Source organism: Enterobacter sp. Li2LvB3 (assembly GCF_056156645.1).
The window spans coordinates 173015-230685 of record NZ_JBSICG010000001.1; the positions used below are offsets into that span (position 1 = coordinate 173015).

At 52.4% G+C, this 57671-nt stretch carries 59 protein-coding genes and 3 tRNA genes (2 of these 62 running past the window's edge); 42 read left to right on the forward strand and 20 right to left on the reverse strand.

Translation table 11 applies throughout. The annotated features are described in order from the left end of the window. From dcyD to sdiA, 4 genes are all read left to right on the forward strand, one after another. Nucleotides 1–530, forward strand: the 3' portion of a protein-coding gene (gene dcyD, locus ACS603_RS00805) for a D-cysteine desulfhydrase (protein ID WP_474943597.1). It extends 457 nt beyond the left edge of the window; the window shows 530 of its 987 coding nt (coding positions 458–987); the start codon falls outside the window, past its left edge; the stop codon is at nt 528–530. Between the two features lie 21 nt (nt 531–551). Continuing rightward, nucleotides 552–1220 (forward strand): cystine ABC transporter permease, encoded by a 669-nt coding sequence (gene tcyL / locus ACS603_RS00810; RefSeq protein ID WP_182061563.1) that lies wholly within the window; start codon nt 552–554, stop codon nt 1218–1220. Continuing rightward, entirely contained in the window at nt 1217–1969 is a 753-nt protein-coding gene (gene tcyN / locus ACS603_RS00815; protein WP_474943598.1) for an L-cystine ABC transporter ATP-binding protein TcyN, read from the forward strand. The genes tcyL and tcyN overlap by 4 nt, the downstream gene beginning before the upstream one ends. Before the next feature lie 222 nt (nt 1970–2191). Continuing rightward, the gene (gene sdiA / locus ACS603_RS00820) at nt 2192–2914 is read left to right on the forward strand and encodes a quorum-sensing transcriptional regulator SdiA (RefSeq protein WP_182061561.1); all 723 of its coding nucleotides are present in this window, start codon (nt 2192–2194) and stop codon (nt 2912–2914) included. A gap of 66 nt (nt 2915–2980) precedes the next feature. On the opposite strand, the gene ACS603_RS00825 is transcribed toward sdiA, so the two are convergent. Then, on the reverse strand, nt 2981–3205 hold the full coding sequence (locus tag ACS603_RS00825; RefSeq protein WP_182061560.1) for a DUF2594 family protein: 225 nt from the start codon (nt 3203–3205) through the stop codon (nt 2981–2983). Beyond that, complete coding sequence (locus ACS603_RS00830; protein WP_474943599.1) at nt 3192–3281, reverse strand: hypothetical protein; 90 nt, start codon at nt 3279–3281, stop codon at nt 3192–3194. The genes ACS603_RS00825 and ACS603_RS00830 overlap by 14 nt, the downstream gene beginning before the upstream one ends. A 391-nt stretch (nt 3282–3672) precedes the next feature. On the opposite strand from ACS603_RS00830, the gene uvrY reads away from it, so the two are divergent. The 6 genes from uvrY to ACS603_RS00860 all read left to right on the forward strand — a co-directional run bounded on the left by uvrY (nt 3673) and on the right by ACS603_RS00860 (nt 7214). After that, entirely contained in the window at nt 3673–4329 is a 657-nt protein-coding gene (gene uvrY / locus ACS603_RS00835; protein WP_182061559.1) for a UvrY/SirA/GacA family response regulator transcription factor, read from the forward strand. Next, entirely contained in the window at nt 4326–6158 is a 1833-nt protein-coding gene (gene uvrC / locus ACS603_RS00840) for an excinuclease ABC subunit UvrC (protein ID WP_315686080.1), read from the forward strand. Before uvrY ends, uvrC begins: the two co-directional genes overlap by 4 nt. A 56-nt stretch (nt 6159–6214) precedes the next feature. Then, entirely contained in the window at nt 6215–6763 is a 549-nt protein-coding gene (gene pgsA, locus ACS603_RS00845) for a CDP-diacylglycerol--glycerol-3-phosphate 3-phosphatidyltransferase (protein WP_006176115.1), read from the forward strand. Between the two features lie 152 nt (nt 6764–6915). Beyond that, nucleotides 6916–6991 (forward strand) — tRNA-Gly (locus ACS603_RS00850). 51 nt (nt 6992–7042) lie between these two features. Then, nucleotides 7043–7116: transfer RNA gene (locus ACS603_RS00855), tRNA-Cys, on the forward strand. A gap of 11 nt (nt 7117–7127) precedes the next feature. Beyond that, nucleotides 7128–7214, forward strand: a tRNA-Leu gene (locus ACS603_RS00860). A 95-nt stretch (nt 7215–7309) separates the two neighbouring features. Here the strand turns inward: ACS603_RS00860 and ACS603_RS00865 are convergent. Then, entirely contained in the window at nt 7310–7711 is a 402-nt protein-coding gene (locus ACS603_RS00865; RefSeq protein WP_182061557.1) for a DUF6979 family protein, read from the reverse strand. An 87-nt stretch (nt 7712–7798) separates the two neighbouring features. Here ACS603_RS00865 and ACS603_RS00870 point away from each other — a divergent pair, with 87 nt between their 5' ends. Further along, nucleotides 7799–8494 (forward strand): hypothetical protein, encoded by a 696-nt coding sequence (locus tag ACS603_RS00870; protein ID WP_182061556.1) that lies wholly within the window; start codon nt 7799–7801, stop codon nt 8492–8494. 126 nt (nt 8495–8620) lie between these two features. On the opposite strand, the gene ACS603_RS00875 is transcribed toward ACS603_RS00870, so the two are convergent. From ACS603_RS00875 to ACS603_RS00895, 5 genes are all read right to left on the reverse strand, one after another. Continuing rightward, nucleotides 8621–9337 carry an ABC transporter ATP-binding protein gene (locus ACS603_RS00875; RefSeq protein WP_182061555.1) on the reverse strand — a complete coding sequence of 239 codons (717 nt, stop codon included), beginning with the start codon at nt 9335–9337 and terminating at the stop codon, nt 8621–8623. Further along, on the reverse strand, nt 9334–10209 hold the full coding sequence (locus ACS603_RS00880; protein ID WP_474943600.1) for an ATP-binding cassette domain-containing protein: 876 nt from the start codon (nt 10207–10209) through the stop codon (nt 9334–9336). The genes ACS603_RS00875 and ACS603_RS00880 overlap by 4 nt, the downstream gene beginning before the upstream one ends. Then, on the reverse strand, nt 10206–11495 hold the full coding sequence (gene livM, locus ACS603_RS00885; RefSeq protein WP_182061553.1) for a high-affinity branched-chain amino acid ABC transporter permease LivM: 1290 nt from the start codon (nt 11493–11495) through the stop codon (nt 10206–10208). The genes ACS603_RS00880 and livM overlap by 4 nt, the downstream gene beginning before the upstream one ends. An 11-nt stretch (nt 11496–11506) precedes the next feature. Continuing rightward, the gene (locus ACS603_RS00890; protein ID WP_182061552.1) at nt 11507–12421 is read right to left on the reverse strand and encodes an ABC transporter permease subunit; all 915 of its coding nucleotides are present in this window, start codon (nt 12419–12421) and stop codon (nt 11507–11509) included. Between the two features lie 98 nt (nt 12422–12519). Then, on the reverse strand, nt 12520–13641 hold the full coding sequence (locus tag ACS603_RS00895; RefSeq protein ID WP_182061551.1) for a branched-chain amino acid ABC transporter substrate-binding protein: 1122 nt from the start codon (nt 13639–13641) through the stop codon (nt 12520–12522). A 417-nt stretch (nt 13642–14058) separates the two neighbouring features. Here ACS603_RS00895 and ACS603_RS00900 point away from each other — a divergent pair, with 417 nt between their 5' ends. Then, nucleotides 14059–14727, forward strand: a complete 669-nt coding sequence (locus tag ACS603_RS00900; protein WP_182061550.1) for a YecA/YgfB family protein — start codon at nt 14059–14061, stop codon at nt 14725–14727. A gap of 33 nt (nt 14728–14760) precedes the next feature. On the opposite strand, the gene tyrP is transcribed toward ACS603_RS00900, so the two are convergent. Beyond that, on the reverse strand, nt 14761–15972 hold the full coding sequence (gene tyrP, locus ACS603_RS00905; protein WP_474943601.1) for a tyrosine transporter TyrP: 1212 nt from the start codon (nt 15970–15972) through the stop codon (nt 14761–14763). A gap of 248 nt (nt 15973–16220) precedes the next feature. On the opposite strand from tyrP, the gene ACS603_RS00910 reads away from it, so the two are divergent. Then, the gene (locus ACS603_RS00910) at nt 16221–16562 is read left to right on the forward strand and encodes a hypothetical protein (protein WP_182061548.1); all 342 of its coding nucleotides are present in this window, start codon (nt 16221–16223) and stop codon (nt 16560–16562) included. A gap of 71 nt (nt 16563–16633) precedes the next feature. Further along, nucleotides 16634–16870 carry a YecH family metal-binding protein gene (locus ACS603_RS00915; RefSeq protein ID WP_182061547.1) on the forward strand — a complete coding sequence of 79 codons (237 nt, stop codon included), beginning with the start codon at nt 16634–16636 and terminating at the stop codon, nt 16868–16870. Nucleotides 16871–16906: 36 nt separating this feature from the next. Here ACS603_RS00915 and ftnA read toward each other — a convergent pair whose 3' ends face one another. Together ftnA and yecR are read right to left on the reverse strand one after the other, a co-directional pair. Next, entirely contained in the window at nt 16907–17404 is a 498-nt protein-coding gene (gene ftnA / locus ACS603_RS00920) for a non-heme ferritin (RefSeq protein WP_182061546.1), read from the reverse strand. A gap of 202 nt (nt 17405–17606) precedes the next feature. Further along, on the reverse strand, nt 17607–17945 hold the full coding sequence (gene yecR, locus ACS603_RS00925; protein WP_182061545.1) for a YecR family lipoprotein: 339 nt from the start codon (nt 17943–17945) through the stop codon (nt 17607–17609). Between the two features lie 276 nt (nt 17946–18221). Here yecR and ACS603_RS00930 point away from each other — a divergent pair, with 276 nt between their 5' ends. Beyond that, nucleotides 18222–18860, forward strand: coding sequence for an RpiB/LacA/LacB family sugar-phosphate isomerase (locus tag ACS603_RS00930; RefSeq protein ID WP_182061544.1), 639 nt, complete (start codon nt 18222–18224; stop codon nt 18858–18860). A 71-nt stretch (nt 18861–18931) separates the two neighbouring features. On the opposite strand, the gene ACS603_RS00935 is transcribed toward ACS603_RS00930, so the two are convergent. Next, complete coding sequence (locus ACS603_RS00935; protein ID WP_474943602.1) at nt 18932–20350, reverse strand: MFS transporter; 1419 nt, start codon at nt 20348–20350, stop codon at nt 18932–18934. 214 nt (nt 20351–20564) lie between these two features. Between ACS603_RS00935 and azuC the strand changes: the two genes are divergently transcribed. Together azuC and ACS603_RS00945 are read left to right on the forward strand one after the other, a co-directional pair. Continuing rightward, nucleotides 20565–20648: a stress response protein AzuC gene (gene azuC / locus ACS603_RS00940; protein ID WP_014832437.1), complete on the forward strand. Its 84-nt coding sequence runs from the start codon at nt 20565–20567 to the stop codon at nt 20646–20648. A 107-nt stretch (nt 20649–20755) separates the two neighbouring features. Beyond that, nucleotides 20756–21007, forward strand: coding sequence for a DUF2766 family protein (locus ACS603_RS00945; protein WP_014070732.1), 252 nt, complete (start codon nt 20756–20758; stop codon nt 21005–21007). 79 nt (nt 21008–21086) lie between these two features. Here the strand turns inward: ACS603_RS00945 and ACS603_RS00950 are convergent, their stop codons facing one another. Together ACS603_RS00950 and ACS603_RS00955 are read right to left on the reverse strand one after the other, a co-directional pair. Next, nucleotides 21087–22430, reverse strand: a complete 1344-nt coding sequence (locus tag ACS603_RS00950) for an anaerobic C4-dicarboxylate transporter (RefSeq protein ID WP_182061542.1) — start codon at nt 22428–22430, stop codon at nt 21087–21089. A 157-nt stretch (nt 22431–22587) separates the two neighbouring features. Further along, nucleotides 22588–23091, reverse strand: a complete 504-nt coding sequence (locus ACS603_RS00955; protein WP_182061541.1) for a non-heme ferritin-like protein — start codon at nt 23089–23091, stop codon at nt 22588–22590. Between the two features lie 549 nt (nt 23092–23640). On the opposite strand from ACS603_RS00955, the gene ACS603_RS00960 reads away from it, so the two are divergent. The 6 genes from ACS603_RS00960 (at nt 23641) to otsA (ending at nt 30463) form a co-directional block, all read left to right on the forward strand. Further along, nucleotides 23641–24198 (forward strand): DJ-1/PfpI family protein, encoded by a 558-nt coding sequence (locus ACS603_RS00960; RefSeq protein ID WP_474943603.1) that lies wholly within the window; start codon nt 23641–23643, stop codon nt 24196–24198. A 316-nt stretch (nt 24199–24514) separates the two neighbouring features. After that, complete coding sequence (araF, locus tag ACS603_RS00965; protein WP_182061539.1) at nt 24515–25507, forward strand: arabinose ABC transporter substrate-binding protein AraF; 993 nt, start codon at nt 24515–24517, stop codon at nt 25505–25507. Between the two features lie 76 nt (nt 25508–25583). After that, entirely contained in the window at nt 25584–27098 is a 1515-nt protein-coding gene (gene araG / locus ACS603_RS00970) for an L-arabinose ABC transporter ATP-binding protein AraG (protein WP_182061538.1), read from the forward strand. A gap of 14 nt (nt 27099–27112) precedes the next feature. Continuing rightward, nucleotides 27113–28093, forward strand: a complete 981-nt coding sequence (gene araH / locus ACS603_RS00975; RefSeq protein ID WP_182061537.1) for an L-arabinose ABC transporter permease AraH — start codon at nt 27113–27115, stop codon at nt 28091–28093. A 176-nt stretch (nt 28094–28269) separates the two neighbouring features. Then, a complete protein-coding gene (gene otsB, locus ACS603_RS00980; RefSeq protein WP_474943604.1) occupies nt 28270–29064 on the forward strand; it encodes a trehalose-phosphatase in 795 nt (264 codons plus the stop codon). Next, entirely contained in the window at nt 29039–30463 is a 1425-nt protein-coding gene (gene otsA / locus ACS603_RS00985; RefSeq protein WP_315686075.1) for an alpha,alpha-trehalose-phosphate synthase, read from the forward strand. The genes otsB and otsA overlap by 26 nt, the downstream gene beginning before the upstream one ends. 16 nt (nt 30464–30479) lie before the next feature. Here the strand turns inward: otsA and uspC are convergent, their stop codons facing one another. After that, nucleotides 30480–30908, reverse strand: a complete 429-nt coding sequence (uspC, locus tag ACS603_RS00990; RefSeq protein WP_182061534.1) for a universal stress protein UspC — start codon at nt 30906–30908, stop codon at nt 30480–30482. Nucleotides 30909–31696: 788 nt separating this feature from the next. On the opposite strand from uspC, the gene flhD reads away from it, so the two are divergent. From flhD to cheW, 6 genes are all read left to right on the forward strand, one after another. Beyond that, the gene (gene flhD / locus ACS603_RS00995; protein WP_182061533.1) at nt 31697–32047 is read left to right on the forward strand and encodes a flagellar transcriptional regulator FlhD; all 351 of its coding nucleotides are present in this window, start codon (nt 31697–31699) and stop codon (nt 32045–32047) included. A gap of 2 nt (nt 32048–32049) precedes the next feature. After that, nucleotides 32050–32631 (forward strand): flagellar transcriptional regulator FlhC, encoded by a 582-nt coding sequence (gene flhC / locus ACS603_RS01000; RefSeq protein ID WP_014070721.1) that lies wholly within the window; start codon nt 32050–32052, stop codon nt 32629–32631. 123 nt (nt 32632–32754) lie between these two features. Next, the gene (gene motA / locus ACS603_RS01005) at nt 32755–33642 is read left to right on the forward strand and encodes a flagellar motor stator protein MotA (protein ID WP_094935636.1); all 888 of its coding nucleotides are present in this window, start codon (nt 32755–32757) and stop codon (nt 33640–33642) included. After that, complete coding sequence (gene motB / locus ACS603_RS01010) at nt 33639–34568, forward strand: flagellar motor protein MotB (RefSeq protein ID WP_182061532.1); 930 nt, start codon at nt 33639–33641, stop codon at nt 34566–34568. Before motA ends, motB begins: the two co-directional genes overlap by 4 nt. Before the next feature lie 4 nt (nt 34569–34572). Beyond that, nucleotides 34573–36594, forward strand: a complete 2022-nt coding sequence (cheA, locus tag ACS603_RS01015) for a chemotaxis protein CheA (protein ID WP_315686074.1) — start codon at nt 34573–34575, stop codon at nt 36592–36594. Between the two features lie 19 nt (nt 36595–36613). Next, on the forward strand, nt 36614–37117 hold the full coding sequence (cheW, locus tag ACS603_RS01020; protein ID WP_182061530.1) for a chemotaxis protein CheW: 504 nt from the start codon (nt 36614–36616) through the stop codon (nt 37115–37117). A 95-nt stretch (nt 37118–37212) separates the two neighbouring features. Here the strand turns inward: cheW and ACS603_RS01025 are convergent, their stop codons facing one another. Continuing rightward, nucleotides 37213–38472, reverse strand: coding sequence for a dicarboxylate/amino acid:cation symporter (locus ACS603_RS01025; protein ID WP_315686073.1), 1260 nt, complete (start codon nt 38470–38472; stop codon nt 37213–37215). 430 nt (nt 38473–38902) lie between these two features. On the opposite strand from ACS603_RS01025, the gene ACS603_RS01030 reads away from it, so the two are divergent. The 11 genes from ACS603_RS01030 to cheZ all read left to right on the forward strand — a co-directional run bounded on the left by ACS603_RS01030 (nt 38903) and on the right by cheZ (nt 50519). Next, complete coding sequence (locus ACS603_RS01030; RefSeq protein ID WP_474943605.1) at nt 38903–39475, forward strand: Csu type fimbrial protein; 573 nt, start codon at nt 38903–38905, stop codon at nt 39473–39475. Between the two features lie 8 nt (nt 39476–39483). Continuing rightward, nucleotides 39484–40032, forward strand: a complete 549-nt coding sequence (locus ACS603_RS01035; protein WP_315686072.1) for a Csu type fimbrial protein — start codon at nt 39484–39486, stop codon at nt 40030–40032. A 16-nt stretch (nt 40033–40048) separates the two neighbouring features. Further along, nucleotides 40049–40810, forward strand: a complete 762-nt coding sequence (locus ACS603_RS01040; protein WP_182061526.1) for a fimbrial biogenesis chaperone — start codon at nt 40049–40051, stop codon at nt 40808–40810. Further along, nucleotides 40786–43170, forward strand: a complete 2385-nt coding sequence (locus ACS603_RS01045; RefSeq protein WP_474943606.1) for a fimbria/pilus outer membrane usher protein — start codon at nt 40786–40788, stop codon at nt 43168–43170. The genes ACS603_RS01040 and ACS603_RS01045 overlap by 25 nt, the downstream gene beginning before the upstream one ends. After that, nucleotides 43167–44129: a Csu type fimbrial protein gene (locus ACS603_RS01050; RefSeq protein WP_474943607.1), complete on the forward strand. Its 963-nt coding sequence runs from the start codon at nt 43167–43169 to the stop codon at nt 44127–44129. Before ACS603_RS01045 ends, ACS603_RS01050 begins: the two co-directional genes overlap by 4 nt. An 83-nt stretch (nt 44130–44212) precedes the next feature. After that, nucleotides 44213–45880, forward strand: a complete 1668-nt coding sequence (gene tar / locus ACS603_RS01055; protein WP_182061523.1) for a methyl-accepting chemotaxis protein II — start codon at nt 44213–44215, stop codon at nt 45878–45880. Nucleotides 45881–45924: 44 nt separating this feature from the next. Continuing rightward, nucleotides 45925–47526 (forward strand): methyl-accepting chemotaxis protein IV, encoded by a 1602-nt coding sequence (gene tap, locus ACS603_RS01060; protein WP_474943608.1) that lies wholly within the window; start codon nt 45925–45927, stop codon nt 47524–47526. A 19-nt stretch (nt 47527–47545) separates the two neighbouring features. Then, a complete protein-coding gene (gene cheR / locus ACS603_RS01065; protein WP_217186435.1) occupies nt 47546–48412 on the forward strand; it encodes a protein-glutamate O-methyltransferase CheR in 867 nt (288 codons plus the stop codon). Next, nucleotides 48409–49458 (forward strand): protein-glutamate methylesterase/protein-glutamine glutaminase, encoded by a 1050-nt coding sequence (locus ACS603_RS01070; protein ID WP_014832418.1) that lies wholly within the window; start codon nt 48409–48411, stop codon nt 49456–49458. The genes cheR and ACS603_RS01070 overlap by 4 nt, the downstream gene beginning before the upstream one ends. 16 nt (nt 49459–49474) lie before the next feature. Further along, on the forward strand, nt 49475–49864 hold the full coding sequence (cheY, locus tag ACS603_RS01075) for a chemotaxis response regulator CheY (protein ID WP_182061520.1): 390 nt from the start codon (nt 49475–49477) through the stop codon (nt 49862–49864). 10 nt (nt 49865–49874) lie between these two features. Then, entirely contained in the window at nt 49875–50519 is a 645-nt protein-coding gene (gene cheZ, locus ACS603_RS01080; RefSeq protein WP_182061519.1) for a protein phosphatase CheZ, read from the forward strand. A 47-nt stretch (nt 50520–50566) separates the two neighbouring features. Here cheZ and ACS603_RS01085 read toward each other — a convergent pair whose 3' ends face one another. The 4 genes from ACS603_RS01085 to ACS603_RS01100 all read right to left on the reverse strand — a co-directional run bounded on the left by ACS603_RS01085 (nt 50567) and on the right by ACS603_RS01100 (nt 55675). Next, nucleotides 50567–51724, reverse strand: coding sequence for a fimbrial protein (locus ACS603_RS01085; protein ID WP_474943609.1), 1158 nt, complete (start codon nt 51722–51724; stop codon nt 50567–50569). Then, nucleotides 51714–54185 (reverse strand): fimbria/pilus outer membrane usher protein, encoded by a 2472-nt coding sequence (locus ACS603_RS01090; RefSeq protein WP_474943610.1) that lies wholly within the window; start codon nt 54183–54185, stop codon nt 51714–51716. The genes ACS603_RS01085 and ACS603_RS01090 overlap by 11 nt, the downstream gene beginning before the upstream one ends. Before the next feature lie 93 nt (nt 54186–54278). Next, nucleotides 54279–54971, reverse strand: coding sequence for a fimbrial biogenesis chaperone (locus ACS603_RS01095; protein ID WP_182061516.1), 693 nt, complete (start codon nt 54969–54971; stop codon nt 54279–54281). 128 nt (nt 54972–55099) lie between these two features. After that, entirely contained in the window at nt 55100–55675 is a 576-nt protein-coding gene (locus tag ACS603_RS01100; protein WP_182061515.1) for a fimbrial protein, read from the reverse strand. Nucleotides 55676–56171: 496 nt separating this feature from the next. On the opposite strand from ACS603_RS01100, the gene flhB reads away from it, so the two are divergent. Next, nucleotides 56172–57320 carry a flagellar biosynthesis protein FlhB gene (gene flhB / locus ACS603_RS01105; RefSeq protein ID WP_182061514.1) on the forward strand — a complete coding sequence of 383 codons (1149 nt, stop codon included), beginning with the start codon at nt 56172–56174 and terminating at the stop codon, nt 57318–57320. Beyond that, nucleotides 57313–57671, forward strand: partial view of a flagellar biosynthesis protein FlhA gene (flhA, locus tag ACS603_RS01110; RefSeq protein WP_182061513.1) — the 5' portion only. The gene runs 1720 nt beyond the window's last position; 359 of the gene's 2079 nt are visible here — the first part of the coding sequence; it begins with the start codon at nt 57313–57315; its stop codon lies off the right edge, out of view. Before flhB ends, flhA begins: the two co-directional genes overlap by 8 nt.

Genomic DNA, 57671 nt, shown 5'->3' on the forward strand with positions numbered 1-57671 from the left:
CGTATGTTATTCCGGTGGGTGGCTCGAATGCGCTGGGGGCGCTGGGCTATGTGGAAAGCGCGCTGGAGATTGCTCAGCAGTGTGAAGGCGCAGTTAATTTGTCTTCGGTGGTGGTCGCCTCTGGCAGCGCAGGAACACACGCCGGGCTGGCGGTAGGTCTGGAGCAACTGATGCCCGACGCTGAGCTGATTGGTGTGACGGTTTCCCGAAGCGTTGCCGATCAAAAACCGAAAGTGGTGACCTTGCAGCAGGCGGTGGCAGAGCAGCTCGAACTTCAGGCGAAGGCCGATATTATTCTCTGGGATGACTACTTTGCCCCAGGCTACGGCACGCCAAATGAAGAAGGCATGGAAGCGGTAAAATTGCTGGCGCGCCTGGAAGGCATCCTGCTTGACCCGGTTTATACCGGCAAGGCAATGGCAGGGCTTATCGACGGTGTTGCGCAGAAACGCTTTAAGGATGAAGGCCCGATCTTATTTGTTCACACTGGCGGGGCACCCGCGTTGTTTGCCTACCATCCTCATGTCTAAACATCAGGTCGAAAAATAATAATGCAAGAAAGTATTCAACTGGTTATTGATTCGTTGCCGTTCCTGCTTAAAGGCGCGGTATTTACATTACAGCTCAGTATCGGCGGGATGTTCTTTGGCCTGATGCTGGGGTTTTTGCTGGCATTGATGCGGATGTCGCCGGTAGGGCCGGTGCGCTGGCTGGCGCGTTTTTATATCTCTGTCTTTCGCGGAACGCCGCTTATCGCCCAGCTCTTTATGATCTACTACGGTTTACCGCAGTTTGGGATTGAGCTTGATCCGATCCCGGCGGCGATGATCGGGTTGTCGCTGAATACCGCGGCCTATACCTCGGAAACTCTGCGCGCGGCGATTTCCTCTATTGATAAAGGCCAATGGGAAGCAGCGGCCAGTATCGGTATGACGCCGTGGCAGACGCTGCGCAGGGCAATTCTGCCGCAGGCGGCACGCGTGGCGCTCCCGCCGCTCAGCAACAGCTTTATCAGCCTGGTGAAAGACACCTCGCTGGCGGCGACTATCCAGGTGCCCGAGCTGTTCCGCCAGGCGCAGCTTATTACCTCGCGTACACTCGAAGTGTTCACCATGTATCTGGCGGCCTCGCTGATTTACTGGGTGATGGCGACGGTACTGTCTGCACTGCAAAACTATTTTGAAAACCAGCTTAACCGCCAGGAGCGTGATCCGAAATGAGTGCTATCGACGTCAAAAACCTGGTGAAAAAATTCCACGGACAGACGGTACTGCACGGTATCGACCTTGAAGTTGAGCAAGGGGAAGTGGTAGCGATTATCGGGCCAAGCGGCTCCGGGAAAACCACGCTGTTGCGCAGTATCAATCTGCTGGAGCAACCGGAAGGTGGAACTATTCGCGTGGGTGATATCACCATCGACACCGGGAAGTCCATTAACCAGCAGAAAGGGCTAATCCGCCGCCTGCGTCAGCATGTCGGGTTTGTCTTTCAGAGCTTTAATCTTTTCCCGCACCGGACGGTGCTGGAAAACATTATCGAAGGGCCGGTTATTGTAAAAGGTGAGCCTAAAGACGAAGCTACAGCCCGCGCTCGCGAACTGCTGGCGAAAGTGGGGCTTGCCGGGAAGGAGACCAGCTACCCGCGTCGTTTGTCGGGCGGCCAGCAGCAGCGTGTCGCCATCGCCCGCGCCTTGGCCATGCGCCCTGATGTGATCCTGTTTGATGAACCTACCTCCGCGCTTGATCCTGAGCTGGTGGGGGAGGTGCTCAACACTATCCGCCAGCTGGCGAAAGAGAAACGGACAATGGTTATCGTGACGCATGAGATGAGCTTCGCCAGGGATGTGGCTGACCGGGCTATATTCATGGATCAGGGGCGAATTGTAGAACAGGGGCTTGCAAAGAGCTTATTTGCTAACCCACAACAGCCGCGTACCCGCCAGTTCCTTGAAAAATTCCTTATGCAGTAGCATTTTTGCACTAATTTGCTCCAGATTTTCCCCCTGGAGCAAATTATTCTCCCCTGAGCGCATTCGTATTGATTTTTTATTCCGCACAGTTCGGATTAACCGTATTAAAACTGAAGTTAACAGTCATATAGCCGATATTTTGTATATCTAAATAAGTTTTATGTGTTAGTTTATATTCACCATAATAATGATTATCTTTATCAGAGGCTTCATTCAGTAAGTATGAAGGATACAGACTTTTTCACATGGCGTCGGAAATGCTTCCTCCGGTTTCAGGAAATGACAACCGCCGACGAGGTTTATCTCGAACTTCAGAGACAAACTCAGGAACTAGAATTTGATTATTTCGCTCTCTGCGTTCGTCATCCAGTGCCATTTACACGCCCTAAGATTTCTGTGCAGACCACTTACCCGGCAGAGTGGATAGCGCAATATCAGTCAGAGAATTATTTCGCCATTGACCCGGTGCTGAAACCTGAGAATTTCGTTCAGGGGCATTTACCCTGGACAGATGAATTATTCACTGATGCTCAGGAATTATGGGATGGGGCACGCGACCACGGCTTACGTAAGGGAATAACACAATGCCTGATGCTACCCAATCATGCACTGGGTTTCCTTTCTGTATCGCGTACTAGTCTGGTGGAGAATACCTTCGTCAGCGAAGAAATAGAACTGCGCTTACAAATGCTGGTGCAAATGGCCTTAACGTCTTTACTCCGATTTGAACACGAGACGGTAATGCCGCCTGAGATGAAATTCAGCAAACGCGAGCGGGAAATTCTGAAGTGGACTGCGGAAGGCAAAACCTCTGCGGAAATAGCAATTATTCTCTCAATCTCAGAGAATACGGTTAACTTCCATCAGAAGAATATGCAGAAGAAATTCAACGCACCCAACAAAACGCAGATTGCCTGCTATGCGGCGGCGACGGGGCTTATCTGAAGCAAAAGACGTTCTGCGTGGCAGACGAGGAAAACGGCTGAATGCGACGCATCCAGCCGTTTTTTTTTACTGGCGGTAAGCTTGTTTAATTTGCTTAACCGTATTGGCAAATACCGCTGATTCAGCCTGGTCTTCCATTTGCGCGATTTGTTTTTCCATCTTAATGATCACACGACCGGCGTCAGCCTGACCCATTGCCTGTAGCATAAGCGTCAATAGCGCTTTCAGGCAGGTTACTTCCTGTGCCAGTTCTTGGTTATTCTCCGCAGTGGCGAATTCAGGTGTGCTCATTTATTTTCCTCATTATAAAACAGCGCTTGAGCGCGACGATGAAAGTTAAGGCCGCGGAGTATACCACAAGCCGCACCAAAAAATGCAGTGGTTGTTTTTTGTACTTTTCCGCTTTTTGTTTATTCGCGTAAACAACAAACGGCGGTAATCTGTACGCCAGATTATCTGCAATTAATTGTTTAACGTTGGTACCGCTGCCGTTAATTATTGTTACAAAAATTTGAGTTCTGTTTTTTCTTAGGTTTTTTTAGGGTTGTTTTGTAACCTTTTGAATACAGATGCTTAAAAATAGCCTCATAAACCCTGTCAGCGCTGCGTTTCTTTCCACCTGGTGTACAGGCTAATTTCCAAAAACGAGAGCAAAATCGAATAGCGGGTTTTTTAACGTTTTAATCTTGTGAGGAAAACCGTTAATATAAACCAAATTAGCAGTCAGTTGCGTTATCCCTATTCTGGAGACATTTCCTTTGATCAACGTCCTTCTTGTTGATGACCACGAACTGGTGCGCGCAGGGATACGACGCATTCTTGAAGATATTAAAGGTATCAAAGTTGCCGGCGAAGCCTGCTGTGGTGAAGATGCCGTTAAATGGTGTCGCACTAACTCGGCGGACGTCGTGTTGATGGATATGAACATGCCCGGTATTGGCGGACTGGAAGCCACGCGTAAAATCGCCCGTACCTTTATTGATACAAAAGTCATCATGCTGACAGTACACACTGAAAATCCGTTGCCCGCCAAAGTGATGCAGGCGGGTGCTGCCGGGTATCTCAGCAAAGGTGCTGCTCCGCAGGAAGTGGTCAATGCTATCCGTTCAGTGTTTGCTGGTCAGCGTTATATCGCGTCGGACATCGCTCAACAAATGGCGTTGAGCCAGATTGAACCCGACAAAACAGAATCGCCATTCGCCTGTTTGTCTGAGCGCGAATTACAGATTATGCTGATGATCACCAAAGGCCAGAAGGTGAATGAGATTTCAGAGCAGTTGAATCTCAGCCCGAAAACGGTGAACAGCTACCGCTATCGAATGTTCAGTAAACTGAACATTCACGGCGATGTCGAACTGACTCACCTGGCAATTCGCCATGGTCTGTGTAATGCAGAAACCTTAACCAGCCAGTGAGTGATGTGTTCGATTCAAAAGCATTTCTGAAAACCGTTACCAGCCAGCCAGGCGTTTATCGGATGTATGACGCTGGCGGTACGGTTATCTATGTGGGGAAGGCGAAAGATCTTAAAAAGCGTCTCTCCAGTTATTTTCGCAGCAATCTAGCCTCCCGTAAGACCGAAGCGCTGGTCGCGCTTATCAACAGCATTGATGTCACTGTGACCCACACCGAGACAGAAGCGCTGCTGCTCGAACATAACTACATCAAACTTTATCAGCCGCGCTACAACGTGTTGTTGCGTGACGACAAGTCATACCCTTTTATTTTTCTGAGCGGTGATACTCATCCACGCCTGGCAATGCACCGTGGCGCAAAACATGCGAAGGGTGAATATTTTGGTCCGTTCCCTAACGGGTACGCCGTGCGTGAAACCCTGGCGTTGCTGCAAAAAATCTTCCCGGTTCGTCAATGCGAGAACAGCGTATATCGCAACCGCTCACGTCCCTGCCTGCAATACCAGATTGGGCGCTGCCTGGGGCCATGCGTTGCCGGCCTGGTGACGGAAGAAGAGTATGCCCAGCAGGTGGAGTATGTGCGCCTGTTTTTAGCCGGAAAAGACGATCAGGTGCTGACACAGCTGATTGCCCGCATGGAAAAAGCCAGCAGCACGCTGGAGTTTGAAGAAGCTGCGCGCATTCGCGATCAGATCCAGGCCGTGCGCAGGGTGACCGAGAAGCAGTTTGTTTCTAATACGGGTGACGATCTTGATGTGATCGGCGTTGCCTTTGATGCCGGGCTGGCCTGCGTTCACGTGTTGTTTATTCGCCAGGGCAAAGTGCTCGGCAGCCGCAGTTATTTCCCGAAAGTGCCTGGAGGTACGGAGCTTGGCGAGGTTGTTGAAACCTTTGTGGGCCAGTTCTACCTCCAGGGCAGCCAGATGCGTACGCTGCCTTCTGAGATCCTGCTCGATTTCAATCTTGATGATAAAACCCTGCTGGCCGATTCACTTTCTGAGCTGGCCGGGCGACGCGTTAATGTCCAGACCAAACCGCGCGGCGATCGCGCGCGTTATCTCAAGCTGGCGCGAACCAATGCCGCCACGGCATTGACCACCAGGCTCTCGCAGCAGTCGACAGTCAGCCAGCGCTTGACCGCCCTGGCAACGCTCCTGAAATTACCTGAAGTGAAGCGTATGGAGTGTTTTGACATCAGCCATACGATGGGTGAACAGACGGTGGCGTCCTGTGTGGTGTTTGATGCGAACGGTCCGGTGCGGGCCGAGTATCGTCGCTATAACATCACCGGCATCACGCCAGGCGATGACTACGCGGCCATGAATCAGGTGCTGCGTCGTCGTTATGGCAAAGCGATAGAAGAGAGCAAGATCCCGGATGTTATCCTGATTGACGGCGGCAAAGGGCAGCTTGGTCAGGCGAAAGCTGTTTTTGAATCGCTGGACGTGACCTGGGACAAACAACATCCGTTGCTGTTAGGGGTCGCAAAAGGGGCGGATCGTAAAGCGGGGCTGGAAACCTTGTTCTTCGAGCCTGAAGGTGAGGGGTTCAGTTTGCCGCCGGATTCTCCTGCGCTGCACGTGATTCAGCACATTCGTGATGAGTCCCACGATCATGCGATCAGCGGACACCGTAAAAAACGGGCAAAAGTGAAGAACACCAGTACACTTGAAACCATTGATGGCGTGGGTCCAAAACGTCGCCAGATGCTGTTGAAGTATATGGGTGGATTGCAAGGATTACTCAATGCGAGCGTTGAGGAAATTGCAAAAGTGCCGGGTATTTCGCAAGCACTGGCAGAAAAGATCTACTACTCGTTGAAACATTGAGGGCTCTGTAGCAACATAGAGCTAAATTTTACTGACAACAGACAGTTACCGTCATTATGCGATTTAATATCCCTACGTTGCTCACTCTCTTTCGCGTCGTGCTCATCCCGTTCTTTGTATTGGCGTTTTACCTGCCGGTTGTCTGGGCGCCTTTCGCGTGTGCACTGATTTTCCTTGTTGCTGCCGTAACTGACTGGTTCGATGGTTATCTGGCTCGCCGCTGGAACCAAAGCACCCGTTTTGGCGCATTCCTTGATCCGGTTGCTGATAAAGTCATGGTGGCTATCGCCATGGTGCTGGTGGCCGAACACTATCACACCTGGTGGGTGACACTGCCTGCGGCGACGATGATTGGTCGTGAGATTATTATTTCTGCGCTGCGCGAGTGGATGGCGGAGCTGGGCAAACGCAGCAGCGTGGCTGTGTCGTGGATCGGTAAAGTTAAAACAACGGCGCAAATGGCAGCGCTGGTCTGGATGCTGTGGCGTCCTAACGCCTGGGTTGAGTGGGCCGGTATTGGTTTGCTGTGGGTCGCTGCGGTTCTGACATTGTGGTCAATGTTGCAATATTTGAATGCTGCGCGCGGGGATTTGCTTGAACAGTGATCGTTTCGCCGTAAATTTCAGCAAACGATCCAGGGATGCAAAAAATAACGTTGACTCAAAACGTCATATAAGTAGAATGCAACGCATCGAACGGCGGCACAGCTAGCCGGACGATAATGAAATCAAGTGATTATATAATTACCTGGTGACATGCGGGAATAGCTCAGTTGGTAGAGCACGACCTTGCCAAGGTCGGGGTCGCGAGTTCGAGTCTCGTTTCCCGCTCCAGATTAAACACATCGGCAATTGCGGGTGTGAGTCGAGAGACAAAAGATTTAAGGCGCGTTAGCAAAGCGGTTATGTAGCGGATTGCAAATCCGTCTAGTCCGGTTCGACTCCGGAACGCGCCTCCACTTTCTTCCCTGGCCGGATGGTGGAATCGGTAGACACAAGGGATTTAAAATCCCTCGGCGTTCGCGCTGTGTGGGTTCAAGTCCCACTCCGGCTACCATGGGAAATAAAGAATAAAATCAATGATAAGCAGTGTCGTTAAACCACCGAAAGGTGGTTTTTTTGTATCTGAAATTCATGTCATGTACGCGCCTGCTAAGGCACGGTCCCCTCGATAAGCAATCCCGCCTCTTTGAGAGCAAGCACGACATTCATTTGCTGATTGTGGTTGGCTGGCAACTGGCTACAGTCAGCTATGCTCAGTGTCCACAAAGCCTGAGGGGTATAATCTGCATCTGGTTCTGCAAGCAAAAGCTGGGCTGCCCGGATCGTATAATCCTTATTCGGCCCGGCTAATGCCCGCGTAGAAAGGTATTCTCCGGCGGGAACATCTTTCACCCAGCCAAACTGGCATAACCCAAGGAATGCTGATTTAGGGCAAGCTTTCTCTTTTCCTGCGACCGCCTGGCTCCATGCTTCGACAGGTGTGAATCGCTGCCTGATAAGTTCTACCGCATTCAGGGTAATAACGCCGTAGCTACTTTGACTGGCTTTCATTATTGATTATGCCTTGCATCGGATTGCTGGATCTAACGATGATATCATCTGATGAAAAGTGAGGGGCTTGTAAGGGTAACAAAAAAGATGACAGAACCGCAGGTAACTGGACGACGTAAAGCATTATGGGATGCCTTCTGCCACAACCAGAAAATAACAGAAAACAGCACACTTCTGTTCGATACGGACCATGAGTCTATCGTGCGCGTCCGGCAGGTAGGGAAGACGTTATCCAGAAGCATTCTCTCGCGAAGTGAATCGATGGAAGCGCGGGTGATTGCTGAAACAAATATTCTGCTGAAGGATATTGAACACAACAGTGAACAGTATGATGGTCTTATCTATATGATGTTTACACGTCAAAATGATGATGTCATCCCGCTCTATATTGGTAAAGCTGAATCCAAAGGACGCAGTAACCCTGTGTCTGCCAATATAAAGGATGTGGCTCGCGTTAAAGATAAATTCGCCCGTTGGGGGGATAACTACCAGTACCATATTGGGGATCTGAGTGCATCTGTACTACCAGGCCACGATGCAAGGTATGTCACATTAAAATATCAGCATTGGGCGGAAAGCCTGTTTGTTTCATATCCAGCGGAACGGCCACAATTAAAGCAGGATATCTGGTTCTGGTGTAAAGCATGGAACAAAAATAATACAGGTATATGGCCTGAATTTGGCCCAATAAGATTAACGTTTCTGGAATATCTGTTAATTGGCGTGGCAAGTTCGCTATTCCCTGAGACATTGCTTAACCGTGAAGGGCATAGTCGTAGCTGACTGCAATAAGACGATTCACTGCCCTGCATTTTATCACCACTGAAGAGATAGCCCATTGCATGATTTGCGAAGGGCTATTAACTCAATCCGGGTATCACCAGCAAGAAATCACCTGTTAAGGCATCGCTACGCCCCGCCCAAATAAGCCTTCCTTACCTCCTGATTCCCCAGCAGCTCCTCACCGCTGCCGCTCAGTCTGATTTGCCCGTTGACCATCACATAACCCCGGTCAGAGAGCTTCAGCGCGTGATGCGCATTTTGCTCCACCAGGAAAATGGTCATCCCGTTGCGGGCCAGTTCGCGCAGGGTCTGGAAGATCTGTTTCACCACGATAGGGGCTAACCCCAGGCTCGGTTCATCCAGCAGCAGTAGCTTGGGCCGGCTCATCAGCGCCCGGGCGATGGCCAGCATTTGTTGCTCCCCGCCGGACATGGTCATCGCGCGCTGTTTGCGGCGCTCCTTCAGACGCGGGAACAGATCAAACATGCTTTGCATATCCTGCGCGGCATACTGATTGCCGATGGGGATAGTCCCCATCAACAGATTTTCTTCCACCGTCATATCCGGGAAAATACGCCGTCCTTCCGGTGCCTGTGCAATGCCGCCGGCGGCAACGAAGTGCGTCGACTGGTGGCTGATATCATCCCCGCAAAACAGGATTTGACCCTTTCTGATGCGCGGCTGCCCGAAGATAGACATCAGCAGAGTGGATTTCCCCGCGCCGTTCGCGCCAATCAGCGCCACGGTTTCCCCCGGGTTAACCTGCAAGGAAACCTGTTTTAACGCCTGGATCACGCCGTAGAACACATCCACTTCACGAAACTCCAGCATTGCCTCGCTCATATATTGACCTCGCTCTCATCGGTGCCCAGATAAGCGGCAATCACTTTTTCATCGTGCTGGATCTGCTCGGGTTTTCCCTGAGCAATGACATCACCGTGGTCGAGCACAATAATGTCGTCCGAAATCTCCATCACCATCCCCATATCATGTTCAATCAGTAGCACCGTTATCTGGTGATGATCGCGCAGAAAACGGATGATTTTACTGAGCGTGCGGGTTTCAACCGGGTTCAACCCGGCGGCAGGTTCGTCCAGACAAATCATCTCTGGCCCGGTGCACATGGCGCGCGCAATTTCCAGCCGACGCTGCTGCCCGTAAGACATCTCGCCCGCCAGCCGGTTGGCGCAATCCACCAGATCCACCACCTCCAGCCAGTAAAAGGCCCGGTCCAGGGCTGCACTTTCCGCCCGGCGATAGGCAGGGGTATTAAGCACACCGGCAATCAGATTACGGTTTACCTGCATGTGCTGCGCGACCAGCAGGTTTTCCACTACCGACATCTCCCGAAATAGCCGAATATTTTGAAAGGTACGGGCAAGCCCGGCGCGGTTCACCAGATGCGTTCCACCGAACATCTTGTAAAAAAGACGCTGCCCCAACTGCGTCGGTTTTATCCAGTCGCCTGGCTGAAATTTTTGCCCCAGCACCTGAATCACATTGGTGGTTTTACTGCGGGTGTTGAACATAATGTTGCCGCCGGATGCCTTATAGAACCCGGTCAGGCAGTTAAATACCGTGGTTTTACCCGCACCGTTCGGCCCAATCAGGGCGGTTATCGAACCGCGTTGTACCTCCAGATTGACATCGTTTAACGCCTTAATACCGCCAAAATGCATCATCAGATGTTCAACGCTTAAGATCGTTCCGTTCATGGCGCGACTCCCTTACGTACGGCAAAACCGCTGCGGTTAATGCGGATCAGGCCGCGCGGTCGCCAGATCATCATGACCACCATCAACATGCCAAACAGCAGAACGCGATACTCCGCAAAGCTGCGCAACAGTTCCGGCGTGACGGTAAGCACAAAGGCGGCAAGCACCACGCCCACGGTCGAACCCATACCGCCCAGCACCACAATGGCGAGGATCAGCGCCGACTCAAAAAAGGTAAACGAGGTGGGATTCACAAAACCCTGATAAGTCGCGAAGAACACCCCGGCAATCCCGGCGGTGGACGCACCCAGAGTAAAGGCCGAGAGCTTCACCAGCACATGATTTAGCCCCATTGAACGGCAGGCAATCTCGTCCTCGCGCAGCGCTTCCCATGCCCGGCCGATCGGCATCCGTGTCAGACGATGTTTGATGTACAGCACCAGAAGCACCACCAGGAAGAGGACTGCATAGATAAAGATAAACTTCAGGTTCGGGTTATAGGTCAGGTGGAAAAACTCATGGAAGGGGACGCCTCCCTCTTTGGCGCGCCGTCCAAATTCCAGGCCAAAAAAGGTCGGCGGCGGGGCGGAGATACCATTCGGACCGCCGGTGAACGACAGCCAGTTATTGAGGATCAGGCGGATAATCTCTCCAAACCCCAGTGTCACAATCGCCAGGTAATCCCCGTGCATTCGCAGCACCGGAAAGCCCAGCAAGGCACCCGCGGCGGCGGCCATCAGTGCGGCAAGCGGCAGCATGGACCAGAAACCCAGCCCAAGATACTGATACCCCAGTGCCAGGCCATAAGCGCCAATGGCATAAAAGGCGACATACCCCAAATCCAGCAACCCCGCCAGACCCACCACAATATTCAGCCCAAGACCGAGCAACACATAAATCAGGCCCAGAATGGCAACGGTCAACACGTACTTTGTGGCGACAAAGGGGAAGCACACGGCGAGCGCGATAACCAGCGGGATAATCCAGCGCATCCGGCTTTTATAATCTGCCGGGCGAACATAAACGCCCGCGTTATCCGTTTCAAAACGGGACAAGAAACGCATCCCGGCATGAGTACCTAAAAAGGCGCTGAGCATAAACCGCCCGACCATGACGATGGCGACAATCCACGCCAGCCGGGGCCCCGCAAAGTTAAAGCTGTAACCATCCAGAACAACACCCACGATCGGGCCGAAAATGATGAGCGCAACCATGCCTGAGAAAATCGTATCCAGGATACAGCGCTTCAGTGAGAAACCGTCAGACGACACAGCGTGTGATGTCATGTCATTCTCCCTCACACTTTAGCCACGACAGGGCGGCCAAGCAGTCCCTGTGGGCGGAAAATCAGGATAACCACCAGTAATCCAAACGAGAACACATCTTTATAATCCGAGTTCACCATCCCGGAGAACTGCGCTTCGGCGACGCCGAGGATCAACCCGCCGAGCATGGCGCCTGGTAATGAACCTATTCCCCCAAGTACCGCTGCGGTAAAAGCCTTAATACCAATGACGAACCCGGCGTAAAAATCAAACGTGCCGTAGTTCATGGTGATCAACACCCCGGCAAGGCCTGCCATTGCCGCGCCAATCACAAAGACCAGTGAAATGATCCTGTCTGTGTTGATCCCGAGGATCGAAGCCATTTTGCGATCCTGCTGAACCGCGCGGCACATGCGTCCTAAGCGGGTATTGCCGATTATCCAGGTCAGCAACAGCATTCCCAGGAACGAGGCGACCAGAATAAAGACTTTGGTATAGGTTATCTGGACAAAACCATCACCCAGATGGAAACGGAGCACGCCATCAAGCATAGTGGGAACCCCTTGCTGACGCGGCCCCTGGCTGATTTGCGCGTAGTTTTGCAGGATGAGTGACATCCCGATGGCGGAAATCAGCGGTGCTAAACGGGTGGAGTTGCGTAGCGGTTTATACGCAATGCGCTCTATCGTCCAGCCATACACGCCCGTCACCACAATGGTAAAGACCAGTGTGCCGAGAATGAGCAGGGGGAACGATTGCAAACCGAAGAACGACAGCAGCGCCAGGCCGATGGCGCAGAGATAGGCAGAAATCATATACACCTCGCCATGAGCGAAGTTAATCATGCCGATAATGCCATAAACCATGGTGTAACCAATGGCGATCAATCCATAGACAGAACCGAGTGTTAGGCCATTGATTAATTGTTGCAGGAAGAATGTACTCATCTTAGCGCGCTCTTTATAAAGGCCGCGCGAACCGCGCAGCCTGATGTTTATTTCGCGCCGGCAGAAGACCTGCCGGCGTTGAGCGTGACTCCGTCCTGTTACTGCACTTCCTTATATTTTCCTTTGTCATCCCACTGATACACAACGTAGTCAGACACTTTCAGGTCGCCTTTGCTGTCCCAGGCTTTTTTACCCATTACGGTTTCAACCGGGTTGGCTTTCAGCCACTCGCTGGCTTTGGCGGAATCCGTACCACCGGTCGCTTTGAATGCCGCAGCAATGGCCTGCACAGAGGCATAGGAGTAAAGGGTGTAACCTTCCGGTTCAAATTTGCCTGCGCGGAATTTCTCGATAACGGCTTTGCCATCCGGGATCAGACGCGGATCTTTACCGAAGGTCATATAAATACCGTTGGTGTATTGCGGCCCACCTGCGGCGGTCACCATCTCTTCATTGACGATACAGTCGCCAGAGAAGAATTTGGCCTGTACACCTTGCTCACGCATCTGACGCACCAGCGGGCCGGCTTCCGGGTGACAGCCGCCGAAGAACACCACGTCTGGCTTCTGGGCACCAATTTTGGTGACCAGGGCGTTAAAGTCTTTTTCACCACGCGATAAACCTTCGTACATCACATCCTGGACACCGCGTTTTGCCAGCGCGGCTTTGGTGGCATCTGCCAGCCCCTGACCGTAGGTATCTTTATCGTGAATGATGACGACCCGTTTGGCTTTCAGCTTATCGATGATGAAATCGCTGGCAACCAGACCCTGCTGGTCATCGCGTCCGCACATGCGGAACATATCGCTCATGCCGCGTTCAGTGATAAGCGGGTTGGTTGAACCAGGGGTGATGGCAATAATCCCCGCATCGCTATACACCTCTGAGGCGGGCATGGTTGAGGAGGAGCAGAAATGGCCAATAACGGCTTTGACTTTATCCTGGTCGACTAATCGGTTAGCAACCGCAACGGCCTGTTTAGGCTCGCAGGCGTCATCGCCCTGAACCAGCTTAATTTTCTCACCGTTGATCCCTCCTGCGGCGTTAATGTCTTCTGCTGCCTGTGTGGCACCATGCCAGTACTGATCGCCATACGTGGCATTAGGGCCAGTGAACGGTCCGGCGACACCAATAACAATATCCGCCTGGGCGGAGAATGCGGTCACCAGACAACCTGCCAGCACAAGAGAAAGAGGACTTCTGATAAATTTCAGCGACATTATTATGTTCCTTAGCGAAGAGGTTTTTGCACGAGGTTAAAGCCCGAACGCCCGACGGCGTTGCCAATCCAAAAACAAAAACGAGAACAAAATGCACTAAACACGACAACATACTGCTTATTACGGCGAGGGTTCCTTGCGCAAAATTCGCGCGCAAAACAACAAGCAAAATAGTTGCCAGAATTGTTAACCCATTGACCGGGCTGCGACATGTTTGAGTATAGAGTGCCGTTTTACGCCGCCTTGCGGGACGCAATGAAATTACAGCGGAGATCACATCTCGTTAACAAGAATGCCCATAAGTTGTGCAATGGTCACGGTTTGTGCTTTTTTGCACCAATAAAGACCTAAACTTCAGATAGGCATGGCGTGCGATATATGCCAGGATCTTTTCCTTTTTTATCAGGAGTGTCAGCGATGACGGAAGGCCCATTAAATGAAGGCGAAATGGCGTGGCTGGAAGAGACATTAATCTCTTACGGGCATGAAGATGCGTCAGTTATCGACGTGTCTGAACTGGACGGTATGCTCACCGCAGTCCTTTCTGGCCCTGTTGTGGTTGAACCCGATGCATGGCTGGTGGCTGTCTGGGGTGGCGAAAAATATATCCCACGCTGGAAAAACGATCGCGAAATGAACCGCTTTATCGACCTTTGCTTTAAGCATATGAACGATATTGCCGAGCGACTGAGCGAATATCCGGAACAGTTTGAACCGATGTTTGGTTTTAACGATGTGGATGGTCAGAGCTACACGGTGGTTGAAGAGTGGTGCTACGGCTACATGCGCGGTGTGGCGCTGACCGACTGGTCATCATTACCGCAAGAGCTGAAAGCCGATCTGGATGTGATTGCTCTGCACGGTACCGAAGAGAACAGCGACAAGCTGGATGAACTGACCGAAGAAGAATACACCGCCAGTATTGAGGGCATCCAGCCTGCGGCGCTGCGTTTGTACAACTACTGGGTCGAGAATCCGCAGCAGCCTGTCGCACAAAAACCGGTCGTAAATGGCGCGAAAGTTGGGCGCAACGATCCGTGTCCGTGCGGTAGCGGCAAGAAGTTTAAAAGCTGCTGTCTGCACTGATAAAAAAAGGGGCTACCAGGTAGCCCCTTTTTTTTAACCCACTTCCGGCAGCAGCCCTGCTGCAATCAAAAACTGCACGAGAATAACCACCACACCGCAGGCGAACACAATACACAGCAGCGGTTTACCACCCGCAACCCGGTAGCCTTGTTCCGGATGCTGCTGGCGGCTTTTCCATGCCAGCAGGGAAGGTAGCAGCAGGGCAAGGACGGATAACGCCACACCGGCATAACCCAGCGCCATCACAAAACCACGCGGATAAAACAGCGCAAACGCCAGCGGTGGCAGGAAGGTGATTGCCCCTGTCTGAATACGCCCGGCAGCGGTGTTACGACGCTGGAACAGATCGGCCAGGTAGTCAAACAGGCCAAGCGCCACGCCGAGGAACGATGTTGCCAGCGCCAGGTCGGCAAACAGATGCACTGCCAGCTCAACGTGTGAAGAGGTCACCACGTCACGCACCGCCACCAGGAAACCATTCAGACCCGAATGTTCGGCCATCAGGCCAACAAAAGTTGAAGAATCAATACTGCCCAGCGTCACCAGCTGCCAGAAAATATAGGCAATCAGCGGAATGGCGCTACCAATCATAAAGATGCGGCGTAGCTTGCGGATATCACCATTCATGTAGCTGACGATACTAGGCACGCTGCCGTGGAAACCAAACGAGGTGAAAATCACCGGAATAGCGGAAAGCGCCAGCCCTTTTTCCAGCGGTAGCGTCAGCAGGTTAACCTTGTGAACATGCGGTGCCAGTAAAACCAGCATCACGATCAGAAACAGAATTTTGGCGCTGAACAGAAAACGGTTGAACAGATCAACCAGCGATGTGCCCACACAAACAACGCCGCCGCCGATGAGGGCAAAGCAAATTGCCCCGGTGGCTGGTGTGATGCCGGTGCCGAACCAGTCGTTGACGCTGGAGGCGATAAGCTCCCCGGCGCCGCTGATGTAGGCCGCAGTCAGGGCATACATCAGGAACATCATGCTAAATCCGGTTATCCACTGGCCGTAGCGCCCCAGGTAGCGTGCCGCAAGTGACCCCAGGCCGGTATCAGCGGGAACGTGCTGATACACTTCCAGCAGTAATAACGCGGTGTAGCACATCAATGCCCACAGGCAGAACAGCAATATCAGCGTTACGCTGAATCCGACACCTGCCGCCGCCAGCGGCATGGCCAGCATTCCTGCGCCAATTGTGGTGCCAGCGACGATAAAAATACTTCCCAGGGTTCTGTTTTTCACGCTTTCCTCTACAACGAACTTACATCGCGACAAAATCTGCGGCGCAGAGTAAGGGAAAAGCGCTATCTCGTCAAATCACCGTTACAAGTGGTGTAATCATTAGTTTACGCTTTGCCCGGGGGGCTTAAACCTGGGCAACTCACTGATCCTTTTTGGGGTTCTGCCTACTTCATAAGGGCAATGTTATCGCGCGAAAATCAGGCGTACCTTAAACAGTAAAGATAAATTATCAAAAAAAGTGAGGGGCAATGGCGGGGACAAATCCATTCACGGCAGCCTGGAGTCGCGGCGGTAATTTACTTTGTCACGGACACTGGATTATCAGCTGGCAGGATAAAGCACTGACGCTGCCGGAGTCCCGGCAGGACAAAGACATGGGCACCTGGGCCATTTATTCCATTATTGACCCGGAAGATGAAACCTTTGCCCAGGGGCTAACGGAAGATGACTGGATCATCGAAAATGTCGAGTGGCTGACCGATCTCTTCTTCGATGCCGGTGTACCGCTGGAAACGGCAAATTATCGTTACTTCTACCAGGCCGTTAATCCACATGACTGGCGTTGTACCAGCTGCGCGGGGTGCATGTAAACCTGCGCCAGCGCAAGGCGTATTTCCCCTGGAACGTATAGTCTGCTGACTTCTTTTCAGAGGGGGTAAAAATGTCGATCCACGGACATGAAGTGCTCAATATGATGGTTGAGTCTGGCGAACAGTACACAGAGCAAAGCCTGGTTGCGGCTATTCAGGCGCGTTTTGGCGAAGCAGAACGTTTTCATACCTGTTCAGCAGAAGATATGACGGCGGGTGAGCTGGTGGCATTTCTGGCGGCGCGCGGCAAGTTTATTCCGGCTGCGGAAGGATTTTCAACACACGAAAGTAAAATTTGCCGTCATTAAAACAGTGCGGAGCTGAATATTCAGCTCCGCATGATCTTAATTTTGTGTATCGAGAGTTGAAAGCTCTTTATCGATAAAGTAAAGACCTTCACCGGATTTACCCGCCAGAGATAATTTATCCAGCACGGATTTAAACAGCTTCTCTTCTTCGTGTTGCTCGGCAACATACCATTGCAGGAAATTAAAGGTCGGATAATCCTGGCTGGTCATTGCTGCGTGCGCCAGTTCGTTAATTTTCTGGGTGATCAGTTGCTCGTGTTCGTAGGTGGCGCGGAACAGTTCATCAAGCGAAGCGTATTCCGCGAATGGTGACTCAACGGTGGCAATGCGCGGCAGGCTGCCCGTATCTGTCAGATAATCAAACAGACGCTGCATGTGCGTCATCTCTTCCTGAGCATGACGGCGCAGAAACGCGGCCGCACCTTCAAAGCTGTGATAGCTGCACCAGGCGCTCATCTGTTGATAGAGCAGGGATGAGCACAGTTCAAGGTTCATTTGAGCATTGAGCTTGTCGATCATTTCAGTTTTCAGCATGGTGCAGCTCCGGTTTATTATTTCTGGTTCACGATGAGCGCCACTATAATTTGTTATTTAATTATTTGCAAAAAGTAAAATAAATAACTTTTTATTAAAAATACGAATGGGAATAAAACGCATTGGCGCTTTTTATATTTATTAATGAGAATTGTTTTTGTTCTTAATTGAATATACTGCCAGTCAGCACTGGCAGTAAGGATTAATACCAGGGATTAGCGCTATTTGGATTAACGGCATAACCCATGCACTTGTACTGGATGGTAACGCTTTCGTTCAGGCACAGTGAACCACTGATCAGGGTACAGGTTTTAATCGGCTGGCCGTAGGCTGAGGCAGTGGCATAACCCATGCTTTGACAGGCTTTTGCCGCGGTGCCGTTAGTAACGTAGTCATCGTAATGGGCGTTCTGGAGCATTGCCTGACCGTAGTCGAGACGGACTATCCCGTTTGGTGCATCCAGGTTACTCACTTCGGCCTTCCGGGTGACAGAACAACCCGCAAGTAACAGGAGCGTAGCGGCAACGAATACTCTTTTCATATATCGCTCTGAATAGATGGAGATACGTTATCCTAACCGCAGATGCCTGGCGCAATGCCAGGAATAGCCAGACAAACTGCCCTTTCTCTTTGCAACGGAGTACAACACACCTGCCACAGGCGCATGTTTCGCGCCGAATCACCTCGAATTTGTGAGCGCCATTCTGTTTTTTAAAACAAGTTTTCACTTAATTTGAAAGCGTGTTTATTTGATAGTAAGGTGATGTCTTCAGGTATCCACGGCGGGCTACCCCGCAACGCATTCAGGAGAGTAAAGATGAAAATTGCACTGATGATGGAAAACAGCCAGGCGGGTAAAAATGCCATCATCCTTAACGAGTTGAACGCTGTTGCCGATGAGAAAGGCTTCCCGGTGTATAACGTCGGGATGAGTGATGAAAACGATCATCATCTGACCTACATCCACCTGGGGATTATGGCGAGCATTCTGCTGAATTCCAAAGCCGTGGATTTCGTTGTGACCGGCTGCGGTACAGGGCAGGGGGCGCTGATGTCCCTGAACATTCATCCGGGCGTTATCTGCGGATATTGCATTGACCCGGCTGACGCATTCCTGTTTTCACAGATCAACAACGGTAACGCGCTGTCACTGCCATTTGCTAAAGGCTTTGGCTGGGGTGCCGAACTGAACGTGCGCTTCATCTTCGAAAAAGCCTTTACTGGCCGTAAAGGTGAAGGCTACCCACCAGAGCGTAAAGAGCCACAGGTGCGTAACGCCGGGATCCTGAACCAGGTGAAAGCGGCGGTGGTGAAAGAAAATTATCTTGATACCCTGCGCGCTATCGATCCTGAGCTGGTGAAAACCGCCGTATCCGGCCAGCGTTTCCAGCAGTGCTTCTTCGAAAACTGCCAGGACAAAGAGATTGAAGCCTTTGTTCGCGGGATTGTTGGCTAATCCCGTGTCGGCCGGATGATCCGGCCGATAAACAGTGTTCATCACAGGCCCGATAAGCAATATCGGGCTTTTTATTTCTTCAGCGACACTGCGCTGCCTGCATCTTTGGTCAGGCGTAATGTATCAAACATCCCCACCAGGCAAATGATCGCGATAACCACAAATGCCAGCCTGAAGCTGATGCCGGGTATCGCCGCCATCCCGATGGTATCACTGACCTTTTCGCCAATACGAATACCAATTGCCCCGAGCGTAATGCCCAGCCCAACGGCAAGCTGCGTGGCAGTGGAAAACAGCGTGTTGGCATAGCTCATCTGGGCCGACGGAACATCGGCAAAAGCCAGCGTGCTCACGGCCGTAAACTGAATAGAGCGGAATACGCCACCCAGATAGAGGATCAGCATAATCAGCCAGACCGGCGTGTGCGGGGTAAGAAATGCACAGGCCAGCAGCGCCAGCACGTTTAATGCGCCATTAATCAGTAACAGGCGTTTAAACCCTAAACGGCGGATGAGTGGTGTGGTTACGGGTTTAATCGTCAGATTCCCGACAAATACTGCCAGCACCAGCAGGCCGGAATGAAACGCATCCATGCCAAAGCCGACCTGGAACATCAGCGGCAACAGGAAAGGCACGGCACTTATTGATGCACGAAATAGCGAGCCACCGTACATCGTGACCCGAAAGGTCGGCACCTGCATCGCGTCCAGGCGGATCATCGGCCACTGCGCGCGCTGGAAATGGCGCAGGGCGAACGTCAGGGCGGCGGAGCCGATGGCTAACAGCAGCAGCGTCAGCCCCTCCTGCATGTGTTGACCACCCATGGATTCCATCGCGTACACCAGGCTTACCATAGCCACCGTTGTGGCGACAAAACCCGGTAAATCAAAGGGACGGCGGGCATTTTCATGAAGGTCGGGAATGATCTTCAGCGCCAGAATAATAGCGGCGATACCCAACGGGACATTGATGAAAAAGATCCAGCGCCAGTCGGCGTAGCTGGTAATAAAACCGCCGAGCGGCGGGCCGATAATCGGGGCAACCAGCGCAGGCCAGGTCAGCGTGGCGATAGCGGTAATAAGCTGGTGTTTCGGTGTGGTGCGTAAAACGGCCAGGCGGCCGACGGGCACCATCAGCGCGCCGCCCATCCCCTGAAGCACGCGCATGGCAACGAACTGATCCACCGTAGTCGAGAGGCCGCAAAATACCGATGCCAGGGTGAAGATAGCCAGTGCAAGGGCGAATACCTTGCGCGCGCCGAAGCGGTCGGCAATCCAGCCACTGGCGGGGATCAGCACGGCAAGCGTAATCAGATATGCACTGATACCAATATTAAGGTCAACCGCCTGTACGCCGAAACTTTTTGCCATGTCCGGCAGTGCCGTGGCGATAACCGTACCGTCAAGAAACTCCATAAAGAAAGCACCGGCGACCAACAGCGCCGCAGGCGACAAGCCCCGACTCTCTTTGCCGGTTATGTTTTCACTCATTTTCTTCCTGCCGTATCAAAAAAAATTATAAAAATTTACTGGAATTTATAGGTGCGTAACTTACGGATTTACCGCGATTTTTCTTAACAAGCTGGTAGCACTGGTGGATTTACAATTGTGATGGAGGTCACAAAAATATTGATTTATGTGACGATGGTCATATTATAAGCGCATTGACAATAACACCTGCATAACAAATTACCGGAGCATCACAATGAAACTGCGCAAAATCCTGAAAAGCATGTGGGCTAACTACTGCAATACATTTAAAGACGTACCACCGGGTGCTATGTTCTGATGGAAAAACCTGCTTCGGCAGGTTTTTTTATGCCTGTAAACGACGAGAGGGAGATGAAAGGGGCTACGTTTTGTTACTATGGCTACCTTTAAATAAGGAGAAAGCCTATGTCTCAAAACCTGAGCGCCGATCAGGAACTGGTGTCTGACGTCGTTGCATGTCAGTTGGTTATCAAACAAATCCTTGATGTGCTGGACGTGATTGCGCCGGTTGAAGTGCGCGAAAAAATGTCCAGCCAACTGAAAACCATCGATTTCACCAGCCATCCTGCTGCGGCAGACCCGGTTACGCTCCGTGCTATCCAGAAAGCCATTGCGCTAATCGAGTTACGATTCACACCGCAGGGTGAGTCCCACTAAAATAAACCGATGTTTTGAAATTAGAAACACTTTTCTGAAAAACGTCGAAGGGCGACAGGACTGTCGCCCGGAGAGATTCTTAAAAGAACGTCTGCACCAGCAAATAACTCGCCGCACATGCGCAACTCACACCAATCAGACCCGGCAGTATGAAGCTGTGGTTAAGGATAAACCGGCCAATACGCGTGGTTCCTGAACGGTCAAAGCCGATACAGGCCAGATCGCTTGGATAGGTGGGCAGGACAAAGTATCCGTAAGATGCCGGGAAGAAAGCGATCAGCATTTTAGGATCGATACCCAGCATTAGCCCCATCGGCGCCACCGCCGTGAGTGCGGCAGCCTGACTGTTGACCAGCTTAGAAACCAGAAACAGTACAATGGCATACGTCCAGGGATGACTTTTCACCACGCCTTCAAGCGCCATTTTTAGCTCATCAAGGTGCGCCTGGAAAAAGGTATCGCTCATCCACGCCACGCCAAATACCGAGAAAATCGCGACCATCCCGGCTTTGAATACGGCGCCGTTTGATATGGTTGCCGCATTAACCTTACAGGCGACTAACATCACTGCCCCGGCAATGAGCATCATCATCTGGATGACCAGATTCATCGAAAGAGCTGTCATTTTGCCTTTCACGTCGAAGGCTGGCCGCAGCTCTGGCAACGCCCCCAGCAGCACGACCACGGCAATCCCGGCAAAGAAGATCCACGTGGACCAGTACGCCTGTTTCGGGAAGCGCTGATTCATTAGGGTTTCCGTGCCGCCATAAATAAACTCACGCTGTTTAGGGTCTTTTATCCTCTCCTGAAACTCCACGTCATCCGCCAAATCTTTGCCTCGCCGCAGGCTCCAGAGTGCCGCGATAGCCACGCCAAAGAGAGAGGCAGGAACCGATACCGCCAGGATTTCGAGGATCCCCCAGGCGTGACCAATACCGTGTTGCGCGCCAAGAATCGACACCAGAGAAACCACCGCCACGGACACTGGGGACGCGGTGATCGCCATTTGCGAGGCCACAGAGGCCACCGCCATCGGGCGTTCAGGGCGAATGCCTTTTTTCAGCGCGATATCGGCAATGATGGGAAACATGGTGTAAACCACATGCCCGGTCCCGCATAAAAACGTCAACATCCATGTGGTAAAGGGGGCAAGGAGGGTGATGTGCTGCGGGTGCTTACGTAACAGCCGCTCGGCGAATTGCATCATCACATTCAGGCCGCCTGCCGTCTGCAATGTAGCCGCACAGCCAATAACGGCCAGGATCGTCAACATCACGTCAACCGGGGGTTTACCCGGTTGCAGGCCAAAGACAAAACACAAAACGAACAGACCGATACCGCTTATCAGGCCAAGACCCATACCGCCGAACCGCGTTCCCGCAAGCAGGCAGAGGATAATGACAATAAACTCGATGGTAATCATGAAGCTCCCTCGTCAAAGATAATGAAATTACGTAAATCATTACATGATGTAGGGATATTCATTGGGAGCGAGATCTGATTTGTTAAATGTCAGAAAAAGCAGAGGGTTGATAATAGAGAAGGGTGCCTGCATCGGGAAGAAGATGCAGGCTACAGGATCAGTGGTGCTGGTAATTCACAATATCAAGTAAATGGCGGTCGGTCTGTTCCTGGCACAATCCGGCACGTTTCGCATTATGGATCTCAGCTGCCAGGGTTTTCAGCAACACGCCATCCTGCTGTTGCTCTTTGCCCATATCCTGCAAAAAAAGCAGCGTGGTGCTGTCTTTCTGCGCTTTGGCTTCATCTGCCAGGCTGTTTAGTGTGGTGCAACGCTGTTCGTACTCCTCCAGCGTTTTCTGGAAAAGATCTTCCAGGCAGGAGTAATCGTCTTCCATCGTATCGATGGCTTTAACGATAGGGTTAGCCCCAACATGCTTCATAAAATCAAAGACACGCATCATATGGGTGACATTACTTTGCGCCTGCGAGCGAAAGAAGGTGGCAGTACCGTTGAGGCTGTTCTCAGAACACCAGTCGCTCAAATACAAATGCAGATTAGAGGCGTAAAACTCCAGATTCATCTGGGCATTAAGTTTCTGAATCATCGCTTGGGTAGCCATACTAATATCCTTATTTACTGTGGGCACGAATGCCCGCTGCTTAACCAGGTTCGGCAGGTCGTTGACGCTTACCGCACAACGTAATCAACGCACGATAATGGAGAGCAGAATAGAGATATTCTGCATTGACTGAATGTGCTCGAATATTCACGTCCTGTGTTCGATGCTAATAAGCATACCCTTGTCAGAGGAGTAAGAAAACTCTTAAGGCTGTTTATTTTACGTTACATTACAAATTTTAATATACTTTAAGTAACTAAATGGGGATACATAGTTGTTGATTTATTAACCCATTGAAAATAAACGTTTTGATTATTTATTATATAGATTGTTGCAATAACTAAATAACCGGTAGATGGATGTAATGTGTATCCCTGTAATCACAGGTAAAACAATATATCTTTCCGATAATATATGATGTGATAGAAAAATTGCGCCAGATCATTTTTCTTCCTTATGCCTGTTTATGTGATCCGCTCGTAAGTTTGCTCTCGCGCATTATGAAAAAATGAAACATCGTTTTATCTTTTATTTGGTGGTGAGGTGAAAATGGCTAAGGTTGCGGTGCTGCTGGCACCAGGGTTTGAAGAAGCGGAAGCAATTATTACGATTGATATCCTGCGTCGTATGAATATTGAGGTGGACACGCTCGCCTGTGCGGAGTCGCGTGCAGTGGTGAGCTACCACAATATTCCCATGGTGGCGGACAGCACGCTGCTGGAACGCATCGACACGCTGTATGACGCCGTCGTGTTGCCCGGCGGGCCACAGGGGAGTGTAAATCTGGCGGCAAACCGGGATGTCCTGCGGTTTGTTGCGGCGCATGATGAAAGCGGTAAGTTTATCTGCCCAATCTGCTCTGCCGCTGCCCGGGTACTCGGCGCAAATGGCCTGCTGAAGGGGCGTCGCTATGTCTGTTCCGGTGATTTATGGCAACAGGTCAGCGACGGCGTATTTGTCGATGCGCCGGTGGTGGAGGACAAAAACCTCATCGGTGGCAAAGGGCTTGGACACGCCTTTGATTTCGCCCTGACGCTTTCTGCACGTCTGCTGGGCGACGAACTTCCCGTGCGCGATCACGCGGATCACATCTATTACACCTGGTAATTTTCCTGCCGGGCGTTATGGCGTCCGGCTTACAGGGATTTCTTAGCTAACCTTATGGATAATTCTGCTTAGCTGCCTTTCATTTGTCCGACAATATCTGCCGTTTTTATGTCATTTTCCGCTGAATTTATGTACGCAATTACTGTAATTCTGCGGTGTGATGGCGCTCTCTTATGGATGATTAATTTCCCGCTAAAACTATCACCAGCACTAACGCTTATGACGAGGTAAGCGCTAATGCCTTGTTTTAAGTCCGATTAAATAAGAAGCACGCAAATATTCCCTACAGAAAAGAATGCTAAAGCTGGAGTTTACCATGCACAAATTTACTAAAGCTCTGGCGGCCGTTGGACTGGCTGCTGTTATGTCACAATCCGCTATCGCAGAAAATTTAAAACTCGGTTTTTTGGTGAAACAACCTGAAGAACCCTGGTTCCAGACCGAATGGAAATTCGCTGATAAAGCCGGGAAAGATTTAGGTTTTGACGTGATTAAAATTGCCGTGCCGGACGGTGAAAAGACCCTGAATGCCATTGATAGCCTGGCGGCCAGCGGTGCGAAAGGATTCGTTATCTGTACGCCTGATCCAAAACTCGGTTCCGCGATTGCCGCAAAAGCACGTGGCTATGACATGAAAGTCATCGCCGTTGACGACCAGTTCGTCAATGCTAAAGGTAAACCAATGGACACCGTGCCGCTGGTCATGATGGCAGCCACCAAAATCGGTGAACGCCAGGGCCAGGAACTTTATAAAGAGATGCAAAAACGCGGCTGGGACGTGAAAGAAACCGGCGTGATGGCCATTACCGCGGATGAGCTGGATACTGCCCGCCGTCGTACCAGCGGTTCAATGGATGCCCTGAAGGCGGCCGGTTTCCCTGAAAAACAAATCTACAAAGTACCGACCAAATCCAACGACATCCCGGGTGCGTTTGACGCGGCTAACTCCATGCTGGTACAGCACCCTGAAGTGAAACACTGGCTGGTGGTCGGTATGAACGACAACACCGTGCTCGGTGGTGTGCGTGCAACAGAAGGTCAGGGCTTCAAAGCACCAGACGTTATCGGTATTGGTATCAACGGTGTTGACGCTGTGAGCGAACTCTCTAAAGCCCAGGCTACCGGTTTCTACGGCTCTCTGCTGCCAAGCCCGGACGTACACGGCTATAAATCCAGCGAGATGCTCTACAACTGGGTGACCAAAGGGGCGGAACCGCCGAAATTCACCGAAGTGACCGATGTGGTGCTGATCACCCGCGATAACTTCAAAGAGGAACTGGCGAAAAAAGGACTGGGTGGTAAGTCATAAGTAATTCGCTGTGATTGCGCCCCTCATGTCGCCGTGAGGGGCCAGACGTACACACTACAGGAATCACGGAGTCGTTATGCAACAGTCCTTACCGTATCTCTCTTTTCGCGGCATCGGTAAAACATTCCCCGGCGTAAACGCGCTGACCGATATCAGCTTCGATTGCTATGCCGGCCAGGTTCACGCCCTGATGGGGGAGAACGGCGCGGGGAAATCTACGCTGTTGAAAATCCTCAGCGGCAACTACGCGCCAACCACCGGTACGCTTGCCATTCGCGGCGAAGAGGTGGCATTTGCCGACACAACAGCCGCACTGAATGCGGGTGTGGCCATCATTTATCAGGAGCTGCATCTGATCCCTGAAATGACGGTGGCAGAAAACATCTATTTAGGCCAGCTTCCGCACAAAAGCGGCGTGGTAAATCGTTCGCTACTCAATTATGAAGCGGGGCTGCAATTAAAACACCTTGGGCTGGATGTCGATCCACAAACGCCCCTGAAGTATCTCTCTATTGGCCAGTGGCAGATGGTTGAAATTGCGAAGGCGCTGGCGCGTAACGCCAAGATTATCGCCTTTGATGAACCCACCAGTTCGCTCTCTGCGCGCGAAATTGAAAATTTATTCCGCGTGATACGCGAGCTGCGTAAAGAAGGCCGCATTATTTTGTACGTTTCGCACCGCATGGAAGAAATTTTCGCCCTCAGCGATGCCATTACCGTGTTCAAAGACGGGCGTTATGTGCGCACCTTTAGCGATATGCAGCAGGTCAATCACGATCAGCTGGTGCAGGCGATGGTCGGACGCGAACTGGGAGATATTTATCACTGGAAATCCAGAGAGTATGGCCCTGAACGCCTGCGTCTGGATAACGTCAAAGCACCTGGCGTGCGTACGCCGATTTCATTATCTGTACGCAGCGGTGAAATCGTTGGGTTGTTCGGCCTTGTCGGGGCGGGGCGCAGCGAATTAATGAAAGGGCTGTTTGGCGGGACACGTATCACCGAAGGCCAGGTCACTATCGATGGTGAGCAGGTCGATATCCGCAAACCCGCCCATGCCATCAGGGCAGGGATGATGCTTTGCCCGGAAGACCGCAAAGCCGAAGGGATCATTCCTGTGCACTCCGTGCGCGACAACATCAACATTTCAGCAAGACGTAAGTTTATCCGCGCTGGATGTCTGATTAACGATGGCTGGGAGTTGAGCAATGCCGATCATCATATCCGTTCGTTAAATATTAAAACCCCGGGGGCGGAGCAGTTAATCATGAACCTCTCCGGCGGCAACCAGCAAAAGGCGATCTTAGGGCGCTGGCTGTCGGAAGATATGAAGGTCATTTTGCTGGATGAACCCACCCGTGGTATCGACGTGGGGGCAAAACACGAAATCTATAACGTGATTTATGAACTGGCAAAACGCGGTGTGGCAGTGCTATTCGCCTCAAGCGATCTGCCTGAGGTGCTGGGGGTTGCCGACCGCATTGTGGTGATGCGTGAAGGTGAAATTGCCGGTGAATTGCTTCATGAACAGGCGAATGAACAACAGGCGTTGAGTCTCGCCATGCCTAAAGTTAGCCAGGCTGTCGCCTGAGTAAGGAGTTAATGATGTCCTCTGTTACTACATCTGGAGCACCAAAGTCGGCTTTCAGTTTTGGCCGCATCTGGGATCAGTACGGGATGCTGGTGGTTTTTGCCGCCCTGTTCATCGCCTGTTCTCTCTTTGTCCCGAACTTTGCCACCTTCATTAATATGAAGGGGCTTGGGCTGGCGATTTCCATGTCTGGCATGGTGGCCTGTGGGATGTTGTTCTGCCTGGCGTCCGGCGATTTTGATTTGTCTGTTGCCTCTGTGATTGCCTGTGCTGGTGTCACAACGGCGGTGGTCATCAATATGACCGAAAGCCTGTGGATCGGCGTCTTTGCCGGTCTGATGCTTGGGGTGATAAGCGGTCTGGTGAACGGTTTCGTAATTGCGCGCCTCAAGATTAACGCACTGATTACCACCCTTGCGACGATGCAGATTGTGCGTGGTCTGGCCTATATCATCTCTGACGGTAAAGCGGTCGGGATTGAAGACGAGCGTTTCTTTACCCTGGGTTATGCCAACTGGCTGGGCCTGCCTGCGCCAATCTGGCTGACGGTGGCCTGTCTTATCCTGTTCGGTTTCCTGCTTAACCGGACCACCTTTGGCCGCAATACGCTGGCTATTGGTGGTAACGAAGAAGCGGCGCGTCTGGCGGGTGTACCGGTGGTACGCACCAAGATAATCATCTTTGTGTTGTCCGGGCTGGTGTCGGCAGCGGCGGGGATTATCCTGGCATCGCGTATGACCAGCGGCCAGCCAATGACCTCTATCGGTTATGAGCTGATTGTGATTTCGGCCTGTGTTCTGGGCGGGGTATCCCTGAAAGGCGGCATCGGAAAAATCTCATATGTGGTGGCCGGTATTCTGATCCTGGGGACGGTGGAAAACGCCATGAACCTGCTGAACATCTCTCCGTTCTCGCAGTATGTGGTTCGTGGTCTGATCCTGCTGGCAGCGGTTATCTTCGACCGTTACAAGCAAAAAGCGAAGCGCACCGTATAAGCCATTTCCTGCCTTTTAACGACCCAACTTATAACTGTAGTTGACCCTCTAACCCACCGGCCAGTTTCCCTGGCCGATGGGTTCCTGAATGGCGAGCAACGTCACACTGTCTACACTTACATGGCTAATGATGAGGTAAAGGTTTTACCTCACGTAACCCTGTAAGGAGGAAGAGGGTGGCTGACCTGTTAACTGCACCGCCTGTACTGCCCGGACACTTTGCATTCTTTTTTGACCTCGACGGCACACTCGCCGAGATAAAACCTCATCCCGACCAGGTGGTCATACCCACTGCGGTTCTTCAGATGTTGTATCAGCTCTCACAGATGAATGAGGGAGCACTGGCATTGATATCAGGGCGCTCAATGGCCGAGCTGGACGCGCTCGCCAGGCCTTATCGCTTTCCGCTGGCGGGTGTCCACGGAGCGGAGCGCCGCGACATCCATGGCCAAACCCATATCGTTTCTCTCCCGGATGATTTAATTGCGCTGCTGCACACGCAGCTTACGTCTGGGCTTGCCCGGCTTCCGGGCACGGAGCTTGAAGCCAAGGGCATGGCCTTTGCGCTGCACTACCGTCAGGCACCGCAGCATGAAGCGGCGGTGCTTGCGCTGGCAAAGACGCTGCTGGATGCGCATCCTCAGCTGGCGCTTCAGCCAGGAAAATGTGTGGTCGAGATAAAACCTGCGGGGATCAACAAAGGCGCGGCCATCAACGCCTTTATGGGAACCGCGCCGTTTAAAGACCGGACGCCGGTATTTGTGGGGGATGACCTGACAGATGAAGCCGGGTTCAAGGTCGTCAACCGGGCCAAAGGCATGTCGGTAAAGGTTGGGCCGGGCGAAACCAACGCCGGATGGCGTCTGGGAAATGTCAGTAGCGTCTGGCAGTGGATAACAGATGTCGCTAATCAGCAAATCGCACAACACAGCGGGAGGAGCCAGTATGGGTCGCTTAGTCGTCATCTCTAACCGGATCGCGCCGCCTGATGATAAGAAGTCTGGTGCAGGGGGTCTGGCGGTAGGGGTGTTAGGTGCCTTAAAAGCCGCCGGAGGCCTTTGGTTTGGCTGGAGCGGTGATATCAGTAATGAAGATAAACCCCTGAAGAAAGTGACGCGGGGTAACATCACCTGGGCATCCTTCGCCCTCAATGAAAAAGATTACGAAGAGTATTACTCTGAGTTCTCGAATGCCGTGTTATGGCCTGCGTTTCACTATCGACTCGATCTGGTGAATTTTCAGCGTGGATCCTTCGAAGGCTATATGCGCGTCAATGCGCTGTTGGCGGATAAACTGCTGCCATTAATTGAGCCCGACGACACTTTATGGGTGCATGATTACCACCTGTTACCTTTTGCCAGAGAGCTGCGAAAACGGGGCGTAAATAATCGGATAGGTTTTTTCCTGCATATCCCTTTCCCTACGCCCGAGATATTCAACGCGTTGCCGCCACATGAGGAATTACTGGAAGGATTATGTGACTATGACCTGCTGGGATTTCAGACCGAAAATGACCGGCTGGCATTCCTTGACAGCGTCTCAGGCAAAACCCGGCTGGTAACACATGGCGGCAAGTCGCATACCGCGTGGGGGAAACCGTTCCATACTGATGTGTACCCCATCGGCATCGAGCCTGATGAAATCGCCGGGCAGGCCGCGGGGCCATTGCCGCCGAAACTGGCGCAGCTTAAGAATGAACTCAAGCATGTTAAAAATATCTTTTCGGTTGAACGATTAGATTATTCCAAAGGCCTGCCGGAGCGTTTTCTTGCCTATGAAGCGCTGCTGGAAAAATTCCCTCAGCATCACGGCAAAATTCGCTACACCCAGATAGCACCCACTTCACGCGGTGAGGTGCAGGCCTATCAGGACATTCGTCATCAGTTAGAAACGGAAGCGGGGCGCATTAACGGTCGCTACGGGCAATTAGGCTGGACACCGCTCTTTTATTTAAACCAGCATTTTGAACGTAAGATCCTGATGAAGGTATTCCGCTATGCCGATGTCGGGCTGGTCACACCGCTGCGCGACGGCATGAATCTGGTGGCGAAAGAGTATGTCGCCGCGCAGGATCCTGCCGATCCTGGCGTATTGGTGTTGTCACAGTTTGCCGGTGCTGCAAACGAATTGACGTCTGCGCTTATCGTGAACCCTTACGATCGTGATGATGTTGCGAATGCGCTCGATCGTGCACTGAATATGCCGCTTACTGAGCGTATTTCACGTCATGCGGAGATGATGGAAACACTCCGTAAAAATGACATCAACCACTGGCAGGCGCATTTTATTCGCGACCTGCGCAGTATCACGCCGCGGGATACGGAACAGCGTTTGCAAAAAAAAGTCGCGACATTCCCTAAGCTGGCATGACCCCCCTCCGGGGGTATTATTTACCCCCGAGAGGTACTAACAGCACGTCAACCTGGCTTGATGCAACAATCGATTTTGCAGAACAAGACGCTCTGGAAAAGAAACTGTGGTTATGATTACCGCAAATAACCAGATCAATATTCTGTTTTCGGCACATGCTAAGAATATGTTCGTTTAATTCACCTGTCGCAATGATGGTGTCATAAACAGGATATTGCGCCTTCTCAACCAGCTCCCGCAGAAATTGCTGTGTCTCTTCCTGCAATACCTCACGAATATCTTCAAGCATGGGTGCGGCCAGTTGATTGTACATCTCTGGCTCAGTAGCAAGAGTTATCAGGGTGATCCGGGCATTGGTGGGCCTGGCGATGGAGACAGCACGGGCGACAAGCTGGTGGCTTTCGGGTGAAACAGCAACAGAAACAAGAAGATGGGCGTAGCTCATCACGCACTCCTTTGGCATCTGAAATACGGTGTTTCAATCAGCATTACCGCGAAATTGCCGCTTCTGCAAGAGGTGAATACGACATTAGTGTGAACCTTATCATAATTATTCATTAATTATTCTTATAAGAGGAATAATCAAATAATGCAGCTGAATGATAAAAATTAACAACTTAACGTAAATAAAACAAACATTGTGTTGGGCTGCTAAATCGTTTTAACGGGTTATCAACACAAGCGGGATGATCACGCAGAGAAATTTGTTAAATGCAATATATATATAACTATATGTTTTTAATGGATTATGATCGAATGTCTCTATGATAGAGATATCGTCAGGGACAAACTCGCTAATTATCAGGCCGCTAAGCAATTGTCATACCCAACTACTTCATACTTCTGCATGAGTATTCGTCCATTAAGAATATAAAATAGTGTCAACAGGTCAATAAATAATCAATTTACAAGTCATGCTGATGGATTTATCGATAACATTCGCTTAAATTATGTGATGGAGATCACATTTTTTTTAAATTTTGGGTGGGGTCGCATTGTATGTGTTAGAGCTGACGAGTAGAGTTTGCGTCGAATTAGGAAAAATCTTAGTTATTTGTAAGAAATGATAAAACGTGTAAACAACGCAGTTGGGTGTTGCGCGTTTTGCTACATACAAACCTTAATTCAACTATGCATTTGGCCTTCTTTTTTTATACCGGGTGATTTCCCGGCGACATCACGGGGTGCGGTTTTTCCGCTTAAAAATAATAGTAGTTATTCGGGATGGGAAAAATGCATACATCCGAGTTGCTAAAACATATCTATGACATCAATTTGTCATATTTACTGCTCGCGCAGCGTTTGATTAGTCAGGACAAGGCGTCCGCGATGTTTCGTTTGGGTGTTAGCGAAGAAATGGCAACCATGCTGGGTGGGTTAACTCTTCCACAGATGGTGAAGCTGGCGGAAACGAATCAACTAGTATGTCAGTTCCGTTTTGATAATCCTCAGACTATCACGCGTTTGACTCAAGATTCTCGTGTTGACGATCTGCAACAGATCCACACCGGTATTTTACTTTCTACCCGCTTGCTCAACGAAATCAGCCAGCCTGATGACGCAGCCCGTAAGAAAAGGGCGTAAAAATGAGTGAAAAAAGCATTGTTCAGGAAGCGCGTGACATACAGCTGGCAATGGAACTGATTACGCTGGGTGCTCGTTTGCAAATGCTGGAAAGCGAAACCCAGCTCAGCCGTGGTCGCCTCATCAAACTGTACAAAGAATTACGTGGCAGCCCACCGCCAAAAGGGATGCTACCGTTCTCAACGGACTGGTTTATGACCTGGGAACAGAACATCCACGCGTCGATGTTCTGCAATGCCTGGCAATATCTGCTGAAAACAGGTCTATGCAGCGGCGTTGATGCCGTGATCAAAGCGTATAAACTTTACCTTGAGCAATGCCCACAGCAGAATGACGACGGTCCGCTGCTGGCCTTAACTCGCGCCTGGACGCTGGTGCGTTTTGTTGAAAGCGGAATGCTTGAACTGTCACGCTGCAATTGCTGTGACGGTAATTTTATTACCCATGCTCATCAGCCTGCTGGCAGCTTTGCCTGTAGTTTATGCCAGCCTCCATCCCGAGCCGTAAAAAGACGTAAACTTTCCCGGGATGCTGCCGATATTATTCCACAACTGCTGGATGAACAGATCGAACAAGCTGTTTAACCCGAACGTGTGGGCAAGATTCCAGCAGCGGTAAGAAATTACCGCTGCTTTTTTTTACCCCGCATTCCGGTCACTCATTCGAAATGAACGTCCTGCCTTAGTCACTAGCGGAAGGATGATGTCGTGCTTATCTTATTAGGTTACCTGGTAGTTCTCGGTACAGTTTTCGGCGGTTACATGATGACCGGCGGGCACCTTGGAGCACTCTATCAACCGGCTGAACTTATTATCATCGGCGGCGCAGGGGTAGGGGCTTTTATCGTTGGTAACAACGGTAAATCGATCAAAGGGACGCTGAAAGCTATTCCACTGCTGTTCCGTCGCTCGAAATACACCAAAAGCATGTATATGGATTTGCTGGCGCTGCTCTATCGCCTGATGGCGAAGTCGCGTCAGCAGGGAATGTTCTCGCTGGAGCGAGACATTGAAAATCCAAAAGAGAGCGAAATCTTTGCCAGCTATCCGCGCATTATTGCCGATGCAATGATGCTGGATTTTATCGTTGATTATCTGCGCCTTATCATCAGCGGCAACATGAACACCTTCGAAATCGAAGCGCTGATGGACGAAGAGATCGAAACCCACGAAAGCGAATCCGAAGTGCCAGCAAACAGCCTGGCGCTTGTGGGTGACTCCCTTCCGGCCTTCGGTATCGTTGCGGCGGTAATGGGGGTAGTACACGCCCTGGCGTCTGCGGATCGTCCGGCGGCAGAACTGGGTGCCCTGATTGCACACGCAATGGTCGGGACCTTCCTCGGTATTTTGCTGGCCTACGGTTTTATTTCTCCGCTGGCAAGCGTGCTGCGTCAGAAGAGCGCGGAAACCACCAAAATGATGCAATGCGTGAAGATCACGCTGCTCTCTAACCTCAACGGCTATGCACCGCCGATCGCTGTCGAATTCGGTCGTAAAACGCTTTACTCCAGCGAACGTCCATCGTTTATCGAGCTGGAAGAACACGTGCGTGCGGTGAAAAACCCAAATCAACAGACGACAACTGAGGACGCATGAAAAACCAGTCCCATCCGATCGTCATCGTAAAAAAGCGCAAGCACAAGGGCGGCGGACATGGTTCGCACGGCTCCTGGAAAATTGCTTACGCCGACTTTATGACCGCAATGATGGCGTTCTTTCTGGTGATGTGGCTTATCTCCATCTCCAGCCCGAAAGAGCTTATCCAGATTGCTGAGTATTTCAGAACACCGCTGGCGACGGCGGTGACAGGGGGGCAGCGTATCGCGAACAGCGACAGCCCAATCCCTGGCGGCGGTGATGACTACACCCAACAAAAGGGTGAAGTGAAAAAAGAGCCGAACATTGACGAGCTGAAAAGACGGATGGAACAGGCGCGCCTGAAAAAACTGCGTGGCGATCTGGATCAGTTGATTGAAGCCGATCCGAAACTGCGCGCATTACGCCCGCATCTGAAGATAGACCTGGTGCAGGAAGGCTTGCGTATACAGATTATTGATAGCCAGAACCGCCCAATGTTTAAAACCGGCAGTGCTGAAGTTGAACCTTATATGCGCGACATTTTGCGTGCAATTGCGCCAGTTCTGAACGGGATCCCAAATCGCGTCAGCTTGTCAGGACACACGGATGATTTCCCGTATGCCACGGGTGAGAAGGGATACAGCAACTGGGAACTTTCTGCCGACCGTGCCAACTCCTCGCGTCGCGAGCTGGTGGCGGGTGGGCTTGATGATGGCAAGGTACTGCGCGTGGTCGGCATGGCCGCAACGATGCGCGTCTCCGACCGCGGGCCAGATGATGCCATCAACCGTCGTATCAGTCTTTTAGTGCTGAACCAGCAGGCGGAGCAGGCCATCCTGCATGAAAACGCCGAAAGTCAGAATGAGTCACTGGACGATTTAAAACAGCCTGGGGCCGTACCTTCGGCTGCCGTTCCAACATCGCCACCAGCCAATCCGAGGTGATAGCGTGAGCATGGATATTAGCGATTTTTATCAGACATTCTTTGATGAAGCCGACGAATTGTTGGCTGACATGGAGCAACATCTTTTGGATCTGGTGCCTGAAGCACCGGATTCAGAGCAGCTCAATGCCATCTTCCGTGCGGCGCATTCTATTAAGGGCGGAGCAGGGACGTTTGGTTTTACCATCTTGCAGGAAACAACCCATTTAATGGAAAACCTGCTCGATGAAGCGCGCCGCGGTGAGATGCAGCTCAATACCGACATTATTAACCTGTTTTTGGAAACCAAAGATATTATGCAGGAACAGCTCGACGCCTATAAAAGCTCGGCAGAGCCTGATGCCGCCAGCTTTGAATACATCTGCAACGCGCTGCGTCAGTTAGCGCTGGAAGCAAAAGGTGAAGCAGCGGCTCCCGCTGTTAGCCCGGCAACCCTGAGCGTTGTCGATACCGCTGAAGACGTCGCGCCTGCCGCTGCGGCAAGTAAGTTGCGCGTTGTGCTATCTCGCCTTAAAGAGAGCGAAGTCAATCTGCTGGAAGAAGAGCTGGGTAATCTGGCCAAATTAAGCAATGTGGTGAAGGGGAAAGACAGCCTTGCCGCAACGCTTGAAGACGGCATTAGCCAGGACGATATCGTGGCAGTGCTGTGCTTTGTAATCGAAGCCGATCAGATTGATTTTGAAGAAGAAACTGCTCAAGCCCCTGCGGCGGCAGAAGCGGTTGTTGCGGTCGCTGAAGTGGCGGCTCCTGCTGTTGTTCCTGCCGCGCCGGCGCTGAAAGCGGTGCCAAAAGAATCAGCAGCACCTGCCCGCGGTGAAAAACCGGCGGCACGTTCAAGTGAATCCACCAGTATTCGTGTTGCAGTCGAGAAAGTTGACCAGCTGATTAACCTGGTGGGCGAACTGGTGATCACCCAGTCCATGCTTGCCCAGCGTTCCAACGAACTGGACCCGGTCACTCATGGTGATCTCATCACCAGCATGGGTCAGTTACAACGTAACGCCCGCGATTTGCAGGAATCGGTAATGTCCATCCGTATGATGCCGATGGAATATGTCTTCAGCCGTTTCCCGCGTCTGGTGCGCGATTTAGCCGGTAAACTGAACAAGCAAATCGAACTGACGCTGATGGGTAGCTCTACCGAACTGGATAAGAGCCTGATCGAGCGCATCATCGATCCATTAACGCACCTGGTGCGTAACAGCCTTGACCACGGTATCGAACTGCCGGAAAACCGCGTTGCTGCGGGGAAATCACCGGTCGGTAACCTGATTTTGTCTGCGGAACACCAGGGCGGCAATATCTGCATCGAAGTGACCGATGACGGTGCTGGCCTGAACCGCGAACGTATTCTGGCGAAGGCAATGTCTCAGGGTATGGCGGTAAGTGAAAACATGACCGATGAAGAAGTGGGGATGCTTATCTTCGCGCCTGGCTTCTCGACGGCTGAACAGGTGACGGACGTTTCCGGCCGTGGCGTGGGCATGGATGTGGTGAAACGTAATATCCAGGAGATGGGCGGCCACGTTGAGATCAAGTCTAAACAAGGTTCCGGTACGACCATTCGCATCCTGCTGCCACTGACGCTGGCGATTCTGGATGGTATGTCTGTCAAAGTTGCTGGTGAAGTCTTCATTCTGCCACTGAATGCGGTAATGGAATCTCTGCAACCGCGTGAAGAAGATCTGCATCCACTGGCGGGTGGCGAGCGCGTACTGGAAGTGCGTGGCGAGTATCTGCCACTGGTTGAACTGTGGAAAGTATTCGAAGTCGATGGTGCGAAAACCGAAGCGACGCAAGGCATTGTGGTTATTTTGCAAAGCGCAGGACGCCGCTATGCGCTGCTGGTCGATCAGTTGATTGGTCAGCACCAGGTCGTGGTGAAGAACCTCGAAAGCAACTACCGCAAGGTGCCGGGAATTTCTGCCGCCACCATCCTGGGTGATGGTAGCGTTGCGCTGATCGTTGATGTATCAGCGCTTCAGGGATTAAATCGTGAACAACGTGTGGCATACACAGCCGCCTGATTAAGAAAAAGGTAATAACATGACCGGTATGAGTAATGTAACGAAACTGGCGGGCGAGCCATCTGGACAGGAGTTCCTGGTCTTCACTTTAGGCGATGAAGAGTACGGAATCGACATCCTTAAGGTGCAGGAGATCCGCGGTTATGACCAGGTTACGCGTATTGCTAACACCCCATCTTTTATCAAGGGCGTGACGAACCTGCGCGGTGTGATTGTGCCAATCGTTGACCTGCGCGTGAAGTTCAGCCAGGGCGACGTGGACTACAATGACAACACTGTGGTGATTGTCCTGAATCTGGGCCAACGTGTTGTGGGTATTGTTGTTGATGGCGTGTCGGATGTGCTGTCACTGACCTCTGACCAAATCCGTCCTGCGCCAGAGTTTGCGGTAACGCTGTCCACCGAATATCTGACCGGTCTGGGTGCGCTCGGCGAGCGTATGCTGATTCTGGTGAATATCGAGAAGCTGCTGAACAGCGATGAGATGGCGCTGCTGGATATCGCAGCGAGTCATGTAGCTTAAAACAAAGCCGGGTGGCGCTAACGCTTACCCGGCCTACGTGTGCGAGCCATTTGTAGGCCGGGTAAGGCGAAGCCGCCACCCGGCTTTTTTACATCTTAAGCTTCCTGCTCTACCAGCTCAGCTTCCGCTTCCCGCGCACCTTCATTCTGTGAAAGCATCGCCGTCGCAATCCCGTTCCCCAGCACGTTAATTGCAGAACGCCCCATATCCAGGAAGTGGTCAATCCCCATCAGCAACAGAATACCCGCCACCGGGATATTAAAGCTTGGAATGGTCGCAGCCAGCACCACCAGCGAAGAGCGCGGCACACCCGCAATCCCTTTAGAGGCCAGCATCAGCGTCAGCATCAGAACGGTGACTTCGGAGAAACTCAGATGAATGTTGTACGCCTGGGCGATAAACATAGAGGCAAAAGAGCAATACACCATCGAGCCCACCAGGTTAAAGGAATAACCAATCGGCAGAACGAAAGAGGCGATATTACGTGAACAGCCAAAGCGCTCCAGCTGTTCCAGCGTTTTTGGATAAGCGGCTTCAGAACTGCTGGTGGTAAACGCGACCAGTACCGGATCTTTCAGCATACTGACCAGACGAAACACCTCTTTTTTCAGCACCATGTAACCCACCGCCAGCAGCACCATGCAGGTGAGCAGGATGGCAACATAGTAACCGCCAATAAATGACGCGTAGTTCAGCAAAATGCCCAGACCCTGCGTGGCAATGACGGATGAAATCGCCGCGAAAATGGCCAGCGGCGCAACGTACATCACGTAGCCTGTCACCTTCAGCATGATGTGCGAAACCACATCCAGCGCGGCAACCAGCGGAGCATTGAATTTTTGACCCAGTGACGCGCCTGCAATACCGAAGAACATCGAGAACACCACAATTTGCAGGATCTCGTTATTCGCCATCGCGCCCGCAATACTGGTTGGAATGGTGTGAGACAGGAAGGCTTTCAGCGTCATCCCCCCCACGGCCAGGCCGGTATCAACCGCTTCTTTCGGGATAGTCAGGTTCAGGCCGCTACCCGGGTGTTCCAGGGTGACAATAAACAGCCCCACCAGAATAGAAAGCACGGAAGAGCTGATAAACCACACCATCGCTTTTCCGCCAACGCGGCCAATGGTAGAGGTTTCGCCCAGCTTCATAATGCCGACGGTTAACGTACTGAACACCAACGGCGCTATCACCATTTTAATCAGTCGCAGGAAAATATCGGTCAGCAGCGTGATGTTATCCGCCCAGGCGGTAATGACATCCTGTGATGCGTACTCGTGAATTACTGCCCCTGAAAGAATACCCGCCAGCATGAATATCACGATGAAGAGTGTGAGTTTGTTTGCACTTGCCACGAAAAAAGACCCTCTATGCGCTTAAGATTCATCCCCGCGCCGATACATATAGATTTTTTATTACAGCGCAGGAAAATATTCGGCACATAAATTGACGTAAAGTGAGTGGGGATACAACTGGTTTTTAATTTTTATTAATTTTGTTGCTAATGCCTCAACGATATATTGTGACGCTTATCACGTTTTTATGGATATATTCTCAGGATGAGACGCATTTACTTCCCGTAAATTGTTTTAACTGATTGTTTTTTAATTAACTAAGTTGTCAATACGGCAAAAGTTGCACGTATCCTGGCAAGGGTGGTTGAAGCGGTATCCATCAACTAAATTCACAATAACCCCCTCTCGGGATTGTTCAGTGGGGCTAACATCTTGAACAGTATAAATAAAATGTGGTAAGCGAACGGCGACATCTTCTGGAGGGGGAAAAATGAAAAGAAAACGCCTTTTAATATTTGCAGGCACCCTGCTTATCGCAACGACCGCCTGGCAGGCGCTGGCGGTAACCAGTAGCGGCACCATCGGCGCGATACTGACTCTGACCAACGGTTGTTTGATCAACGGATCACCCACTCAAAACGGAATTAACTTCGGGACGCTGGATTTCGGGACCCATCCTGCGACCTTTTCTACGCTGACAACCCAGTTGACCGGGGCCAGCGGCGGTAACTCCTTCAGTATTCAATGCACCACCGCCAGTTATACGGTGGCGATAACCGGCAATACCAACTCCACCGCTCCAACCACCGTGGTAGGGACACCAGGTACGCCCGCGCGTTACCTGATTAATACCACCGACGCGGCACAGGGTGTGGCATACAGCCTGTACAGCGACAGCGGATTTAACAACATCATCGCCAATAACGCGGCGTTGCCGGCAGCGTCGACGACGGGCGGGGTGAGCAGTTACACCCTGTACGGACGCATCACCGGAGGCGGCAACAGCGTTACGGTTGTCCCGGGAACCTACACTGACACCATTAACGTCAGCGTAACCTACTAGTTCCAGTCATGAAGGCATTCTGGTTATGTCTGCGCGAAAGCGCAGAGAGTTTCCTGCAACCTTTTTTTGTACTCACTGTGGGGCTGATGCTGGCGCCCATCGCCGGGGCGGTGACGTCGCAGCCATTTAAGGTCAGTGCGACCATTGTGCCGGGCTGCTCGGTAATTTCCGGAACCGGTGGGCTGTTGGGTACGCTGGATTTTGGCACACATACCGGGGTAGAAAGCGCCCCGGTCAATACCAGCTTTGTGCCCAACGGGGCATTGTCCATTGCCTGTACGCCAGGCGTGTCGCTGAGTATGAGCATTGATGGTGGACAGAATTACGCTTCTGAACGGCAAATGAAACGTTCAGGCGGAACCGATGTTGTGGCGTACCGACTCTACAGTAACAGTTCTCTGGCCGCGAACAGTGAGATTGGGGTCAACCAGGCGGTCGCGGTGACCTATACCAACAGCAATAACATCTCACTGCCGCTCTTCGGTGTGGCGCTCCTGACCGGGTTTAGCCCGGCAGGTGTGTATTCTGATCAACTCGTCGTGACGTTGTCATGGTGATTAAGGGAGAAAATCGATGCAGCCATTATTCAGGCGTATTTGTCTGGTAAGTATGTTGGGAGTCACCGCCGTTGCAACAAGCCAGGCGCACGCGGCGGCGACTATTCTGTTATGGCCCATCGACCCGTGGCTTTCGGCAGACGCCAAAGCCACGGAATTATGGATCCAGAATCAGGGCAACAGCTCGACGACCATGCAGGTACGCATTGTGCGCTGGAAGCAGGAAGAAGGGTTTGAACGCTATACCGCACAGCAGGATGTCGTTGCCAGCCCGCCGATTGTCACCATCGGCAAAGACAGCAAGCAGCTTATCCGTCTGATCAAGCAGGGCGCTGTCCCGATGGGCGTCGAACAAGCCTACCGCATTATCGTGGATGAAATTCCCCAGCCTGATGCCAAAGCTGAACCGACCATCGGCCTTAAACTCCAGATGCGCTACTCCATTCCGCTCTTTGTTTACGGGCAAGGGATCCCGACAATAAAAGAGGGTGCGCATCATGCGCTGGTGGAGAGTAAAAATCTGAGCTGGCGGGTAACGCAGGAAGGGGGGCATCCTGCGCTCGAGGTTCGTAACCAGGGAGATGTGCACGTCAGGCTGAGTCAGGTGACGCTGGAGCAGGGCGGGCAGAAACGAACGGTTGCTGATGGATTGCTGGGGTACGTGCTGCCCGACAGTACCCGCAGGTGGCCGATCCCGGCGGGAATTCGCCAGCCAGAGCAGATGAGCGCGCAGATTAATGCCAGGGATACGCAATGGCAGTCGACGCCCGTCAACTGAAACCGGCGATGATTATCCTGCTCTGTATCAGTACCAGCACCTGGGCCGAGCCTGGCGATGACAGTTTGCCGCCGCCACCGCAAGCCCAGGCAATAAACGGTGAAGCCGTTTTCCAGCTTGCTCTTGTACTGAATCACTATGATACCGGGCTGGTGGTGCCCGTCACGCAACGCGATGGCGCTTACTTTATTTCCAGCGCCGATCTGCTGCGTGCCGGGCTTCCCCCCGAGCATGTGCCGAATGGGGACGTCAATCTTTCTACGCTTTCTCAGGTGCGCGTGGAGTACGACAGCACCGCACAGCGGCTGTTGTTAACCGTGCCTCGCGACTGGGTTTCATCCCGCATCACGCCGTTTAGCGGCCTGGCGGCACAGAGCAAACCCCACTATGGCCGGGGGGCGCTGCTGAATTACGATCTCTATACCAATCATACCGACCACATTGGCGGCCAGGCGTCTCTCTGGCATGAGTTCCGCTACTTCAATGAAAACGGCTCGTTTTCATCTACTGGCTACGCCCGACAAAATTTCTCCGGGGACAATGGGCAACAGGAAGGTTACGTTCGCTATGACACCACCTTGTTGATGACCAACGAAGACGATGCAACCACCTGGACTGCCGGGGATGTGATAAGCGATGCTCTGAGCTGGAGCAGCAGCGTGCGTATGGGCGGGATAAGCTACGGGCGTGATTTCTCCCTGCGCCCGGATCTGGTGACCTGGCCGCTGCCGGAGTTCTCGGGGGAAGCGGCCGTGCCCACCTCCGTCGATCTGTTTATCAACGGCTATCGTTCGGGCTCGACTCAGCTCCAGCCCGGGCCATTCACCCTGACGAACCTGCCCTATATCAACGGCGCCGGGGATGCCGTGCTGGTGACCACCGATGCGCTGGGTCGACAGGTCAGCACGACGCTGCCGTTTTATGTCACCAGTGATGTGCTCAAACAAGGGCTTAGTGACGGCGCGGTGACGCTCGGGAGCCTGCGGCGTAATTATGGAATCAAAAGTTTCGACTACGGTCCGGCGGCAGGCAGCGGATCGTATCGCTATGGCCTTACAGACTGGCTGACGCTGGAAGGACACGCAGAAGGCGCGCAAGAGCTGGCGCTGGGCGGGGCGGGAACGGTGGTGAAGCTCGGACGTTTTGGTGTGGTGAATACGTCATATACCTGCAGTCAGATGCGTGGGGACGATGGCGGGCAAATCAACTGGGGTTATCAGTACAGCACCAGTGAGTTTAACCTTGCCACCCAGCATAGCCGGCGAGGTCGCGGCTTTGGCAACCTGGCACTGTATGACCAGCCGACGGTCTATGATGAAAACAACCGTCCGATTGCCAGTTTTAGCCGCAATACTGACCAGTATTCGCTGACCTTTAACCTCGGGCAGTACGGTAATATTGGCGCGGCCTGGATCGGTGTTGAGAGTTTTGATAACCAGAAAACGGAGCTGCTGAATCTCTCCTGGAGCCGCAATCTGTGGGGTGCCAGCAGTATCTATCTGGCGGCCAGCCGCGACCAGCAGCGGGGGGACTGGACGGTCGCACTCTCGCTACAGGTTCCGCTGGGCGAACGTGACAGCACCGCCGTCACCTTTGAAAATACCCCGGATGCAGGCAGCACACAGCGCATCAACTACAACCATTCCATGCCTTCCGACGGTGGGTTTAGCTGGAATATGGCGTGGGCCAACCAGTCGCGGGCGAATAACTATCAGCAGGGAACGCTGGGCTGGCGCAACAATAATATTGAATTGCAGGGCGGGGGATACGGCGAACAGGACATGATGACCTGGTGGGGCGAGGCGATGGGCTCCCTTGTGCTGATGGACGGCGAGTTGTTTGCCGCCAACAAAATCAATGATGCGTTCGTGGTGATCAGTACTGATGGCCACCCGGATGTTCCCGTTAGCTATGAGAACCAGCCGGTCGGCAAAACCAATAACAATGGTTATCTGCTGGTGAGCGGCGTGTCGGCCTATTATCCGGCGAGCTACAGTATTGATACCCTGAATCTGCCTGCCGATACCCGGCTGAAAGAGACCGAGAGGCGGGTGGCTATTCGTCGTCACAGCGGTTATCTGGTCGATTTCCCGATGGAGCAGGAACGGGTGGCAAGCGTGATTCTGCATGATGCGCAGGGGCAGGATATTCCGGTTGGAAGCCAGGTGAGACGCGCCTCGCGCAGCAATGCGGTGGTGGGGTATGACGGCATTGCCTGGCTGGAAAATCTCAGCGACGTGAATCCGCTGGATATTACCACCCCGGAAGGCAAACACTGCACGGCGACGCTGACCATTGGTGCAAACCCGGATCATAAGCTGCAAACCTATGGGCCACTGGTGTGCCGGGAGAGGCCATGAAGCGCCTGCTGCTGGTGATTATGCTGCTCTTTTCCGGCGGCAGTGGGGCGGTGTGTACCATCAGTACTGTGAATGCTGCATTTGGCAGCGTAGGGTCATTTTCCCTTAGCGGAACCGGGGAGGTGGAAACTACCGGCACTCTGGTGGTTTCCTGTGATGCGATACTCAATCTGTTGACTAACGATTCGGTGACGCTGAGCTACACGTCGGCTTCGGTATCCGGTAACAGCCGCGCCACGATGAAACGCACCGACAACGCAACCATCACCGACGTGATCCCCACGCGGCTGTGCGGTTTATCGGGCTGTGCAAGCAACAGTGAAGTGCAAATCAGCAAGACCTACACCTGGAGTGGTAACACGCTGTTGGGGCTGCTGGGGTCGAAGCAGTACAACATTCCGCTCTATTTCCGAACCGTGGCCGGGCAAAACGTGACGGCCGGGCCGTATCAGGTGCTGTTGACCTTCAGCATTAACTACAATGTCTGTTCTGTGGGGGTTCTGGGGCTGTGCACTACGCCACAAACGGGGACGGCGACGACAAGTATTCTGCTCAACATGACCGTGACCAACGACTGTAGCGCCATGACTACGCCGGACGTGAACTTCAACAGTGCGCCGCTGGTACAAAATTTCCCCACCATTTCGCAAGCCATCGCCGTGACCTGCACCAAAGGCAGCACTTACACCATAGGAATTAACGATGGTGCCAACGCGCTGAACAATGTGCGTCGTATGGTTAGCGGCAGTAACTATATGAGTTACGACATCTACAAAGAAGCGACCACCAGCCGCTGGGGCGGCAGCGGCACCGAGCGCTGGGCCAGCTCAGCCTCTTCACAGCTGAGCACTGACGGCCTGCTGCGTACCTATAACTACACGGCCAAAGTGCTCACCAACCAGACTACCCCATCTGCCGGGACCTACAGCGATACGCTAATTGTCGACGTGGCGTTTTAACCGGCGCTTTTCCCTTTCGCAAATGTAAAGTTCCTGTGGTCGGTGCCGATAACACCGTTAATAAATCTATGAGAAGGTGTTGTATGTTGAACCGTATCCGCGTTGTCACAATGCTCATGATGGTGCTGGTCATTTTCGCGCTTCTTCAGCTCATTTCAGGCGGGCTTTTTTTCTCGTCGTTAAAAAATAATCAGGACAGCTTTGCCGCATCAAACGATCTGCGTTTGCAACAAAGCGAGCTGACATCGACCTGGGATCTGATGCTGCAAACGCGCATTAACCTGAGCCGCTCTTCTGCCCGCATGATGATGGACCCCAATAACCAGCAGAGCACCGCGAAAACGGATCTGCTGAAAAATGCCCGCGCAACGCTTGCCGACGCCGCGAAACACTACGACGCCTTCAAAAAAATTGCCCCGCAGCCTGCAATGGAGCAGGTGAGCAGCAACATTGATGAGAAATACACGGCCTACTTCGCGGGCCTGACGGAGCTTATTCAGTTCCTGGAAAGCGGCAACATGGATGCCTACTTCGCGCAGCCAACTCAGGGGATGCAAAACGCCCTCGGTGCAGCGCTGGGTGAATACGCCAAAGCCAGTAGCGACCTGTATCACACCTCCTTTACGGAAAGTCAGAACGATTACCGCTTCGCCAAATGGCAGATGGCCGTACTGGCGCTGGCGCTGGTGATTGTGCTGGTTGGCGTGTGGTATGGCATTCGCCACATTCTGCTGAATCCACTGGGCCGCGTGATTGCCCATATCCGTGAAATCGCCAGCGGCGATCTGACCAAAACGCTTACCGTATCCGGGCGTAATGAAATCACGGAGCTGGCAAACACCGTTGACCACATGCAGCGCTCGCTGATTGATACCGTGACCAATGTGCGTCAGGGATCGGATGCCATCTATACCGGCACCAGCGAAATTGCGATGGGCAACAATGACCTTTCTTCTCGTACCGAACAGCAAGCTTCGGCGCTGGAAGAGACGGCAGCCAGCATGGAAGAGTTAACCGCGACCGTGAAGCAGAATGCGGATAACGCCCGTCAGGCTTCTCAGCTTGCCGAAAGCGCTTCCGACACCGCACAGCGCGGTGGTCGTGTGGTGGATGGCGTGGTGAAAACCATGCATGAAATCGCCGACAGCTCGAAGAAAATCGCCGACATCATCAGTGTTATCGATGGTATTGCCTTCCAGACCAACATCCTGGCGCTGAACGCCGCCGTTGAAGCGGCGCGTGCCGGCGAACAGGGCCGCGGGTTTGCGGTGGTGGCCGGTGAAGTGCGCAACCTGGCAAGCCGCAGTGCCAACGCGGCGAAAGAGATTAAAGCGCTGATTGAAGATTCTGTTTCCCGTGTGGATACCGGCTCCGTGCTGGTTGAAAGCGCAGGGGAAACCATGAATGACATCGTGAATGCCGTTACCCGCGTAACGGACATCATGGGTGAAATCGCCTCTGCATCGGATGAGCAGAGTCGTGGTATTGACCAGGTCGCCCTGGCGGTATCTGAAATGGATCGCGTGACACAGCAAAACGCCGCGCTGGTGCAGGAGTCCGCCACGGCGGCGGCTGCACTGGAAGACCAGGCGAGCCGTCTGAAGATGGCCGTCTCGGCGTTCCGTCTTGCTTCAAAAACGACAAATACGGCCATCACGCGTGCAATGCACAGTGGGTCAGCGACTGCCCCGGCAGCGGCTCGCACCCGCACCGTGACGACCGGACAAGATGAAAACTGGGAAACATTTTGACTGAACTTTAAACCGCGGCTACTTGCCGCTTAATGGGAGCGTGGATGTTAAATCGTATTCGTATCTCGACCACACTGTTTTTGATTCTGATCCTTTGCGGTGTGTTGCAGGTTGGCAGTAACGGGTTGTCTTTTTGGGCGTTTCGCGATGGCTATCAGAATTTGCAGGAAGTTGAGGCGAGTAATCAACAGCGCTCCGCACTGGCACAAACACGTGCCGTGCTGTTGCAGGCAAGCACTGCGCTGAACAAGGCGGGGACGTTGACCGCGTTAAGTTATCCGCCGGATGACATTAAGGCGCTGATGGCAACGGCGCGCGACAGCCTTAAACAGGCTGACGCGCAGTTTAAAGCCTTCACGTCTCAGGAGGCTGTCAGCGAGAAGGGCAAAACGCTGAAAGTCGCCATGAAGAAGAACTTTGAGCAGTGGCACAGCGATCTGGATCACCAGGCGACGTGGCTTGAGAACAACCAGCTTTCTGATTTTATGACTGCGCCAGTGCAGGAATCACAGGCGGCCTTTGATGGCAGCTTTAACGCATGGCAGCAGGACATCAACCAGTTTGTTGAGCGTGCGGAGGCAGACAGCCGCACCAGCTACCACATGTCCGGCGTGATTTTTACCGTGGTGGTGATTCTGGCGGCATTGCTGACCGGAGGGGCACTGTTCTGGTCGCGCAGGATGATTGTGCAACCGCTGGCGATCATCAGCAGCCATTTCGACAGCATCGCGAAGGGCAACCTGGCGCGCCCGGTTGCGGTGTACGGTAAGAACGAGATTTCGGCGATCTTCGCCAGCCTGAAGGCGATGCAGGGGTCACTGCGTGAAACAGTGACCGATGTGCGTCAGGGCAGTTATGCCATGCACACCGGGATTTCAGAGATTGCGGCAGGCAATAACGATCTCTCTTCAAGAACCGAGCAACAGGCGGCCTCGCTGGCACAAACGGCCGCCAGCATGGAGCAACTGACGGCGACGGTAAGCCAGAACGCCGATAACGCGCGCCAGGCATCGGACCTGTCAAAACAGGCCGCGCAAACGGCGAAGAAAGGGGGCGACCAGGCGACTCACGTTGCCAGCACTATGCATGAGATAGCCGCCAGTTCTCAGAAAATTGGCGACATTATCAGCGTGATTGACGGTATTGCTTTCCAGACCAACATTCTGGCCCTGAACGCCGCCGTTGAGGCAGCGCGCGCAGGGGAACAGGGGCGCGGGTTTGCGGTCGTCGCCGGTGAAGTCCGTAACCTGGCAAGCCGCAGTGCCAACGCGGCGAAAGAGATTAAGGTACTGATTGAAGAGTCGGTGTCTCGCGTTGAGCAAGGCTCTGCGCTGGTGGACACGGCAGCAAAAACGATGACCGAGATTGTCACCTCAGTGACCCGGGTTAACGACATCATGGGTGAGATTGCCTCCGCGTCAGATGAACAACGTCGCGGGATTGAGCAGGTAGCCCAGGCTGTCAGCCAGATGGATCAGGTGACACAGCAGAACGCCTCACTTGTGGAAGAGGCGGCCGCGGCAACCGATCAGCTGGCAAACCAGGCCGATCACTTAACCGGCCTGGTCGCGGTATTTAATGTAAATGAGCACGTTGAAGCAGTAACAGAAGTCGGGCGGTCGCAGGCCGTGCCAGTTGGAACCTGAATGTGATTAAGAAGGCGCTATGACATCACCAATGCCCTCAGGGCAAACGTCATTACTGTTACAGATGACACAGCGCCTCGCGCTGTCCGACGCGCATTTTCGTCGGATATGTCAGTTAATCTACCAGCGTGCGGGGATCGTGCTTGCCGATCATAAGCGAGACATGGTTTACAACCGGCTGGTGCGGCGCTTGCGCACTCTCGGGCTGGATGATTTTGGCCGCTATCTGAGTATGCTCGAAGCGAACCAGAACAGCGCGGAATGGCAGGCATTTATTAACTCATTAACCACTAACCTGACCGCGTTTTTCCGCGAAGGGCACCACTTTCCGGTGCTGGCGGATCATGCGCGTCGTCGTAGCGGAGAGTATCGCGTCTGGAGTGCGGCAGCCTCAACCGGGGAAGAGCCGTACTCGCTGGCGATCACGCTGGCGGACACGCTGGGGATGGCGCCAGGGCGCTGGAAAGTGTTCGCCAGTGATATCGACACTGAAGTGCTGGAGAAAGCCCGTAACGGGGTCTATCGCCAGGATGAACTGAAGACGCTCTCGCCTCAGCAGCTCCAGCGTTACTTCATGCGCGGCACAGGCCCGCATGAAGGGCTGGTGCGCGTTCGCCAGGAGCTGGCGAACTGCGTGGAGTTCACCTCTGTAAACCTGCTGGATAAGCAGTACAACGTTCCGGGGCCTTTTGACGCCATTTTTTGCCGTAACGTGATGATTTATTTTGATAAAACGACGCAACAGGACATTCTGCGTCGCTTTGTTCCGTTGCTCAAGCCTGACGGTTTACTGTTTGCCGGGCACTCGGAAAACTTTAGCAACCTCGTGCGTGAGTTTAGCCTGCGTGGGCAAACGGTATATGCGCTGAGTAAGGAAAAAGCATGAGTAAAATCAGGGTGTTGTCTGTCGATGATTCGGCGCTGATGCGCCAGATCATGACTGAAATTATCAATAGCCACAGCGATATGGAGATGGTGGCAACAGCGCCTGATCCGTTAGTTGCGCGGGATTTAATCAAAAAATATAACCCCGACGTGCTAACGCTGGATGTCGAAATGCCGCGCATGGATGGCATCGATTTTCTGGAAAAATTAATGCGTCTGCGCCCGATGCCGGTGGTGATGGTGTCATCCCTGACGGGGAAAGGATCCGAAATCACGCTGCGCGCGCTGGAGCTGGGGGCGGTGGATTTTGTCACCAAACCTCAACTGGGTATCCGGGAAGGGATGCTGGCCTACAGCGAGATGATCGCCGAGAAAATCCGCACTGCATCGCGCGCAAAGCTGGCGGCTCATACACCGACCGCAGTACCGGCAACACTGAAGGCTGGCCCGTTACTCAGTTCGGAAAAACTGCTGGTGATTGGTGCATCAACCGGGGGAACAGAGGCAATTCGCCATGTACTCCAGCCATTGCCGCTTTCAAGCCCAGGTATTCTTATTACGCAGCATATGCCGCCAGGCTTTACCCGCTCGTTCGCGGAACGTCTGAACAAATTGTGTCAGATAAGCGTGAAAGAGGCGGAGGACGGCGAACGTGTTCTTCCGGGGCACGCGTATATCGCGCCGGGCGACAAGCATATGGAGCTGGCGCGCAGTGGCGCGAACTATCAAATCAAAATTCATGACGGGCCGCCGGTTAACCGGCACCGTCCGTCGGTGGATGTGCTGTTTCATTCGGTGGCGAAACATGCGGGGCGCAACGCCGTTGGGGTGATCCTGACGGGGATGGGCAACGACGGTGCCGCCGGAATGTTAGCAATGCACCAGGCTGGCGCCTGGACGATTGCGCAGAATGAAGCAAGTTGTGTGGTGTTCGGCATGCCGCGCGAGGCCATCAATATGGGTGGCGTGAGCGAAGTGGTCGATCTTAGCCAGGTAAGCCAGCAGATGCTGGCGAAAATCAGTGCCGGACAGGCAATACGTATTTAAAGAGGAGTGTAGTTTTATGGCGGACAAAGAGCTCAGATTTTTGGTTGTGGATGACTTTTCCACCATGCGTCGCATCGTGCGCAACCTGCTGAAAGAGCTGGGCTTCAACAACGTTGAAGAAGCAGAAGACGGCGTGGATGCGCTGAACAAACTGCAGGCTGGTAGCTTTGGGTTTGTAATTTCTGACTGGAACATGCCTAACATGGACGGTCTGGAACTGCTGAAAACCATTCGCGCAGATGCAGGTATGGCATCACTGCCGGTGCTGATGGTGACCGCAGAAGCGAAGAAAGAGAACATCATTGCAGCAGCACAGGCGGGCGCAAGCGGCTATGTGGTGAAGCCATTCACCGCTGCAACCCTGGAAGAGAAGCTCGGTAAGATCTTCGAGAAACTCGGCATGTGAGGTGATGAATATGTTGCAACCTACTATGAAACCTGTTGAAGAACATTCACCGAGCGACATTATTGCCCGCATTGGTAGCCTGACGCGTATGTTGCGTGACAGCCTGCGTGAATTAGGGCTGGATCAGGCAATTGCTGAAGCGGCGGAAGCGATTCCGGACGCGCGCGATCGTCTGGACTATGTTGTGCAGATGACTGCTCAGGCGGCTGAACGTGCACTGAACAGTGTCGAAGCATCACAGCCACACCAGGACGCTATGGAGAAAGGGGCTAAATCCCTGACCAAACGCTGGGACGAGTGGTTCGAAAATCCAATCGAGCTGGCGGATGCCCGTGAGCTGGTGACCGATACCCGTCAGTTCCTGGGGGATGTGCCGGGTCACACCAGCTTTACCAACGCGCAATTGCTGGACATCATGATGGCGCAGGATTTCCAGGACCTGACTGGTCAGGTTATCAAGCGCATGATGGATGTGATTCAGGAGATTGAGCGTCAGCTGCTGATGGTTCTGCTGGAGAACATCCCGGAACCGGCTGCGCGTCCGAAACGTGAGAACGAAAGCCTGCTCAATGGCCCACAGCTCGACGCGACCAAAGCGGGCGTTGTGGCAAGCCAGGATCAGGTGGACGATCTGCTGGACAGCCTTGGTTTCTGATTGTGCTGTTACCCTCAGGTTGTTTGTTCAACCTGAGGGTATTTTGACTAACGAAGATCCATTTTTACTGTGACATTACCCTCAAAGCTCCCGGAACCGGGTGTCGCACTGGTGGTGCTGACTGGCGCGGCTTTAATACGAATCACACCATTTCCTTGTTCATCCACCGTGACGGGAAACGCATAGCTGCCGTCCAGCGCAATATCCTGATTCTGTTCATCGAACACCCTTACGCCGATATCATCCCTTCCGATCATTTTCGCAATCACGGGATTACTGCTGTCTATGACCCCCTGATCGGCACTCAGCGTGAGTTTAATCCTGTCATTTTTACCTACGGTGTTACTGCCGCACTGGTAGGAAATGTCGACATCTTTCAGCGTAAAGCCTTTCGGTTGTTGTCCCTTATTCACAAACTGACTGGAGACCAGGTCGCCAAAATCGACCTCGATGGTACTTCCCTCGTTAATCGTGCAACTTAGAGGGGCAGTAAGAGAACCGCTTAACCAGATATTTGATACCTGTTCAGCGTTGGTTGGGTCGCAGCTGCCGGAGCCGTAGTAGAGGCAGGCATAGTTTTGTACCACGATGGTCGGGGGAATGATGGCTTCTCCCAGAATGGTTTTTTTGACCAGAAATCTCGCCACAATGACATTCCATCGGAATTGCCGCTTCACGGGGAGAGTGCTTTCAGGGCGGGTGCTTTCACTGCAAACGCTGGCAGTGCCCTCAGTGGTTTTTATCTTTTCGATCAATTTATCCATCGACGAGAGCGACGAAGGGTACGCGTTGATATCGAGTTTGGTTAAATTCGCCCCATCGGGCGAGTTAATCGCATCATTGTAGCCGGATACGTGAATATCCAGCGAGTCTGTAAGATAACCATAGCCGCTGGCACCGGGGCTAAGCGGGCTGCCGGCAAGCGTCAGCTCCATGATTGCTGTACTTTCATCCAGATCTTTTGGGCAGCTACAGTTAGCTTCCATTTCGCTACCGCTACCGACAAGGTGCTCGTTATCATTTACCGCATTACCCACAACGTTATCCGTGGTGGAGAGCTCCCGGCTATAGGAAATCTGGTAATCCTGAGGGGCCGCGAAGCAATTCTTTAATATCGTTGCGGCTTGTCCTGTAAGGGGGAAGGCGAAGGCGTACAGGAGGACCTGAAGGCGCGTCAAAACAGATTTCTGGCGTTTACTGATCATGCGGTTGTTCCTGCTGGCATATCACGCGGGCCTGGCGGATCCCCGTGGGGTTGTTTGAATTTTGCAAATCGGAAAGCGTGATGGGCGCCGTGCAGCGTCGATCGCTGGTGTCTCCCCAGACGACGTCAAGTTCAGCATTTTTGCTTATCCCTGCAAGGTAGAGCGTGCCCATATCGTCGACAATTCCTGTCATACTGGACGCTCTCATCGTCGCTATCGCACCGAAAGGGACGTTCCTGCCATCCTGGCGGGTAAGTGTGATCAGGGCACGGTAACCAACATGGGCGTCAAAGCTCGCGGTCACGGCGGCATTTCGCGAAGGTACTACGGTGATCGAGGTGTCGCTGGTATCCACATCTCGTGGCAGGCTGGTGGTATCGATGCGTATGCGGTTTTCCTGATAGGGCGTGAGTGAGGGGATCACCGCATTTCCCTGCCAGTCTGTCTGGACTCCCCGCTGATTCTTGAAGCGAACCCCCGCCGCACCGGAAGCACTGACGATGGCAAACTGATCGCCTAATGGCTGGGCAAGAGTGATCCCGTGTGGATGAGCTACGATTGCGCCGCTGGCGCCGTAACTGAGCTGCTGGCTGTTATCTGATGAGTAGTAATAGCCCGCATTGAGATTGGCGTACTGCGAACGATAACTGCCGTACAGGCTACTGCTATCGTCAGCATCGTGGTTGGCATGGCTCTGTTGCAACGAATAGCTGAGCCGTTCATCGTCCAGAAGGGTGCCGCTGAGACCCAGGTTTTGTCGGGTGTAACCCTTTTTACTGTTGCTTAAGGAATAACTGCTCCACGCTCGCGGCAGCCATTTGCTGAGTGGGATGCTGAAACCAAAGGAGACCATCTGATCGCTGCTGTAGTCGCTGGTTTTACTGTAGGTGTAAGCCATGTGCAGGCTGACCCCTTCCACAACGGTGTTTGCGCCAGCGGAAAGGCTGCGCTCTTTACGCGAGCTTCCCCAGTAATCCTGCTGATAGCCATTCAGATAAAAACTGCTGCCAAACAGGCTCTGGCTGATACTGGCCTGAAGACGGCTGCGTTTGTTGTACTGATACAGCCAGTCGTTTTCATTACCTTCATACTTCTGGTTGGCATCAGCAAAACTGTAATAGCCCGCCGTGGAGTAGCGATAACTGCCGAGCGTGAAGTTGGTCTCTGTGGCATCGACTTTCCCTGAGTAGAGCAGGCGGTAAGACTGCCCGGTGCTTTCTTCCCCATTATCCAGCCGGGTTTTGGCCACCGTCACGTCCGCTGAAAGTGAACCCACTACGCCGAGTGCAATTCCCGCGCCGCTGTTAACCGCCTGATAGTCTTCAGACGCGGTGACGCCGCCAAACAGCGTCATGGCATTGTTCAGACCATAGATAGCACTGCCCTGCACAAACGTGGGTTCTTTTTGACCGCTGCCGCTGTCGGCGCGGTAGCGTGCAGCGGTTACTTCATACTTCAGATGACCGGGGCGCTGCATCACGGCGACACTAGAGTAGGGCTGGGTGAAGTGGTGCTCGCTGCCGTCGGCTTCTTTCACCGTGACCTCAAGGTCGCCGCTGTTAGTCGTCGAGTAGAGGTCGTGTATCTCAAACGCCCCAGGCGCAACGCTCTGCTGGTAGATCAGATAGCCGTTCTGGCGAATGGACACCTCGGCACTGGAACTGGCTATCCCTCGTATTACGGGGGCATACCCCCGCAGGCTATAGGGTAGCATCTCTTCGTCAGACGCTATATTCACCCCGCGATACTGGAGACTGTCAAAAACCTCTCCCCGTGTACTGTTTTCACCAGCGGTGAATTGTGCTTTCAGGGCATCAATATCATGCTGTAGATAGGTATTAATGGTACTCCAGTGAGCGGCGTCCTGCGTTTTGCTCCAGGTTGAGTAGTTGCGAAGCCGCCAGCCACCAAGATTGGCGCCGCTGCGCAGATTTAGGTACTGACTGGTGGTCGTATTCTGCGCGTCGTCATTATGGCGGGTACCCGAAAAGGCATAATCCGAGAACATGACCGGCACACCGTCGTTCCACCTTGACGGGTCAATATAATCCTCGGCATTGCTGACCATACCCGCCTGCGGAATGCTAAGGCTCAGCGTCATTTTGCTGAAATCAAGCGCTGAGGAGGCGAAAGGAATAAAATCGCCGAGGGGCTTATCGAGCGGCGTCTGAACATCGTAGTCTGCAAGTTTAGGGTACATATCGACATCCACCCCCCACTGACGCAGCATATCCGGCGTGATCTCTGCGACCAGCTCGCCCGTCGGGCTGTTCACATAATGTATGTCGGCATCGCGCATCCGCGTTTTGTTGATGACAATATGGGATGAATAACGGCCAGGAGGCTGAGCGTTGGGCTTCGAAAAGAGTGAAAGGTCGATGTCCTGCTGAGCAAGCGTGCTGCCTTCCAGTGAAGAGGGTGAAAAAAGGTATTCCCGTGCGAGAAGGGGCGTAGAGGTCATCAGTAAAACGCCGCAAAAGCAATGTACCAGCGATGCGAATGTGTTGTTCCGTTTGCCGGGTAAATGGCATAGTCCATTCGTCATTTTGTTGATTTATCCCTGAATCATTGTGGATGTGTATTTTTCCGATGCATTTCCGTAATCAGTAATACAACGCCAACTAACTTGAGCGCCTGAGGTCTTCGCCGGAAGAGGAACGGAGACACGGGAAAACGGCGCAACCATATCCGCCTTTGATAGCGGTGTATTCCCGAACTGTAGGCTGTCAAAAACGCTGTAAAATGCCCCGTCGTTAATGATAATTACGTCGCCCTTTTCCTGGCGAAAATGCAGGTTTTTACAGGTGTCACCGGGCGTCCCTTTAAGCCCAGAAGGGCGCCAGAACAGCTTCAGGCGGGTCTTATAAATAAGGCGCAGCATGTTTTTATCGCTGTCCTCTTTCGCGGTTGCTGGAATGGTGCGGATGTTCATATAAAACAACGATTCACGGTCTTCAGGGAGCGAGGATCCATTCCAGGCGATGCGGAGACTTTGCTCCTTTTGCGCATCCAGTCGGAAAAGCGGGGGGGTGACAATAAAGGGGCCACGCGTTGTCTCGTCGCCTGTGTCCGTCCAGGACTGGATGAGCCAGGGAAGTGCGTTATCTTTGTTGACGAGCGGAAGGGCTATCTCTTTTTTTTCGGCGTTGTAAATAATACGCGTGCGGCCAATCTGGACACCTGCTGCATGGCTCAGTGTGGGCATTATTAGCGAGAGGTAGATAAATGCTTTCGACAATTTACGCATGGTCAGCCTGCTGTTCGTAATTTAAAATAAAATAGAATAATCCGGGCTTATCCGAACTATTCTATTTGGTATTCTGAGAGTGTGTTTTTAGTTAAAAATTGAATTGATGAATGTTCGATGGCGATCTGTTAACGGTAAAGAATGTTAATTGTCATATCGGCATCTGCTGGGCCTGGCGTGACATCAGATGCAAAAGATTGATAACGCGCATTGAAATCAGCATGAACCTGATCTTCTTTCGTCGTGGGTAGCGTAATACGTACCTGATCTTCGCTGCCATCGAAGGAAATATAGTCTTCGTTATCATCTGCCGGGGTCACGGCAATGCCAATGCCTGTCGCTGCCGTATCGCCATCTGTGGTGATTTTACTGACGTCCAGTAAGGTCGTTGAACCTGTGACGGCAGTGCTCCCGTTAAACGTTAGCTGTACTGACGGTAGACCATCACTTTTGACCGGGCAGTCTGAGAGCCTGATACTAAAAGGGATCAATTCACTTTCTTTACCCACCTTGTCAAACAATGAGTTTGGATACGTACCCAAAGGGACAGTGCTGTCTGTGCCGTTATCACCATCAATCGTACAGCTTGGTTCAATAATTTGCCCGGTAAAGTGAATTGTCCCTGCATTCATTTCAGCAGCAATTGCGCTAACAGAAACGAGGCTAAGAATAAAACTGGCTACCATTGTTTTGGTACGTTTCATAACTAGTGTCCTTTAATAAATAATGCATCTATTCGTTGAGTGTTAGAGGGTTTGGTAATAGTGATGCTGATGCTGCGGGGAGTATACACCCTTATGTAGAGCTGAAAAGATCGGTGAAATTGAAATGGACTTGATAAACGTGCTATTTATTTTGTGAATTCTTTTGTTTAATTGATCGAATTGATCTTTGTATTTGTTTGTATACATATCGGGAATGTGATTCGGTAATGTAAAAGCTATTTCTGCGTGTTGCGGCGATTGCCGTAAATTTATTGTGTATGAGTTGTAGTAATAAGTTTTGAAACACGTAAGGGGTTAACAAACATTGTTAACGAATAATACATCTGGGCATTTTTCTGAAAAATGAAGCCGTGTTGAAATAGCCTTGTGGAAAGTAAACCAGGTAAAAACGGTGAGTTATAGAGTCTTTTCCAGCCATTGAATGCCCTGAGCTCTGGCATGATAACCGTGACTTAATGGGCTGCGAGCACGTACAGTGTCAGAAGAAAACGACGACAAAACGGAAGCCCCCACACCCCACCGACTTGAAAAAGCGCGTGAGGAAGGGCAGATCCCCCGTTCCAGAGAACTGACATCCCTGCTTATTTTAGTAGTGGGTGTTTGCATTATCTGGCTGGGTGGGGAGTCGCTCGCCCGAAGACTGGCTGGAATGCTCTCTACCGGATTACGTTTTGATCACAGCATGGTCAACGATCCGAACCTGATCCTTAGCCAAATCATTCTGCTCATCAAAGGCGCCATGATTGCCTTGCTGCCGCTGATAACCGGCGTGGTGCTGGTGGCTATCGTCTCACCCGTTATGCTGGGCGGACTGGTGTTCAGCGCGAAATCGCTGCAACCTAAGTTTTCCAAACTCAACCCGCTGCCGGGCATCGCCCGCATGTTTTCCGCCCAGACCGGCGCGGAGCTGGTGAAAGCTATTCTGAAATCCACGCTGATGGGCAGTGCGGCGGGTTTTTATCTTTTGCACAACTGGCCCGAGATGATGCGCCTTATTAGCGAATCACCGTTAAGCGCGATGAGTAACGCCATGAACCTTGTCGGGCTGTGCGCGCTACTGGTGGTGCTCAGCATTATCCCGATGGTAGGTTTCGACGTTATTTTCCAGCTGTATAGCCACTTCAAGAAGCTGCGCATGTCACGTCAGGATATTCGTGATGAATACAAGCAGATGGAAGGTGACCCGCATGTGAAGGGGCGTATTCGCCAGATGCAGCGCGCTGCCGCTCGCCGTCGCATGATGGAAGATGTGCCAAAAGCCGATGTCATTGTCACCAACCCGACGCACTACTCGGTGGCGTTGCAGTACGACGAAAACAAAATGAGCGCGCCAAAAGTGGTGGCGAAAGGGGCCGGGCTGATTGCGCTGCGTATTCGTGAGATCGGCACTGAGAATCGCGTTCCCATTCTTGAAGCACCGCCGCTGGCGCGTGCCTTGTACCGTCATGCCGAAATAGGACAACAAATCCCGGGGCAACTTTACGCCGCAGTGGCGGAAGTTCTGGCCTGGGTATGGCAATTGAAACGCTGGCGTTTAGCAGGTGGTCAACGACCTGTGAAACCTGAAAACCTTCCAGTGCCAGAAGCGCTGGATTTTATGAACGAGAAGGACACTGATGGCTAATCTGGTGGCAATGTTGCGCCTGCCGAGCAACATGAAATCGACGCAATGGCAGATTCTGGCCGGGCCGATTCTCATCCTGCTGATTTTGTCGATGATGGTATTGCCGCTCCCGGCATTCATCCTCGATCTGCTTTTCACATTCAACATTGCACTGTCCATCATGGTGCTGCTGGTGGCGATGTTTACCCAGCGGACACTGGAGTTTGCAGCGTTCCCGACCATTCTGCTGTTTACCACCTTACTGCGTCTGGCATTGAACGTGGCCTCTACGCGTATCATCCTGATGGAAGGGCATACCGGTGCGGCGGCGGCGGGTAAAGTGGTTGAAGCCTTCGGTCACTTCCTGGTGGG

Coding starts and splice junctions, on each gene's coding strand:
- araH (WP_182061537.1), top strand. CDS start 27,113: ATGTCCTCTGTTACTACATCTGGAGCACCAAAGTCGGCTTTCAGTTTT.
- ACS603_RS00870 (WP_182061556.1), top strand. CDS start 7,799: ATGACAGAACCGCAGGTAACTGGACGACGTAAAGCATTATGGGATGCC.
- ACS603_RS00935 (WP_474943602.1), bottom strand. CDS start 20,350: ATGAGTGAAAACATAACCGGCAAAGAGAGTCGGGGCTTGTCGCCTGCG.
- ACS603_RS00875 (WP_182061555.1), bottom strand. CDS start 9,337: ATGAGCGAGGCAATGCTGGAGTTTCGTGAAGTGGATGTGTTCTACGGC.
- cheZ (WP_182061519.1), top strand. CDS start 49,875: ATGTTGCAACCTACTATGAAACCTGTTGAAGAACATTCACCGAGCGAC.
- ftnA (WP_182061546.1), bottom strand. CDS start 17,404: ATGCTGAAAACTGAAATGATCGACAAGCTCAATGCTCAAATGAACCTT.
- araG (WP_182061538.1), top strand. CDS start 25,584: ATGCAACAGTCCTTACCGTATCTCTCTTTTCGCGGCATCGGTAAAACA.
- ACS603_RS00910 (WP_182061548.1), top strand. CDS start 16,221: ATGGCGGGGACAAATCCATTCACGGCAGCCTGGAGTCGCGGCGGTAAT.
- tcyN (WP_474943598.1), top strand. CDS start 1,217: ATGAGTGCTATCGACGTCAAAAACCTGGTGAAAAAATTCCACGGACAG.
- livM (WP_182061553.1), bottom strand. CDS start 11,495: ATGACATCACACGCTGTGTCGTCTGACGGTTTCTCACTGAAGCGCTGT.
- ACS603_RS01050 (WP_474943607.1), top strand. CDS start 43,167: ATGAAGCGCCTGCTGCTGGTGATTATGCTGCTCTTTTCCGGCGGCAGT.
- cheY (WP_182061520.1), top strand. CDS start 49,475: ATGGCGGACAAAGAGCTCAGATTTTTGGTTGTGGATGACTTTTCCACC.
- motB (WP_182061532.1), top strand. CDS start 33,639: ATGAAAAACCAGTCCCATCCGATCGTCATCGTAAAAAAGCGCAAGCAC.
- ACS603_RS00825 (WP_182061560.1), bottom strand. CDS start 3,205: ATGAGCACACCTGAATTCGCCACTGCGGAGAATAACCAAGAACTGGCA.
- tcyL (WP_182061563.1), top strand. CDS start 552: ATGCAAGAAAGTATTCAACTGGTTATTGATTCGTTGCCGTTCCTGCTT.
- flhC (WP_014070721.1), top strand. CDS start 32,050: ATGAGTGAAAAAAGCATTGTTCAGGAAGCGCGTGACATACAGCTGGCA.
- pgsA (WP_006176115.1), top strand. CDS start 6,215: ATGCGATTTAATATCCCTACGTTGCTCACTCTCTTTCGCGTCGTGCTC.
- ACS603_RS00880 (WP_474943600.1), bottom strand. CDS start 10,209: ATGAACGGAACGATCTTAAGCGTTGAACATCTGATGATGCATTTTGGC.
- ACS603_RS00890 (WP_182061552.1), bottom strand. CDS start 12,421: ATGAGTACATTCTTCCTGCAACAATTAATCAATGGCCTAACACTCGGT.
- tar (WP_182061523.1), top strand. CDS start 44,213: ATGTTGAACCGTATCCGCGTTGTCACAATGCTCATGATGGTGCTGGTC.
- ACS603_RS01090 (WP_474943610.1), bottom strand. CDS start 54,185: ATGACCTCTACGCCCCTTCTCGCACGGGAATACCTTTTTTCACCCTCT.
- ACS603_RS01035 (WP_315686072.1), top strand. CDS start 39,484: ATGAAGGCATTCTGGTTATGTCTGCGCGAAAGCGCAGAGAGTTTCCTG.
- ACS603_RS00945 (WP_014070732.1), top strand. CDS start 20,756: ATGTCTCAAAACCTGAGCGCCGATCAGGAACTGGTGTCTGACGTCGTT.
- flhD (WP_182061533.1), top strand. CDS start 31,697: ATGCATACATCCGAGTTGCTAAAACATATCTATGACATCAATTTGTCA.
- ACS603_RS00900 (WP_182061550.1), top strand. CDS start 14,059: ATGACGGAAGGCCCATTAAATGAAGGCGAAATGGCGTGGCTGGAAGAG.
- ACS603_RS01070 (WP_014832418.1), top strand. CDS start 48,409: ATGAGTAAAATCAGGGTGTTGTCTGTCGATGATTCGGCGCTGATGCGC.
- ACS603_RS01045 (WP_474943606.1), top strand. CDS start 40,786: ATGGCAGTCGACGCCCGTCAACTGAAACCGGCGATGATTATCCTGCTC.
- ACS603_RS01040 (WP_182061526.1), top strand. CDS start 40,049: ATGCAGCCATTATTCAGGCGTATTTGTCTGGTAAGTATGTTGGGAGTC.
- ACS603_RS00960 (WP_474943603.1), top strand. CDS start 23,641: ATGGCTAAGGTTGCGGTGCTGCTGGCACCAGGGTTTGAAGAAGCGGAA.
- tap (WP_474943608.1), top strand. CDS start 45,925: ATGTTAAATCGTATTCGTATCTCGACCACACTGTTTTTGATTCTGATC.
- ACS603_RS01085 (WP_474943609.1), bottom strand. CDS start 51,724: ATGATCAGTAAACGCCAGAAATCTGTTTTGACGCGCCTTCAGGTCCTC.
- ACS603_RS00930 (WP_182061544.1), top strand. CDS start 18,222: ATGAAAATTGCACTGATGATGGAAAACAGCCAGGCGGGTAAAAATGCC.
- araF (WP_182061539.1), top strand. CDS start 24,515: ATGCACAAATTTACTAAAGCTCTGGCGGCCGTTGGACTGGCTGCTGTT.
- sdiA (WP_182061561.1), top strand. CDS start 2,192: ATGAAGGATACAGACTTTTTCACATGGCGTCGGAAATGCTTCCTCCGG.
- ACS603_RS00950 (WP_182061542.1), bottom strand. CDS start 22,430: ATGATTACCATCGAGTTTATTGTCATTATCCTCTGCCTGCTTGCGGGA.
- ACS603_RS00865 (WP_182061557.1), bottom strand. CDS start 7,711: ATGAAAGCCAGTCAAAGTAGCTACGGCGTTATTACCCTGAATGCGGTA.
- ACS603_RS01100 (WP_182061515.1), bottom strand. CDS start 55,675: ATGAAACGTACCAAAACAATGGTAGCCAGTTTTATTCTTAGCCTCGTT.
- ACS603_RS01095 (WP_182061516.1), bottom strand. CDS start 54,971: ATGCGTAAATTGTCGAAAGCATTTATCTACCTCTCGCTAATAATGCCC.
- ACS603_RS00955 (WP_182061541.1), bottom strand. CDS start 23,091: ATGGCTACCCAAGCGATGATTCAGAAACTTAATGCCCAGATGAATCTG.
- cheR (WP_217186435.1), top strand. CDS start 47,546: ATGACATCACCAATGCCCTCAGGGCAAACGTCATTACTGTTACAGATG.
- ACS603_RS01030 (WP_474943605.1), top strand. CDS start 38,903: ATGAAAAGAAAACGCCTTTTAATATTTGCAGGCACCCTGCTTATCGCA.
- azuC (WP_014832437.1), top strand. CDS start 20,565: ATGAAACTGCGCAAAATCCTGAAAAGCATGTGGGCTAACTACTGCAAT.
- cheW (WP_182061530.1), top strand. CDS start 36,614: ATGACCGGTATGAGTAATGTAACGAAACTGGCGGGCGAGCCATCTGGA.
- ACS603_RS00895 (WP_182061551.1), bottom strand. CDS start 13,641: ATGTCGCTGAAATTTATCAGAAGTCCTCTTTCTCTTGTGCTGGCAGGT.
- otsA (WP_315686075.1), top strand. CDS start 29,039: ATGGGTCGCTTAGTCGTCATCTCTAACCGGATCGCGCCGCCTGATGAT.
- ACS603_RS00915 (WP_182061547.1), top strand. CDS start 16,634: ATGTCGATCCACGGACATGAAGTGCTCAATATGATGGTTGAGTCTGGC.
- uspC (WP_182061534.1), bottom strand. CDS start 30,908: ATGAGCTACGCCCATCTTCTTGTTTCTGTTGCTGTTTCACCCGAAAGC.
- yecR (WP_182061545.1), bottom strand. CDS start 17,945: ATGAAAAGAGTATTCGTTGCCGCTACGCTCCTGTTACTTGCGGGTTGT.